The sequence below is a fragment of the Rhodobacter sp. P2_H5 genome, from assembly GCF_056403335.1.
Map to the genome: position 1 here is coordinate 1 of NZ_JBFUFS010000002.1, position 54,273 is coordinate 54,273.

A 54,273-nucleotide genomic window follows, 5' to 3' on the forward strand; every position below is an offset into this window, starting at 1 on the left:
TGTTCTTCGGCATCGACCATGCCCGCGAAGCCGTGGCGCGCTGGACCCACACTTACAACACCGAGCGGCCCCATTCTGCCCTCGGCTACCAGACCCCGGCGGCCTTTGCCGCCCAACTCGCCGCAATGGGCGATCAGCTTCGCGCATTTGAACCGCTGCGCAGATCGCCCATTGCTCCGTCGGCGCAATCGCGCCAAATTCAACCGCCGACTCTGGCCTCAGCTGGGTGAGCATTGGGGGTCACAGCATGACCCTAGAACCAGTCATTCGGGCTCGCGGCAGTAATTTGCCGTCTCAAAGCTTTTGCCACCGCAGAGGATGAGACTGTTGAAGTGGCGGTGAGTAAGCAAAGGAGAAGCCTATCAGTCATTCGGAGGGTCGTATGCTCAGGATCCCCTTGATAAAGCGTCTCTAAATCTTCCGTTCGTCCGGGGTCGTTTTTTGGCTTGCCGGCCAGACCGAGGCCAGCAATTGGTTTCTTAAGACCGCCAAAGGAGAATGACATTTTGGACTTTTCTACGCTCATCTTGCTTCTGGGTGCGGGCTTCGCCGCTGGAACAGTCAATGCCCTTGCCGGTGGCGGGACAATTTTTACGTTCTCGGCTCTGATCGCAGCCGGACTGCCTCCCATCACTGCAAACGCGACAAGCGCAATATCTGTATTGCCAGGGCAGATTGCATCGACCCTCGCATATCGGACGGAGCTGCGCGCAGTCGCGCGACGTCTGCTTCCCTTTATTATCGCGTCAGCCTTGGGCGGCACCGCCGGAGGAGTTTTGCTACTGGCGACCGATCCATCGGTGTTTCGAGCGTTGGTCCCATGGCTCATTTTCTTTGCGACTGTCCTTTTTGCCTTTTCACCCCAGATCGCAGGCGTCGGTGAAAAACTGGCTGCAAGACGAGCCGCAGGTAGTGGGCCCGGCCCAAGTGCTACAGCCCTGCAAGGGGCCGTGGCCATCTACGGCGGCTATTTTGGGGCGGGCATGGGAATCATGATGCTCGCCACCCTTTCGCTGACGGAGGGGCGCGACTTTCACCGGCTGAACGCGGCAAAAAATGTGCTGGCTTGCGTGATGCAAGGTCTCGCGGTGATCGTGTTTATAGTTTCTGGTGCAGTGGATTGGCCGTCAGTATTCGTTGTCGCTTGTGCGAGTATCGCAGGCGGATGGGCCAGCGTGCGGGTAGGAAAGCTCGTTCCGCAACAAGCTATCCGCTGGGGCGTGATAGTAACTGGTCTGGCATTGAGCGGCTGGTATGCATTGGGGTAGGGAAACTGACGTTCAGCGCCTGCGATGTATTTGTCAGTTTGCGTCTGGAGCCGCCTTCTGCAGTGCAGCGAAAAAAGGACTATTCGCTGCATGTAAACCGCAGCGCCGTTCCGAGGGCGTCTGCGAGCCTCGGCCCCGTTGGAGTTGCCGAGCTTGACACCGCACGCCATGGCGACCGCTAGCGCCTCCTTGGTACGGCGGTAGGTTGTCTCTCGCCCGGCCTGCGCAACGAGTGCCATAATGCCCAGGGTGAGGTCGTTGGCCTTCTGCATGTCGACGGCGAGGAAGTGGACGTCGCTGTCGCGCAGGGGCAGGAGGGAGGCGGCGTTGCGCGACAGGCGGCGGAGTTTGGCGTTGACGAGTGTGGCCCCGGTCAGCCGTGCCGACACGAGGTCTCTAAAGCGACTCTGCACCGTCAATAACCAGCGCGTGACCGGTCATGAAAGAAGAGCGATCAGAGGCAAGAAATACTATGCCGTCGGCGATTTCCTCTGCCGTGCCGAAGCGGCTCATCGGGATTGAGCCTGCGACATAGGTATCCAGCGCAGCGCGTCCACCCATCTGGATCTCGAAACCCGCGTTGAATGCAGTGTCGATGAATCCTGGGCAAAGCGCGTTGCAGCGGATGTTATAGCGGGCATAGTCAACGGCGATCTGTTTGGCCATCGCAATGACGGCATGTTTGGTGGTGGCGTAGGCAATCATCTCGCGGTCGTATTGTACCCCGGAATTGGACGCGGTGATGATGATCGACCCTTTGTCCCGACCTTTCATGACCGACATGGCGGCACGGGCGGCGACGAAATGCGCGCGAACGTTCACCCGCCACGATGCATCCATCTGGTCTGCCGTCACCTGGTCCAGTCGGCCCGGTATCTGAATGCCGGCATGGGAGTGCAGGATATCCAGCCGGCCATGACGTTCCGCGGCCTGCAGGATTGCGTCCGTCAAAGCCACGTCATCCGTCACGTCGAGGCCGGCAGCTTCCGCCTTTCCGCCTGCGGACATGATCTGGTCGGCGGTCTCCCGGGCCCGTGCGGGGTCCAGGTCGGTCACAATCAGGTTTGCTCCCTCTGCCGCCATGGCACATGCCCCGGCACGGCCTATGCCGGCGCCGGCGGCAGTCACGAAGGCGACGCGGTCTTGCAGGATCATGGCGCTTTTCATCACTTGGCCTGCCCGCGCCGCAGAATGAATTGCGCGGTGATCAGCAGGCAAAGCGACACGGCCAGAACCATCGAGCCGATCGCGTTGATCTCTGGCGTGACGCCACGGCGTATCGAGGAGAAGACATAGATCGGCAGGGTGGTCTTCGATCCGGCGACGAAGAAGGCGATGATGAAATCGTCGAAAGAGAAGGTGAAGGACAGCAGGAACCCGGCAAGGATGCCGGGGAAGATCTGCGGCAGGGTGACTTGCCGGAAGGTGCCGAACGGGGTGGCGCCAAGATCGGCAGAGGCCTCGATCAGCGAGCGGTCCATGCCAGCAACACGGGCGCGGACGATGATGATCACCAGCGCCATCGAGAAAAGCCCGTGTGCGGCGATCAGCGAGCCATAGCCCAGCGAGAATTGTGGCGCGGCGCTGGCGAGGGGCCAGATCGCAACGAGGATCGGGTTCAGCCAGTCGAACAGGGTCACCAGCGCGATCAGGGTGGCGATGCCGATGACGATGCCGGGGACCATGATGGCGACGTAGATCATCGCATCGAAGGCTGCGCGCAGCTTGCCCTTGACCGATTGCAGGGCCAGCGCGGCCATCGTGCCGAAGAGGGTGGCAAGCAGGGCCGAGGACAAAGCCACGGTCAGGCTGGTCTGAAACGCCTCGGTCACGAAGGTGTTGGACAGCGCCTTGCCATACCATTGCACGGAAAAGCCCTGAAGCTGGCTCGCGGCCTTGCCGGCGTTGAAAGAGAACAGGACGATGATGCCGATGGGCACGTACAGAAAGAGATACACGGCGAGGGCGTACAGGCGCATTTCTCTCTCACATCAAAGATATATCGTCGCGGCCACCGGCCCAGCGGCGTGTGAAGCGCATGTAGGCGGTCACGGTGACAAGCATGACGAAGACCAATGCCACCGCGACTGCGGAGCCGAAGGCCCAGTTGCGCGACTGCACGAAGAGGTCAACCAGCGCATTGCCGACGAAGAAAACCTTACCGCCCCCAAGCATGGCAGGGATCAGGAACTCGCCCATCAGCAGGATAAAGACCAGCATGCAGCCGGTCGCCACGCCTGGCATCGACAGCGGCAAGGTAACGGTCAGGAACGTGTTGACCGGCGGCGCGCCAAGGTCACTCGACGCCTCGAGCAGGCGTTTGTCCAACCGTTCCAGGCTGACATAGATCGGGAAGACCATCAGCGGCAGGTAGCCGTAGATGATGCCAATCAGTACAGCAAACGGCGTGTTGATCAGTTGAATATGGCCGAGGCCAAGGGCGGCAATCAGGGCCGGCAGGCCCCTGCCGCCAAGCAGGAAGATCCAAGCATAGCTGCGGATCAGGATCGAGGTCCAGAAAGGGACGATCACCAGGATCAGCAGCAGGGTGCGCCATTTCGCGCTGGCCCGGATCGCCAGGAAATAGGCAAGCGGATAGGCGATCAGAAGACAGGCGATGGTGCCGGCCGGGGCCAGCACCATCGTGTTCTTGAAGGCGGCCCAACGGGCGCCCAGGTTCAAGTAGTTGTCGAGGTTGAATGCGGTAGCGTAGCCTCCTGCCGGCCCCCGCGCTCCGAAGGAAAAGACGAAGACCACGATAAGGGGCAGCACCAGCATGGTGATGAACCATGCCGCCGCAGGCAACAGGAACAGAGCTGTCCGGTATCGTGGCTTCATCGTCTTACGCCGACTTGAAGCGCGCCATCAGCTCGGCGCGGTCCGGGTTGGTCAGGGTCTGCGCGGCGCCGAATTCGAGATTGTCGAGCAGGGCTTGCGGCGGGTAAAGGATCGGGTCCGCAAGGCGTTCCGGCGTCAGCATCGCATTGACGCGCTTGTCCGCGACGGGCTGGCCGTGGAACAGCGTTTCCTTCATGTTGATCTTTGGGTCGAGCAGATAGTTGATCAACGCATATCCCGCCTCGCGGTGCGGCGCGCCGACGGGAACGGCGTAGAAATCGCTCCAGATCTCGCCGCCCTCCTTGCCCAGAGAATAGACGATTTCCGGCATGTCGCGGTTGAGCTGCTTGCCGTCGCCGGTCCAGCACATGCAGAGCCAGGCATCGCCGTTGCGCATCGCGGGCTGGTAGTCCGAGGTGATGGCGAAGAGGTGCGGCTTGACCTCGATCAGCAGTTTCTCGGCGTCGGCCAGTTCCTTGGGGTCGATCGAGTTGAAGGAATAACCGAAATATTTCAGCGCGCTGCCGATCGTGGTCAGCTGGTAGTCATGCACCGTGGTCCGGCCCGAGAATTCGGCCTTGGTCATGTCCCAGAACTCTTTCCAGCTGCCGAGCGCCTTGCCGTTGTTGTTGGCGGTGTTGGTCGCCATCCCGGTGGTGCCCCAGTCTTTCGACACGGCATAGATCTTGCCGTCGACAGTGCCCGGACCGGCAAAACGCGGGTCGAACGAAGCCGGGTCATAGTTCGGGATCTTGGACATGTCCAAAGGCTCGATCAGGCCAAGCTGGACATAGGTGCTGATCGTGTAGTTGGTCGGCACGAAGACGTCCCAGCCGGTGCCGCCGGCCTGCAGCTTGGCCAGCATCTCCTCGTTCGATCCGAAGACGTTCAGGTCCACCGCAGCGCCGGTCGCAGCCTTGAAGCTGTCGAAATCCGCAGGGTCATGATAGTTCGGCCAGCTTGCCAGCACCACGCGGTCGCCGATGCCTTCGGCCATCGCAGGATGGCCCATGAGGCCCGGGATCACCGTGGCGGCCATGCCCAGCCCCGTCGCCCCCAGAAAGTGCCGCCGCGAGATCGAGCCGCGCTTCCAGCGCATCGCCTCGTTCATGAGCTTGTCATGAGATATGAAGTCATTCCCGTCAGTCATGTTCATTCTCCCAGTTGTTTTGTCGTTTCTGTTCAGTCTTTGCCGAGGATCAGCCCGACCCCGTCGCGCCACGTGGAATAGGCTGCCTGACCCGGCTCGAACGCGCCTTCCAGCGCTTCGGCCTGCCGTGGTACCAGAACGAGGAACTCGCCCAGATCGGCATTTCGGACGAGGTATTCGGTGTGTTCCCCAAGGAAGATGCGGGCGGCGATCGTAACGGGCAGGCTGATGCGGTCGGCCTGATCGCCTGACGCGCGTTGCAAGGTGATCTGTTCGGGACGCAGGCAAAGCGAAGCGGCCTTGCCCACATCCAGGGCCTGGGTCGAGGTGCCCGAAATCGTGTGACCGGCAACGGCCAGACGACAGGGTTCGCCCGCCACTGTGACGACGCCGTCGAAGAAGTTGGTTTTTCCCACGAAATCCGCGACATAGCGGGTCTTTGGCGCGTCATAAAGTTCGCGCGGAGTCCCCACTTGCACGATCCTGCCGCTTTGCATGACGCAGATGCGGTCCGACATCGACAGCGCCTCTTCCTGATCATGGGTCACCAGAACAAAGGTGATGCCAAGCTGGCGTTGCAGGGTCTGCAATTCGATCTGCATGTCGCGCCGCAGCTTCTTGTCAAGCGCCGCCATGGGCTCATCAAGAAGCAGGAGTTTTGGCTCGTTCACGATGGCCCGTGCCAGGGCCACCCGCTGTTGCTGGCCGCCCGACATCTCATAGGTCCGGCGTTTGCCGTAACCGGGCAGGCGCACTGTCTCCAAGGCCTTCTCGACCGCACGGTTGATGTCGGCTGGCGCAAGCCGCGGGCGCTGCTGACGCAGGCCATAGGCGATGTTGTCAAAGACGCTCAGATGCGGAAACAGCGCATAGTGCTGGAACACCATGTTCACCGGGCGGCGATACGGCGGCAGATCGTTCACCCGCTGGCCATCCAGCAGCACATCGCCCGAGGTCGGCACCTCGAACCCCGCCAGCATCCGCAGTGCCGTCGTCTTGCCGCAGCCAGAAGGCCCAAGAAAGGAAAGAAATTCGCCGCGACCGATGGACAAGGAGACGTCATCGGCAGCCACGATCTCACCGAAATGCTTGGACGCATTCCGCAACTCGGCAATCGGGTTATTCTTGTCGGGCATTCACCCATCCACGCCTATGCTTTGAATTGGGTTTGAGCGTAGAAAATCGCCCATTCATTGTATATACCACAAATGGCATAGTGTTGGTGTGCTACCGAGAAAATGAACAGAGCTGAACTCTTCACCGCCACAGGGCAACTGGTGGATGCAATCGGGGCAAAACGCTTTCCGATCGCGCTGGCCGAGCTTCTGCGGACGGCAGCGCCCTACAGCTATACCGTGATCTTCGGCTATCGCGGCGCGGCGCGGCCCCTGAGTCTTTTCGACGATTTCCCGACCAGCAGGCGGAAGATCTTCGTAACTGACTACCTGGAAGGGCCTTACCTTTTGGACCCCTTCTATCTGGCCGCCAGCCGCCCCGTGTCACCCGGCCTTTACCGGATGCGTGATCTGGCACCAGACCGCTTCTATCAGGGCGAATACTACCGCAGCTACTACGCCAAAACCGGGCTCGCCGAGGAGATCGCCTTCTTCATCGACATTGCGCCTTCGATCTGCATCACCTTATCGCTCATGCGAACGGAGAAGCTCTTTTCCGCACGGGATCTGCGCGCCTTGCAGGAACTGGAGCCGGTGGTCCGTGCTGCGGCGCGTCAGCACTGGGCGGGTTTGAGCGACCCGATGCAAATCGTGGAGCCGTCGGGCAAAGAGGCAAAGGTAGAGGAATCTTTCGCCAGCTTCGGAAAAGGCATCTTAACCCCGCGTGAGCGCGAGATTGTCGAGCATACGCTCAAGGGGCATTCCGCTGAGGCGATCGGGGAAATCCTGGGCATCACCTCTGGCACGGTACGGATCCACCGACGCAACGTTTATTCCAAGCTGCGGATTTCGTCGCAAGGGGAACTGTTCTCACGTTTCATCCAGACCCTGAGCGATGGCTGACAACGTGGCTTCCGGCTTCGCGCTCGGCCTCACAACGCACTATGGTACCTCGGCTTGGAGCCTGACCCAGGTTTCGCGCTTTTAAGGCGACATTTCCCCGTCCTGATGGGCGACGCGATGATGCCAGATGGCGCGTCAGCTGCGTGGGCAGAGGTGGCAGCGCGAGACATCCACTCGGACAGTAACGCTGCCGCTCATGCTGGGCAGAGATGGCGCCACGCGGCAAGAGGAGCGGCGCGGTTTGTCTTGAAATTTTGCCGTTCTTCTGGGTGGTGCTACGTGTTGAAGAGCTTGCGAACTCAGGCGTGGACGGCGACTGATCTTTGCAGCGTTCGCATCTGATTGAAGCGAAGCATCACCCGTTCGCGCCTTCGGAACGGTTGGTTCGAATTCTCCACCCTGTTCTTCAGCCCAGTCGGACCAACCGTCCAATTAGGTTCCTTACATTCAACACCTGCCACTGGCCTCCGCGCCGCGTCCTCATCCCACGCCGGTTCAGTTCCGCAGCCATCGCAAGCAGTGTGGTGTGTCCTTCGCCCCGGATAATAGCAAAAAAACCGCCACCAATCCTCCTGCAAACCGATCCGCATTAGCACTCACCGCCGTCGTGAGAGCCACTGCGCCCTTCCCAGCGCGTCGCAATGCCTCGGCCCCATTGGGGTTGCCGAGCTTGACACCGCGCGCCTTGGCTGGCGCCAGGGCCTCCTTGGTACGGCGGGAGGTTGCCTCTCGCTGGGCCTGAGCCACTTGGGCCATGATGCCCACAGTCCGGTCGTTGGCCTCCGGCATGTCGACTGCGAGGAAATGCACGCCGCTGTCGCGCAGGGTCAGAAGAAAGGCGGCATTGCGGGAAAGTCGGTCCAACTTGGCGATGACGAGCGTGGCGCCGGTCAGGCGGGCCAGCTGGATCGCCGCGACGAGTTGCGGTCGGTTGGGGTTCTAGCCGCTCTCGACTTCGGTGAAGCGGGCGAGGACTTCGGTACCCTTCGCGGTGGCGAAGCTGTCGATCGCCTGGCGTTGCGCTTCCAGACGGAGACCGCTGGCGCCCTGCCTTGCCGTGGAGACCCGCTCATAGGCGATGAACCTCGGCGCCATGACCTATCCCTGTGCGGAGTTGTCAGACGGCGGGGACCGCGTTGCTTGTGAAGCAACTACGTTCTTTGAGACATTTCCGTACTCCTGCTCCACCCGACAAATGCGGATTTGCCAATTCAAGTAGATATCCTTTCTGCCAAATTCCTTGACGGCCATATGGCGGGCATCCTTGCGCCAGGCCTCGATCGCCGCGGTCGTGCGCCAGTAACTTACGGAAATACCCAGGTTGTCATCACGGGCATGCTCTCTGCCAAGAAACCCTTCCTGCAGCCGTGCAAGCTCCAGCATTCGGTCGGTCATCGCCAGGTAACGCGCCCGCATATCGGCCGACATCGGTTTCAGAGTGCTGGTCGCAATCACCGCGTAGTAGCCCAGTGGGCCCGAGGTCTCGCTCATTCTGAAAGCCCCATAAGAATGTGAGGCCGTCCTTCGATCTGCCCCGTCGGATCGATCAAAAGAGACGGCGTTATCGCCATGGCAGTCACCGTGCCCCAAGGGCTCCTCCATGGCAGGACCTGATTGTCGGATTCCACCGGCATCATTCGCTGCGCCCGCTGAAGAATAGGGCTGCCAACCGCAAAAAGCTACTCAACATGGAGGGGAGATCAGGACGCGACGGGAAGTCGTGACGTCGTTGGACGGCGAGGACCCTATCTCGTGATCCAATTGCCAGCACCATTGCCCTGACATTCCCCGGTGTTAACAACTGCCTAACGTTCGTTGCGCAGTTGTGTACATCGAAGGTGGGGAGCAGTGTAGCCCAAGACGTTGAATTGAAATCCGGAATCCTGTGCTGGAATAGCGCTCACGTCGATGATGCGCTCGGCCTCCCCTTCCTCGCGGGCTCTGGGGCCGACGAACTGCGGCCGGATGACGATCCGCGTGACCGGCTCCGTGCTGACCTCCCAGGGCTTCGGCCGGTCGCTCATCTGGATGGCCAGGCGCGAGCGCGAGGCCGGGGTCAAGCGTTCGGTCGAAGTCCTTGTTGTTGTAGATGCGGTCCTCGACCTCTTGCCCATCGCGATCCAGCTGTCCCTGTTCAGGGCGATAGCCAGATATGTCGCGGTCGATGTGAACCTTGATGACCTTGTAGGGCGCCAGGATCCCATCCCGGCTGCCCTGCTTCAAGGAATAGGTGTAGACCGGCCGCCCGAACTAGGCGCTGTTCGAAGCATATTCGGTTTCCTTGGGCGTGGTGGTCAGGCCGATCTGCGTGGCCGACGAGAAATGGTCGAGGATTTCCCGCCAGGCCGCATCATCGGCGGCACTGCCGCGGTGGCATTCGTCAATGACGATCAAGTCGAAGAAGTCAGGGGAGAACGCGCGGAAGATCTTCTGGCTTTCGTCCGGGCCGGTGATCGCCTGGTAGAGGCCAAGATAGATTTCGTAGGATGGGTCGATCCGCCGTTTCTTGTCCAAGGCCAAAGTGAGATCGGTCTTGGTGCCATCCGCGCGTTCGATGGTCTTGGCCTGGGTCGACAGTTTATTGTCCTTCGCCTCAATCAGCGCCAGCGGAATGTTCGGCTTGACCGACAGGATGTAGTCGGCCCGCTTGCCCTTGCCCCGGCTGACCAGCTTGCCCCGCACAATGATGCGGCCCTTGGTGAAGCTGACCTCTTCCCGGATCTGGGTGATTTCGTCCCAACCTGCCTGGCGCAGGGCCGGAGTAATGAATTTCGTGCAAATGTCGCGCTCACTGAGAGCATGCTTTTCCATGAAGTGGCGTCCTGCTCGAGCGGTACGCCATCCTGAAAAATGCCAAAAAATCGTTTTTTGATAAGACTGTAGTCAGAATTGGGCAACTTCGGAAACCGACTTGGGGCTTGGCCAGCGTGTTGCCAGGAATGCGGATCGGAGCGCGTCTCAGATGGCAACAGTTCGACGCCGGTCGTCTCCGAAATGCGGGTGGATTCCACAAACCACCAAAATGACTTCAATACTTTTCCATTACAAAACAGACACTTAAAGCTAAACACAAAATCCGCGCAGTCGTCGGCTTTGGAGAATACCCGCCGAGAGAGAGCCATTTCAGGCGTCCCGCCCTAAGCGCAGTGTTTAGCTTTTCCCGTATAACCCCCGAATATAACGACAAAATTCGGCCAGTCATGCCAGCGGAGAGCGCTTTCTCAAGGGCAAGTGGCGGAGCCGAAGGGATTCGAACCCTCGAGACGGTTCCCCGTCTGCACCCTTAGCAGGGGTGTGCCTTCGACCACTCGGCCACAGCTCCGCCGATCGCTTTAAAGGGTGCGTCACCCGGGGGCAAGGGGAAAGGCCAAGGATTTGTGAGGCAGGATCATGCCGGCCCCTGTTTTTCGCCGGGGGGGATTCTGAGGGCGATGGAACCTGTTGGGGTTCTGTTCCAGGCAGGCCAGTTTCGGCATTGGACCGGGGGGGGGCAAGGCCTCAAGCGCCGTTTTGGCGAGGGTCGGGTCAGGGGCGTGTTTGCGGGGGCGTCTTGGCGTCGTGGGCGGGGTCGGCGCCGGGCACGGGGTCGTAGCCGTGGCCGCCCAGGGGGTGGCAGCGCCCGATCCGGCGCAGGGCAAGCCAGCCGCCCTTCAGGGCGCCGTGCCGCGCCAAGGCATCCAGGGCGTAGACCGAACAGGTCGGCTGATAGCGGCAGCCGTGCCCGACATAGGGGCTCAGCACCAGCCGGTAGGCGCGGACGGGGAGCGAGAGGAGATAGGCGCCGGGCGTCATGGGCGAAGGCTCACTTGCGGTCTTTGTGCACCAGTGAGATGGCCCCGCGCAGGTCGTCCTGCAAGAGGGCGTAGTCGCGGCTGACCGTCGCGTTCGGCTTGGCCACCAGGACGTAATCCCAGCCCGGACGGGCGAGGGGGGCCAGAATCTCGCGTGCCAGGGCGCGCATCCGGCGCTTGGCCCGGTTGCGGAAGACGGCGTTGCCGATCTTCTTGGAGGCGGTGAAGCCGACGCGGCAGGTGGTTGTGTCATCGCCACGCGGGCGTGCCTGCAGCAGAAAGCCGCCCGTCCCGGCCTTGCGGCCCTGGGCGGCGCGCAGGAAATCCGCGCGGTGTTGTAGGACCTGCAGGGCATATGACAAAACCGCCGCAGGCGGCTCGGTCTCGGGCAAAACATCCCGGATCTCCGAGGGCCTCGGCGGTGTCATTCGAGCCTCCATCAGCCAGCTCCCACAGGGGAGCCGGGCAGAAATCAGGCCGACAGCTTCTTGCGGCCACGGGCGCGGCGGGCATTCAGCACAAGACGGCCACCTTTGGTAGCCATCCGGGCGCGGAAGCCGTGGCGGCGGGCGCGAACCAGGTTCGACGGTTGGAACGTACGCTTCATCGCGATCTCCATCAGACTTCGCCCCAAACCCGTATGGATTCGGATGGCACTTCAACGTGAGGCCCGTCCTTTAAGGAGGGATTTGCCCTAAGTCAACGACAGCGGGCCGTTTAGGGGCAACATTTCTGACATCATCCGCTGTCAGGCTGCGCGGCGGAGGCTGACGTCACTTTTTTGCCGATCCAATGCCCTCAGAAGATCAAGCTCGCGTGAAGCTTCTAGCAATGGACCGGTGTTAACGCTCATGTAAGGCAGGCCCCAGGAATGACAATGACAATGATCCCGACCCCGAGCTTCGCGTCCTGTTGCATCAGGCGTGCGCCGATCATTTTGATCGCGGTGGCGGCTGTCGTGGCTTTGGTCTTCTTCCGCCACTGGTTGAGCTTTGACCGGCTGGAGCAGCACCGCCAGGAACTCATCGCGCTGCGCGATGCGCATTATGTCGCGACGAGTCTGGGGTTCATCGCGCTGTACACGCTGGTCGTGGTGATCTCGATTCCCGGGGCCTTGGTGCTGACGCTGGCGGGGGGCTTTCTGTTCGGCTTGTTTCCGGGGGTCTTCTACAACGTGATCTCGGCCACGATGGGCGCGCTGATCGTCTTCTCGGCAGCCAGGACCGGCTTTGGCCACGAGATTGCCGCCAAGATCGAGGCGCGCGGTGGCGGTATGGCCAAGCTGCATGCCGCGTTGAAAGAGCATCAGATCACCGTGCTTCTGACCATGCGCCTGATTCCGGTGATGCCGTTCTTCGTGGCCAATCTGGTGCCCGCGGTGGTGGGGGTGCGGTTCTGGACCTTTGCCATCACCACCTTCATCGGCGTGATCCCGGCGGATCTGGTCTATACCCAGCTGGGTGCCGGTCTCGGTGGCGTCTTTGAACGCGGCGAGCACCCGGATCTGCATATCCTTCTGACCCCACAATTCGCCTTGCCGCTGCTGGGGCTTGTCTTGCTCGCGGTGGCCCCCCTGTTGGTCAAGCTTTACTATCGGCGCAAAGGCTGAGGTTCGCCCGGCACCGGCATCTTGCGGTGCAGGCCTTGCAGGCCCATATCGGCTTGCAGGCGCGCAAAAACCGGGAAATATCGAGCAACCGGGCGCTAGATGGGGCGAAATCAGCCGGTGGCGCGCAGAAGCCTGTTTTTATCTGCGCCGCTTTGATAGCCCTAGGCCAGGTCGATAGCGCAAAGCGAAGGTCGGGCGCGCAAGCGGCCTGACCCAACTCAGGGGTTCGGATCGGGTGCGAGGCAGAGGCAATTTCCTCAATACGCTGTCAGGGCGTTTTCTGCTTTTGACAATCGCCTTTGTCATGCTGGCCGAAGTCATGATCTTTGTTCCTTCGGTGGCGCGCTTTCGGGCCGATTTCCTGCTGACTCGGCTGAAAGAGGCGCAGATCGCCTCGCTGGCGCAGCTGGCGGCGCCGGGCATGGTCTCGCCCGAGCTTGAGGCGGAACTGCTGAAGAATGCCGAGGTCTACAACGTCGTGCTGCGTCGTGATCAGGTCCGGCAGCTGGTCTTGTCCTCGACCATCCCCTCGCCCATCGCTGCGACCTATGATCTGCGCGAGGCAGGGCCGTGGGAGTTGATCCGCGATGCGACCCAGGCCCTGGTGGAGACCAAGGACGAGGTGATCCGCATCATCGGCTATCCGGTGCAGGATGGCGGGATCCTGATCGAGATCACCATGCAGTCGGGACCCTTGCGCACCGCGATGCTGGATTACGGCCTGCGCATCCTTGGCGTCTCGGCGCTGATTTCGGCGGTGACGGCGGTTTTGCTCTTCATGGCGGTGCGGCGGCTGATGGTGCTGCCGATCCGCCGTGTCGTGCGCCACATGCAGGCCTATGCCGAGGCGCCCGAGGATGCCCGCCGCGTCATCGAGCCCACGGCGGGCGTGGTGGAGCTGCGCGTGGCCGAGGAGGCGCTGCAAAGCATGCAGACCCAGCTGACCGGCGCCCTGCGCCAGAAGGAACGTCTGGCGCAGCTCGGCGGCGCCGTGGCCAAGATCGCGCATGACCTGCGCAACATCCTGACCACGTCGCAGTTGTTCGTCGACCGGATCGAAGGCAGCGCCGACCCCGCCGTGGCCCGCGCCGCGCCCAAGCTGGTGAATTCGATCAGCCGGGCGGTGAACCTCTGCGAATCGACCCTCGCTTTTGGCAAGGCCGAAGAGGCGCCGCCCCGCCTGACCCGATTCGCGCTGCGGCCCTGGATGGAGGATCTGGTCGACGGCGAGGGGCTGGGTCCGATCGGCACCGGCCCGGTCGCCTGTCTGATCGATGTGGCGCAGGGACTCGCGCTGCGCGCCGATGCCGAACAGCTGCACCGGGTCGTCTCCAACCTGGTGCGCAACGCCCGGCAGGCGATCGAGGCCACGGGTCAGGACGGCGTGATCGAGCTTGGCGGCGGCGAGACCGATACCGAATGGTGGATCAGGGTTGGCGATTCCGGCCCCGGCCTTCCGCCAAAGGCTCGCGAGCATCTGTTCGCGGCCTTCCAGGGCGGCGCGCGGGCGGGCGGCACCGGCCTTGGCCTCGCCATCGCGGCCGAACTGGTGCGCGGCCATGGCGGTCGTCTGGACCTTCTGCGCTCAGATGCGCAGGGCACCGAATTCATGATCCGGCTGCCAAAAGCGGTTGGTCCTGCAGATCAGAACGATTGATGCGCTTTCGCCCTTGCAATGCCCGGCAACTGCCGCTAAATCCCGCCGCACAGTGGACCCGTAGCTCAGCTGGATAGAGCATTAGACTACGAATCTAAGGGTCGGGCGTTCGAATCGCTCCGGGTCCACCAAAGAATTCAAGGGCTTGAGTGGAAACACTCAAGCCCTTTTGATTTGGCGCGGTCCCAAGGCGCAGCACTGGATGCCTGTCGCCTTGGCTAGTGTGGTTCAACAGAATTCACCGATTGCCGCCCCGAAGGGCCGCTCCCGGGCGGGCGGGGTCAAAAGACGTTAAACACGTAAAGCAGGATGATGACGACGATCGGAACCCCGAGCAGATAGGCGACAATGCCCTTCATGATGACCTCCTTCTTGATCTCTGGGACAACGCAGAAGGCCGGGATCGGTTCCGGCGCAGGCCGGACCCCGTCAGGAGGAGGGAGGATCGGGCGGGGTAACCTCTGCCGCCAATCCGGCGACCGCTTCCGTCACGGCTGCGGCGATGGCGGGATGCGCCAGGCTGTGGCCTGCGGCCTCGACCAGGGTCAGCCGCGCTTCGGGCCAATGTGCCAGAAGTTTGTGGGCGGTGGCGGGCGGGCACAGCAGGTCATAGCGGGCCTGCACGATGCGGCCGGGAATCCCTTTCAGCCGCCCGGCCTCTCGCAGCAGCTGATCCGGTGCCAGAAAGCAGTCCTGGCTGAAGTAATGCGCTTCCATGAAGGGCGTGGCGGGCAGTGCGGCGCCATCGGCGGCGTTTTCGGCGGGGGGCACCAGTTCGGACAGGGTCCTTTCGATCTGGTGGAACAGCCGGGCCGCCGGCGCATGGATGGCGGGATCGGGGTCAAGGATCTGCGCCCAGAGCGTGGCCAGCAACCCGTCGCGGCCCAGCTGATGGGCGAGTGCAGCGTGAAGCCGGGGGTGGAAGGTGGCAAGACCTGTGCCGAAGGCCCAGTCCAGCTCGGCCATAGTGCCAAGGAAGGTCGCGCGCAGGACAAGTCCCAGGACCGGAGCGGGATGGGCCTGCGCATAGGCCAGCGCCAGCGTCGCGCCCCACGACCCGCCGACCACAAGCCAGCGTGCGATGCCGAAATGCGCGCGGATGCGTTCCAGATCGGCGATCAGATGCGCGGTCGTGTTCACCTCGCGCGACCGGGCGGGCAGGCTGCGTCCGGCGCCGCGCTGGTCGACGAAGATCACCCAATGCCGCGCCGGATCGAACAGCGCCCGCTGGCTTGGGTTGCAGCCCGAGCCCGGCCCGCCATGCAGGAACAGCACCGGCACCCCGGCCGGGTTGCCATAGGCCTCCACCCACAGGGCGTGGCCGTCGCCGACGCTCAGGTGAAAGCCGCGGCTCACTCGGCCTCCAGCGCCCCGCCCGAGAAGTTGCGATAGAGGAAGCGGTTGCGATCCTCGCCGGCCTCGGTCTCGGCGATCTGGAAAATGGCGGCGTGCATCGGCGATTTGGCGCAGGCCGGGTCGGTGTTGCCGGCATGGCCGGTCAGCGCATGGGCCTGGCAGCGGCAGCCGCCGAAATCGACCTCCTTGAACTCGCAGCTTTGGCAGGGTTCGGGCATCCAGCCGGTGCCGCGATAGGTGTTGAAAGCCTCGGAATGGGCCCAGATCCAGCGGATCGACTTGTTCGACCGGACCGAGTCGAAGGTCATGCCGGTGATGGTTTCGGCGGCGTGGCAGGGCAGCACCTTGCCGGAGGGCGAGATGTTGAAGAACTGCCGCCCCCAGCCGCCCATGCACTGCTTCGGGCGCTGCGCGTAATAGTCGGGGATCACATAGTCGATTTCCATCACCCCGCGCAGGGTCTCGCGGGCTTCCTCGACCAGCGCGGTGCAGGTGTCCATCTGAGCGCGGGTCGGCATCAGGGCATGGCGGTTCTTCAGGGCCCAGCCGTAGTATTGCACATTGGCGACCTCCAGCCTTGCGGCATCCAGTTCCACCGCCATCTCGATGATCTGCGGCAGCTGGTGCAGGTTCTGGCGGTGCATCACGGCGTTCACCGTCAGGGGCATCTCCATCTCGCGCACCCAGCGGGCGACCTCCAGCTTGCGGGCATGGCCGTTGCGGTAGCCGCCGACCCGGTCGGCAAGCTCCGCCTCGGCGCCCTGAAAGCTGATCTGCACATGGGCCAGCCCGGCCTCGGCCAGTTCCGCCACCTTCTCGCGTTTCAGCATCACGGCCGAGGTGATCAGGTTGGTGTAAAGCCCGGCATCGCTGGCCCTTCGCACCAGTTGCACCAGATCCTTGCGCGCCGCAGGTTCGCCGCCCGAGAAGTGGATCTGCAGGACGCCGATTTCGGCCAGCTCGTCGATGACGGCGAACCATTCCGCCGTCGAAAGCTCGTTCGAAGCGAGGTCGAGCTCCAGCGGGTTCGAACAATAGGGGCATTGCAGCGGGCAGCGGTGGGTCACTTCGGCCAGCACGGCCAAGGGTATGCCATAGGTCGCGGCGGGGCTTTGGCCCGGCCCGGACACCAGTTGAAAGCCTGCTTCGGCCGGTGGTTGGGCGTCAGTCACGGCGGACCTCCTGGACGGTGACGATGAAGGCCTTCTCGGCCAGGCCCTGCAGCAGCCGGATGCAATCGGCGAGGATCAGATCGACCGGCGCAAGATAGGTCTGCGCCAATTCTTCGGCGATCACCTGCACGGAACGTGCGCCGTCGACCAGATGCAGGACCGCCACCGCCGTCTCGTCCGGGACCAGCACCCGTTCCGGGCCAAGGATGACCCAAAGGTCACGGGTGGCGTCGTGGCGGAACTTCACATGCCGGGGCAGTTTCGGCACCGAGGCGGCAGAGATCGGCGGGCGGGTGACGGGTTCACGCATCGGGGCGGAAGGCGCCGGGCGGCACATGGCCGTTGACATAGGCATGGTGCAGCGCATCGAGCTGCACCCACAGGCAATTGGTCTTGAAGGTCAGCGCATCGCAGACCAGCTGCCGCGCCTCGGGCGTGCGGGCATGGGTCAGCACATAATCCAGCGCAAATTTGGCGTCGCGCGGTGCCTGGGTCAGGCGGCGCTGGAAATAGGCCATGATGTCGGGGCGGATGAAATCATAGTGCTGCAACATCCCGCTGATGCGTTCCTCGTGCAGGTTGGGCGCGAACAATTCGGTCAGCGAGGAGGCGATCGCCTCGAGCGGCGACTTGTCCCGCACGAAATGCACATAGGCATCCACGGCAAAGCGGGTGGCTGGCAGGATGCCCGCGGTCGATTCGACCAAGGCGCGGTCCAGCCCCAGCCCGTCGGTCAGTTTCAGCCAACGTTCGATGCCGCCCTCCGCGCCGACATCGCCGTCGTGATCCTCCAGCCTGTGCCGCCATTCCTGCCGCACCGCCCGGTCGGTGAAGCGCGAGATCACCACCGCATCCTTCAAGGGGATCGAGGCCTGGTAATAGTAGCGGTTCAGCGCCCAGGCCTGCACCTGGCCCTTGGACAATTGCCCGCCGTGCAGCATCCGGTGAAACGGGTGCAGCGAATGGTAGCGCGTCGCGCCGATGTGGCGCAGCTGGCGCTCCAGCGCCTCGGGACTGGTCAGCTCTTCGCGGGTTTCGGTCATGCGGAAAACTCCCTGCCTGCTTCGGGGATGATCCAGCCCGCGGCCTCGACCTGCTGGCGTTCGGCGGACTGCGCCAGCAGCACCGGGTTGGAATTGTTGATATGGACAAAGACCTTCTGGCGGATGCCGAGATCGGCCAGAAGCGCCACGGCGCCATCCGCGCCCGACATCGACAGATGCCCCATCCGCTGGCCGGTCTTCTGGCCAAGCCCTGCCAGGATCATCTCGTCATCCCGCCAGAGTGTCCCGTCAAAGAACACAAGGTCCGCATCCCGCAAACGGTCGCGCAGGGCCGGGGTGACGGCGGCACAGGCGGTGATCACATGCAAGGCACGGCCCCCGGCGCGCAGCGTCAGGCCCAGCGTGTCGCCGTCGTCCGGCAGATCCGCGCCCTCGCGGTGCCAGGCGACCTTGCCGGGCACGGTGAAAGCCTCGACCTCCAGGCCGGAAGGGGTGCCATCCGGCAAGGCGGGCTCGAAGGGCAACCCGGGGGTGATAGGCAGGCGCGGGACGAGCGCGGGGTTCAGCACGTTGAAAATCGGGTTGGCTTGCAGCACGTCCAAGACCCGCTGATGCGCGTGGATGGCAAAGGCCGCCCCCTCTCGCAGCGACAAAAGCCCCGCCACGGCGTCCACCTCGGCATTGGTCAGGATCACGCCGGCGATCGGGCTGTGCCGCAGGTGCTGCGGATCGGGCCACAGCGCGGGCGTCGCGAGGATCTGCTGGCGCAGATCGGGCGAGGCGTTGATCAGGAACCAGTGCCGCCCGTCGGCCGAAACGGCCAGCGAGACCTGGCCCGCGCTCTGCCCCGGCGCCATGCGGGCCGCATGGCAGCCAGGGCAGTTGCAGTTCCATTGCGGCACACCGCCGCCTGCCGCGCATCCCAGAACTATGACGCGCAATGTCATTCGCCCCGATCCCGCCGGCAGGTCACCGCTCAGCCCTGCTGCGCGCGGGCGTACATGTTGATTTCCATGCCGCAGGGCACTTCAGTGATCGTCGGAGTTTTCCAAGCCATCGGTTCTTCCCTCTCGTTTTGCCCGGCAGATTGTCGGCATCGGGCATGACCATTGCGGGAGCCATCCCCGCCCTTGAAGGCTAGTCGCGGCGGATTCGCATAACAATTGGGCATCGCGAAAACCAATACCTTTGGACAATGCCCGCGCCATCCCCGGGGTCCGCCGCGCCCCGGCTTCAGGCCTTTGCCGCCAGCATCCCCGCGCCCTTTTCGGAGATATAGCCGAAGAGATTGCCTGCGATCAGCGAGACAAGCGTGACGCCCGCCGCCTTGACGACCGCGCCGGCATCGCCAAGCGCCACCCCGGTCAGCAGGCAGAAGGCCGCGGTCGAGGCATAGCCGTAAACGCCGGCCGGAATCGTCGAAAGCGCCGGCACATGCGCGCCCAGCACCAGCACGACGACCGAGACGCCGACGATGATCGAGGTCACGATCACGCTGCCCCCGACCGCCGCCACGACCATCAGCGCCAGGGCAGCCACGACGACGCCCCAGGCGGTGGTGATCGTGGATTTGGCCAGGCCCGCCTCCTTGCCGCCGGCCGAATAGAAACTGCCCCAGCCGATGAACAGGGCCCAGACCTGCAGGCCCAGCGGGGTGCCGAGGCAGAGCCAGGTGGCGACGGCGGCCAGAACGCCGATGACCACGGCCAATGCGGTGATGATATTCATACTTCCCTCCCTTTGAGATGCGCCAGGGCAAGGGGTTGCGTTTTGGGAACAGGGTAACTCCCCGTTTCCAGACGCATATTCTTCCCATTCCCCGCTATTCGCCGCAGGATGCGGCGCCGGGCAGACTGTCATGAAAGGCATGTCCCCAAAATAGGACATAGGTGGGGGTCAGGAGGCGCTGGTGCCCCGGCGCCAGCGGGCGGCGTGCCGCTCCCACGGCTGGATCAGGCCGAAGTCGATGGCCAGCATGACGGCCACGAAACTCAGCGCATAGGCCAGGACATGGCCGATGTCGAACAGCTGGAAATAAAGGTGAATCTGAAAGCCGATCCCGTTGGAGCGACCCAGAAACTCGACCACCAGCACGATCTTCCAGATCACCGCCAGCCCGTTGCGGGCGCAGGCGGCAAACCAGGGCGCAAGCTGCGGGGCCACGATGTGGCGCAGCCGGGCCCAGCGGCCCATGCGGAAGACCCGGGCCATCTCGTCGATCGCGGGGTCGAGCGCGCGGACGCCCTCGCGCAGGGTCACGATCACCATGGGCGTCTTGTTCAGGGCGACGGCGGTCACCGCCGCGGCTTCGGTCAGGCCGATCCAGAGGTAGCAGAGCACGATCACCACCAGGGCCGGCAGGTTCAACAGGACCACGACCCAAGGCTCTGCCACCGCATTCAGCCGGGGCGAGCGACCGAGCAAAAGGCCAAGCGCGCTGCCGATCCCCATCGCCACGACAAAGCCCGCCACCACCCGGCCCAGCGTGGCCGACAGATGGAGCCAGAGCCGCCCCGAGACCGCCTCGTCCCAAAGGATCAAGGCCACGGCCTGCGGGGTGGGCAGGGTGGCCGGGTCGTCGCGCAGTGCGGCCAGAACAACCCAGGCGCCAAGCAGGGCCAGGAACGAGGCCGCGTAGATCAACGGGTTGCCCCGGGCGCCAACCCGGGTTCCGTCCTGTGCTGCGTGTTGCGCGTCGGCCATCTGTCTCTCCGCTTGCGGCAAGCCTAGCCTATCCGGCCGCGCCCTGTTCTGCGACCTTGGTCGAATGTCGCGCGGGTGACCTCGCGCCTAAAGTTGGCCCATGCGGGCGCTTCTTTTTATCCTCATTCTGGTCTTGTTGCAGGCGGGTGGGGCCGCGGCGAAGCTGTCGCGCGACGCGATCGCCAAGCTGGTGATGCCGCCCTTTTCGCTGGGCGAGGCGGTCAATGACCACGGCGTCTGGCAATTGCTGAACTCGGGCGATGCCATGGCCGGCTATGTGTTCGAGACCGAACCCCTGGCGCCTTTTCCCGGCTTTTCCGGCGCGCCGATCAACATGCTGGTCAAGCTCGACCTTGAGGGGCGCTTTATTGACGTGCAGCTGATCTCGCAGAACGAGCCGATCTTTGTCTCCGGCCTGGGCGAGGCGCCGCTGCGCAAGTTTCTGGAGCAATACCGCGGCCATTCGATCCTGGCGCCCCTGGTCGTGGGCAATCCTTACGGCACGGTCGGGCCGGGCACCGATCTGGTCTATCTCGACGGGGTGACCAAGGCCACGGCCAGCGTGCATATCGCGCACGAATCGATTCTCGCCGCGGCTTTGGCCGTCGCGCGGGAAAAGATGTCGGGCGTGGCGGCCCATCCGCCCGCCTATCCCAACCCCAGCCATGTCGAGCCGCTGACCTGGGCCGATCTGGTGGCGCAGGGCCTCGTCGCGCATCTGCGCGTCAGCAACCGCGAGCTGGACGCCGCCTTCAAGGGCACGCTCTGGGCCGATGACGATGCGCTGGCCAAGGCCGAGCCGGACAGCGCCTATATCGACGCCTGGGTCATCGACATCGGCCCGCCCGCCGTGGCGCAGGCGGTGCTGGATGCGGGCGGGTTGGCCGAGCTGCAGCGCTTTCAGGTCGTCTCGGGCAGCGATGAGCCGGTTCTGGTGATCGACACCGGGCGCCATGGTCTGGTGTCGGAGGATTTCGTTCGCAACACCGCGCCAGACCTGCTTTCCGCCACCCAGGGCGGGCTGCCGATGGCGCTGCGCGACGCCGATCTGGATTTCGGGACCCAGCCGCAGGTGCCCAAGGGCAAGGCGATGATCCTGCGCATCGACCGCCGGCTGGGCTTTGATCCGACGCAGGACTGGACCCTGACGCTGCAGGCGCTGCGCAGCCACGGCATGTTCCGCCCCGAGTTCGGCAGCGCGCGGTTCGCCCTGACCAGCCATTCCGACGAACGTTTCTTCCTGCGCCCTGGCACCGTGGTCGCCTTGCCCGCCTGGCGCGAGGCGATCCTGAATCGGTGGAGCGACCTTGTCGCGCTGTCGGTGTTTCTGGCCGGATTGCTCGCGGTTCTGGCGCTGCGGACCAACCGGCTGGCCGCTTTGGCGGCCTTCACCCCGATCCGTTTGGGGGTACTGGCCTTAGTGCTGGGCTTTGTCGGCTGGTGGGGGCAGGGGCAGCTGTCGGTCGTCACCGTCCTCGGAATGATCCGCACCGCGATGTCGGGCGGCAGTTTTGCCTATCTGCTGTATGACCCTTTCTCCCTGCTGATCTGGGGGGTGACGATCCTTGGTTTCGTGCTTTGGGGCCGCGGTCTGTTCTGCGGCTGGCTGTGCCCCTTCGGCGCCTTGCAGGAGTTCGCCCACTACCTGGGCCTGCTGTTGCGCCTGCCGCAGATCGAGCCCTCGGCCCTGTGGGACGCGCGGCTGAAGGCGGTGAAATATGTGCTGCTGGCGGGGATGGTGGTGACGGTGGTGGTGGACCCCGCCAAGACCGACACCGTGGCCGAGATCGAACCGTTCAAGACCGCCATCACCGTGTTCTTCCTGCGCAGCTGGCCCTTTGCCGCCTATGCGCTGGCCTGGGTCGTGCTGGGTCTGTTCACCTTCAAGGGCTTTTGCCGCTATGTCTGCCCGCTGGGTGCCGTCATGGCGATTGGCGGGTTTCTGCGCGGGCGCGACTGGATCGCGCGGCGCCCCGAATGCGGTAGCCCCTGCCAGCTGTGCAAGGTGCGCTGCAAATACGGGGCGATCAAGGCGAGTGGCGGGATCGTCTATTCGGAGTGTTTCCAATGCCTTGACTGTGTGACCATCCATGACGACCCGAAAACCTGCGTGCCGCTGGTTCTTGCCGCGCGCGGCCGCAAGCTGGAGGTGACGCGATGAAACGCCGGCGGTTCCTGCAAATTCTGGCGGCGGCGGTGCCTGCCTGTGCCGCCGGACCGGCCCACGCCGCGCGCTGGCAGGGCGTGGCACTTGGGGCGGATTGCGCCGTGGAACTGGAGGGGCCGGGGGCCGAGGCGGCCTTGGCCGCTCTGCCGGGGCGGTTGCGCGACATCGAAGGTCTGTTCAGCCTTTACGACCCGGTCTCCGACCTCGCCCGGCTGAATACAGCAGGTCGGCTCGTGGCGCCAAGGCCCGAGATGCGGGCGATCCTGGCCCTCTGCGATGATCTGCACCGCGCCACGGCGGGGCGGTTCGACCCCAGTGTCCAGCCGCTCTGGCGCGCTTTGGCCGAGGGGGGCGATACAGGGGCGGCCCGCGCGGCGATCGGCTGGCACCGGATCGTGCTGGAGGGCGACATCCGGCTGGCGGCGGGGCAGGCGCTGACGCTGAACGGCATTGCCCAAGGCTTTGCGGCCGATCTGGTGCGGGATGAACTGGCGCGGGCCGGCTTCACCCATGCGCTGGTCAATCTGGGCGAGTTCGCCAGCCTGGGCGGGCCTTGGCAGATCGGGGTGGCCGATCCGGCGCTGGGCCTCGTCACGACCCGCAGCCTGACCGGCACCGCCATCGCCACCTCCAGCCCGGCCGCCACGCTGGTGGGCGGGCAAAGCCATATCCTCGACCCGTTCGGCGGCCTGCCGCAGTGGGCGACGGTCAGCGTCGAGGCCGACAGCGCGGCGCTTGCCGATGGCCTGTCAACCGCCCTCTGCCTTGCGGACCTCAAGGCGGCGCAAGCGATCCGCAAGACCTTCCCCGGGGTCCGCGGCATCACGCTCGTCGCGGAAGATGGCGATCTGACGACGCTTTGACGCCGGGGCAGGGGGCCCCCTTCACCGGGTGGGGGGTGTGAAGCTCAGCCCGTAGTCCTTGAAGATCTGGGCGATGCGCCCATCGGCCAGCCCGGCAGAGATGGCGTCGTCCAGCGCATAGCCAAGATCGCTGTGGCTGATATGGACGGCCATCCCCAGGGTCCAGCGCCCGGTGGCGAAACCTGGCAGGGGCGGTTCGTGCATCGCGCCGGCGGGCGTCAGGCCATATTCGACCTGACCCCGCGGGCCCATCACACCCTTGACCTCGCCCGCCGCCATCCCCGCCATGGCGGCGGCGGTGCTGGGATAGCGGTGGATGTTCGCCACCGCCTCGGCGCCCAGCAGGGTGGACAGGTAGAAATCGGAGATCGAGTCGTTCTCGACCCCGACCGTGTCATAGCGGAAATAGGCCGGAACCGGCGCCTTTTCGGGGTATTCGGCCTTGGTGTAGCCGACGACGATCTTTTCGTCGAAATAGAGCCCGGTGAAGACAACCTGATCCAGCCGGCAGGCAAAGTCCGAGTTGTAGGGCACATGCAGCATCACATCCGAGACGCGGCCATTCACGGCAGCGCCCTTCCAGACATAGTTCTGCAAATCCGCGTTCAGGTCATCCCCGGCCAGCACGAAGCGAAAGCGCGGCTCGACCCCCAGGGCCTTGGCGATCAGGCGGCCGACCTCCACATCGGTGCCGCGCGGTTGTCCCTTGTCGCTCCAGGAATAGGGGGCGAAGTCGTCGTAGACTGCGAACTCGATATAGCCGCTGGCGATGATCTCGTCGAAATCACGGCCAACGTCCTGCGCCGGGGTGTTCTGCGGCTTGGGCTCCTGCACCACGCCCTCGCAGCGCGCCTGCCCCAACCCGGGCGCCACGGCGAGGCCGGCGCCCAGGATCAACCCTGCGAGAAGGCTGCGGCGCCGCATCTATTTGGCGATCGACAGGCCGGTGACCAGCGTTTCGCCGGCGGCCTTGTAGCTTTCGGGCGTGCCATCCATCAGATTGGCCGCCCGGAAGGCGATGCTGTCGGCGATGGGCGCCCCTGACCCGGTCTTGATCTTCGACGCGATGTCGCTCAGCTCCGCCTTGATCGCGGCATTGTCCACATTGGTGCCGGCCTCCAGGATATCCTTGATCTCGGTAAGCCGCGCGGTGAAGGGGTCGATCTCGCCCTCGCCGGGGCGGGTTTCGATATAGGTCCGGATCGCCCAGGCCGCCTTCTGGTTCAGCACATTCTCCCAGGCGGGCATCTTGGTGACGCCATCCTGCGAATAGCCGTGGCGGAAGCGTTCGACAAACCAGCTGTCGCCATCCTCATCCGCCGAAAGGAAGCGCAGATCGGGGGCCGCGCCGCCGGAAATCGCCTGCAGGCCGTGGCAGCGGGCGCAATTCTCGTTGAACCCCGAAGAGCCGATCTCGACCGCCTTGGCCCAGACCTCGGGGCTTGCACTGCGGTAGGGATTCACCGTCAGCCATTCCTCCCCCACGTCGGGGAGGGCGTCGGTATTGACCGGTTGTGGCGCCACGTTGCCATGCGCATTGGCAAAGGTGGTGATGGCCAGGAAGCCAAGGGCGGCAAAGGCCGCGCGGGACAGGGTGATCGACATGGTTCCTCCCAGAAAGTCGTGCTGTGCCCTGCATAGCGGCAGCGCCGGGTGACCGATATTCGACCTTTGGACAGGTCGGCAGGAAAGCGCGACCAAGGTCGTATTCCGCCCGCCCCCCGCCGCGTGTTTAGCTGGCCTTTCAGGGAGGAATGTCATGGGCCGGTTCGGTTTGGCCATCTGCTTCTGGGGCATGGCCCAGGCAGCATGGGCCGATGTCACCCTGCAGGTGACCTATCTGCGTCAGATCGTGGACCATCCCCCGGTGCTGTCCAACCTCGACCCGATCCCGGATGACCTTGGTCTTGCCGGCGCGCGTCTGGCCTTGGCCGACAACCAGACGACGGGGCAGTTCCTGGGCCAGACCTACAGGATGGATGTCGTCGATGTCCCGGTGGGCGGGGATTTTCCGGCCGCGGCGCAAAAGGCGCTGCAGGCCTCGCCCCTGCTGCTGCTGGATGCGCCTGCGGCCGAGGTGCTGCGCGCGGCCGACCTGCCGGAGGCGCGCCAGGCGCTGATCCTCGACGTTGCCACCAGCGAGGACAGCCTGCGCGGCGCCGACTGCCGCGCCAATGTGCTGCACACCCTGCCGTCGCGCGACATGCTGGCCGATGGGCTGATGCAATATCTGGTGACCAAACGCTGGAGCAGGCTTGCCCTGATCACGGGCCCGAGGCCGGAAGATCAGGCCTGGGCCGGAGATTTGAAACAGGCGCTGGCGAAGTTCGGCCTGACATTGGTCGGCGAAAAGCCCTGGGTCATCGACACCGACCTGCGCGGCTCGGCCGGGGCCGAGATGTCGCGCTTCACGCAGGATCTTCCCGACCATGACCTCCTGCTGGTCGCCGACGAGACCGACGATTTCGCCCGTTACGTCACCGGAAACACGTGGTTGCCGCGCCCGGTGGCCGGGTCCGAGGGGATCGTGCCCTCGGGGTGGTCGCCGGCGCAGGAGCAATGGGGCGCGGCCCAGTTGCAAAGCCGCTTTCGCAGGCTGGCAGACCGCCCGATGGCGCCGCGCGATTTCGCCGCCTGGGCCGCGATGCGCACCCTGGCCGAGGCGATGACCCGCACCGGCAAGACCGATGCCGCCACACTGCGCCACTATATCCTGTCGCCGGAATTCGGGCTGGACGGGTTCAAGGGCCGCCCGCTCAGCTACCGCGCCTGGAACGGCCAGCTGCGCCAGCCCGTCGCCATCGCCACCCCGCGCGCCCTGATCGACATGGCGCCTTTCGACGGATTTCTGCACCCGGTCAATGAGCTCGACACGCTGGGCCAGGACCAACCCGAAACGACATGCCACGCTTTCGAGGGGCCATGATGAACCGATTGAGCCTGCTTCTTCTTGCAGCCTTGCTGCCGCTTCCGGCCCTGTCGGGCGAAATGTGGGTCAGCAATGAAAAGGATGACACGGTCAGCGTGATCGACACCGCCACGATGGAGGTGGTCCAGACCTACGAGACCGGCGAACGCCCGCGCGGCCTGACCTTCTCGGCCGACTACAAACATGTCTATATCTGTGCATCCGACAGCAACACGGTGCAGGTGATGGATGCGGCGACCGGGGCCATCCTTTACGATCTGCCCTCGGGCGAGGACCCCGAGCAATTCGCCCTGTCGCCTGACGGCACCCGCATCTTCATCGCCAACGAGAACGACGCGATCACCTCGGTCGTCGATCCGCAAAGCCGCAAGGTCCTTGCCCAGATTGCGGTCGGCACCGAGCCGGAGGGCGAGGCGGTATCCCCCGATGGCAAGGTGGCCGTCACCACCTCCGAGACGACGAGCATGGTGCACTGGATCGACACGCAGACCTATGCCCTCTTCGCCAATACCCTGGTGGACAGCCGCCCGCGTTACGCAAGGTTCAGCCCGGACGGCGCGGCGCTCTGGGTCAGCAGCGAAATCGGCGGCACCGTGACTGTCTTCGATGCCAGGACCCAGACCGAAAAGGCCAAGATCCGCTTTGCCATCCCCGGCGTGAACGATGACCTGCTGCAACCGGTCGGCATTGCGCTGACCCCGGATGGCAAGACCGCCTTCGTGGCGCTTGGCCCGGCCAACCATGTGGCCGTGATCGACACTGCGAGTTTTCAGGTGACCGGCTACATCCTGACCGGGCGCCGGGTCTGGCAACTGGCCTTCACGCCGGATTTCGCCCAGCTTTACACCACCAACGGGGTGTCCGGCGACGTCACCGTGATTGACGTGGCCAGCCGGGAAGCGGTCAAGTCCATCAAGGTCGGCCGTTATCCATGGGGGGTTGCGGCGCGGCCATGACAATGTCCCCCACGGCGCAAATCCTCGACCGGGCGGCGCCCCCCGCCCCAGCAGAAGGCGGCCTTCGCGTCCGCGATCTCAGCTACGACTGGGGCAAGAAACGCGCCCTGAACAAGGTCAGCCTTAGCCTCGAGCGGGGCGAGTTCTGCGCGCTTCTGGGGCCCAACGGCGCGGGGAAATCCACGCTCTTCGGCCTGCTGACCCGGCTTTTCACCGCGCGCGAAGGGGAGATCACGATTGCCGGCCACGACCTCAACCGCGCGCCGCGTCAGGCGCTGGCCCGGATCGGCGTGGTCTTCCAAAGCTCCACCCTCGACCTTGATCTGACGGTGCGGCGGAACCTGCTGTACTTTGCGGCGCTGCACGGCATCGCCGGGCCCGAGGCGGAACGGCGGGCCATGGCGGCGCTTGACCGGCTCGGCATGGCCGAACGCGCGCAGGAGAAGGCGCGCGATCTGAACGGCGGGCATCGCCGCCGGATGGAGATTGCCCGCGCCCTGATCCATCGCCCGGCGGTTCTGTTGCTGGACGAGCCCACCGTGGGCCTTGACGCCGCAACCCGGCGCGACATCACCAGCCATGTGCACAACCTGGCCCGGGACGAGGGGTTGACCGTGCTCTGGGCCACCCACCTGACCGACGAGGTGGCGCTGACCGACCGCCTCGTCATCTTGCACAAGGGCCAGGTCATCGCCGATGGCCACGCCGCAGACATTGCGGGCGGGCGGCCCCTGACCGATGTGTTTCTCGCCATGACCGGGGGGGCGGAATGACCGCCGCCCTGATCGCTCTGCGCGCCATCCTGCACCGCGAGGCCCTGCGCTTCATCGGCCAGCGCGGCCGCTTCATCGCCGCCCTCGTCCGGCCGCTGATCTGGCTTCTGGTCTTTGCGGCAGGCTTTCGCGCCGCGCTGGGGCTGGCGATCATCCCGCCCTACCGGACCTATATCACCTATGAGGTCTACATCGTGCCCGGCCTCTGCGCGATGATCCTGCTGTTCAACGGCATGCAAAGCTCGCTCAGCCTGGTTTATGACCGCGAGATGGGGTCGATGCGGCTCTTGCTGACCTCGCCCCTGCCGCGCTGGTGGCTGCTTTGCGCCAAGCTGATCGCGGGCACCATGATGTCGGTCCTGCAGGTCGCGGCCTTTCTGGGCATCGCGGCGGCCTTCGGCATCGTCATGCCGCTCTGGGGCTACGTCGCGGTCCTTCCGGCGGTCTTTGTCAGTGGGTTGATGCTGGGGGCGCTCGGGCTGGCGCTGTCCTCCTTCATCCGCCAATTGGAGAACTTTGCCGGCGTGATGAACTTCGTGATCTTCCCGATGTTCTTCCTGTCCTCGGCGCTTTACCCCTTGTGGAAGATGGCCGAGGCTTCGATCTTCCTGCGCGATCTTTGCGCGATCAATCCCTTCACCCAGGCGGTCGAACTGATCCGCTTTGCGCTTTACCTGCAATTCAACGCCCAGGCGCTGGGGTGGACGCTGCTGGCCCTGCTGGTCTTCGGCGCGCTGGCTCTGTGGGGCTATGACCCGGCGCGCGGCACGGTGCGCAACCGGGCCTGAGCCTCTACGACCTTGGCATCATGGCCGGAGGGGCGTGGACTTGCTATGCTGCCGGAAAAGAGGAGACCCAGATGCGTCCTGTCGCTTTCGCCCTCGCCACCGCCCTGCTTGGTTTTCCGGCCCATGCCGAAGATGCGCCCGATGGTGCGGGGGTGCTCAACCCCGAAGAGATGACGCTGGGCCGCGTGCTGGACAATGTGGCCCATGGCCAGACCGACCTCGCCACCTGTGCTGCGGGCTATTACATCACCAAATCCGGTCGCCACAAACTGGCGCGCGAGGTGTTCGAGGCCTGTGCGGATGCGGGCTATACCGGCGCCATGACCTGGATGAGCCAGCTCGACGACAACGGCCTCGGCAGTGCGGAAAACCCGGACCGCGCGGCGGACTGGGACCGCAGGGCGGCAGAAGCTGGCGATCCGGTCGGGCGTTTCAACCTCGGCCTTGATCTGCTGCGCGGGCGCGGCGTGGTGCGCGACGATGCGGCAGGGCGTGCCCTGATCGACGCGGCCGCAGCGCAGGGCCTGCCCGTCGCGCGGCGTCTGCAGACCGCCGGCTACAACCTTGATGAGGTGACGCCGGATGCCGACAACTGGAAATACGCCCCGGCGTTCTGACGCTCCTCGACGATCGTGGCGGGGGAACCGCCGAGGCGGATGATCCGGCTGCACAGGCGGTTGGCCTCGGCCTCGGCATGGGTGACCAGAAGCATCGCCAGCGGACGCGAGGCGCGCAGGCGGGCGAAGGCGGCCATCATCTCCTCGGCCAAGGCGGGGTCGAGCGAGACAAAGGGTTCATCCATCAGCAAAAGCGCCGGCCGGGCGGCGAAGGCGCGCGCCAGGGAAAGGCGGCGCTGTTGGCCGAGCGACAACTGCCCCGGAAAACGTGCCGAAAGGCCGCCGAGCCCGACCTCGTCCAGCAGCGCCTCGGCCTCGTCGGGGGATATTCCGGTGGTCAGACACAGGTTCGCGCGGGCGCTGCGCCAGGGCAGCAAGGTCGGCTCCTGAAACACCATGGCAAGTCGGCCCGCCACCTCGATCCGGCCGCGTGCGGGCTCCAGCCCGGCGATCAGGCGCAAGATCGTGGTCTTGCCGATGCCGGAGGGCCCGACGAGGGCCAGCGACTCGGTGGCGCCGATCGAAAAGGCGATCGGGCCGAGGATGGCCTGACCGTCGCGAGCATGGCCGGCGAGATCAAGCCGCAAGGCGAGGCCCGCCGCGTCTGGCTGCGGCCGTGGCGCCTGTCCTGTCATCGCCCTGATCCCCGGCCTGTCATGGCGTCAGTCTGCCGGGGGCAAGAACACGCCCGCAGGCAGGCTGGTCACATCCCCCATCAAGTCGCTGCCGCCGAGTTTGACCATCAGGTCCAGCATCCGCGCCGCAGCAGCTTCATCAACCGGAGTGTTGGCGGGAATGCCGGCGCGGAAGCCGGCTTTCAGCGCCTGAAACTCGGCGTCGTCCTTGGCATGCATCTGCGGGCGCAGCGCGTCCCAGGCGGCATCGTCGCTGGCCAAGAGATCCTTGGCCGCGCGTGAGGCCCTTTGCAGCCCGGCCACCAGTTCTGGGTGTTCCTTCAGCATCTGCCCTTTCACCACATAGCCCAAAAGCGGGGTGTCCGGGTTCAGTCCCAACGCCGCCGAGCCTTTCGCCACGGTGATCAGGGGCCGCATCCCGGCCACCTCCATCTTGGCCACGAAGTTCCAGAAGTTGATCGCCCCGCTCAACTCCCCCTTCAGCGCCGCCTCCTGAATCAGAGGCGGTGCGCCAAAAACCTGCTCGGTCGTGGCGGCAAGGTCGATGCCGTATTCCTGTTGCGCATAGGCCCGCAGGATCAGCCAGCTTTTGTCGGTCGGCCCGCCGGCAATGCCGATCTTGCCGCCCTTCAGGTCCGCCAGTGTCTGCGCCGGGCTGTCCTTCGGCACCAGCAGCGCGCCAACCGCCTTGGAGTAGGGGATGAATACATAGTCCAGACCCGCCGCCCTCTGCCGGGCCACCCAGAGCCAGTCAGACACGACGACATCCGCCGCCCCGCCTTGAAAGGCGATCAGCCCGGCGGGCGTGCCTGCGATATCCTGCACCTCCAGCTTGAAGCCATTGGCGGTGTCAAAGCCCCGCGCGGTGATGGTGCTGACTTCCCAATTCACCGTGCCCGAGACCTGGACCGCCGCACGCAGCACCGGCAGATCGGCCTGCGCAGCCAGAACCGACAGCGCCCAAAGCGCCACCGCGCCGAGAGACCTCACCAGAACCATGACCGCCTCCCCCCGCTTTTCCGGCAACTATAGCAGGCGCAATTGCCCGCGGAATACGACCAAAGCACGAGGGCGCGCCGGGCAAAGATTGACCTGCATCAAACTTGGCCCCGGACCCGAAGCCTATCATCGCCGCAGTTCAAAAAGAGGAGGCGGAAATGACACGGTCCATCATGGCGCTGCTGCTTGCAGCCGGCTCGGCAATGCCCCTGGCGGCGCAGGCCGATGCGACCTTTGACAAGATCAAGGTCGAAGCGGGGCAGCAGCTGTTCGAATCGACCTGCCGGCGGTGCCACTCGGCCGGGGCCGAGGTGAAGACCTACGGGCCACCTCTGGAAAACATCATCGGGCGGCGGGCGGGCAGCGTTGCAGGATATGACTATTCCCCGGCGCTGAAAGGCTCGGGCATCGTCTGGACCGACGCGGCCCTGCGTGCCTGGATGGAGGACAACACCGGCTTCATGCCGGGCACCAAGATGCGCCATGTCGGCATCGACGACCGCACCGTGCAGGATTTCATCCTGGCCTATCTGCACTCGGTTTCGCCCGACGCGCCCAAGCAGTGACGGGCGGCGTCCGGGGTCGCAGGCGCCCCGGACGCGCCACCTACGACCAATGTGCAATTTCGCGTGACAGGAATGCGGAGGACTATTGGCCCGCCGGGTTGAACCAAAGCCATTGATTCCGGGGTCTGAGGCAAGCGGCTAAAGGAATGTCTGAGGGAGGACACCGAATGAACAAATTCGTCATCGCCGTGACGCTCGCGCTGTGCGCGGCTGGCGTTGCGCGCGCGCAAGTCACCGAACAGGATCTTCTGGACGATCAGAAGACGACCGGTTCGGTGCTGACCAATGGCATGGGGCGCGATCTGCAACGCTACAGCCCGCTCGACATGGTCAACAAGGAGAACGTCAAGGGGCTGGTCCCGGTCTGGGCCTACAGCCTCGGCGGCGAAAAACAGCGTGGCCAGGAAAGCCAGCCGCTGGTCTATGACGGCGTGATGTATGTGACCGGCTCCTATTCGCGCCTGTTTGCGATCGACGTGAAGACGGGGCAGGAGATCTGGCAATATGACGCCCGCCTGCCCGAAGGCATCCTGCCCTGCTGCGACGTGGTCAACCGGGGCGCGGCCATCTTCGGCGACAAGATCTACTTCGGCACGCTGGACGCCCGCATCGTCGCGCTGAACCTGAAGACCGGCGCCGTGGTCTGGACCAAGAAGATCGCCGATTACAAGGAGGGCTATTCCTACACCGCGGCCCCGCTGATCGTGAAAGGCATGGTCATCACCGGCAATTCGGGCGGTGAATTCGGCATCATCGGCGAAGTGCAGGCACGTGACGCCGAGACCGGAGACCTGATCTGGTCGCGCCCGACGATCGAAGGCAACGTGGGCACGCTGAACGGCAAACCCTCGACCATGACCGGCACGCTCAACGCCACCTGGCCGGGCGACATGTACAAGACCGGCGGCGGCGCCACCTGGCTTGGCGGCTCTTACGATGCCTCCACCGACACGCTGATCTTTGGCGCGGGCAACCCCTCGCCCTGGAACAGCTGGCTGCGCAACGCCGGTGCCCCGACCGAGGGCAACAAGGGCGACAACCTTTATGCCGCGACCCGGCTTGGCCTTGACCCGGCCACCGGCGAGATCAAGTGGCACTACCAGACCACCCCGCGCGAAGGCTGGGACTATGACGGCGTGAACGAGGTCGTCGGCTTCGACGACAAGGACGGCAAGGGCTACTACGGCACCGCCGACCGCAACGGCTTCTTCTATGTCCTGAACCGCGACGGCACCTTCAAGACCGCGCATCCCTTTGTCAGCCAGATCACCTGGGCCAAGGGCATCGGCGAGGATGGCCGCCCGATCTATGACGAGGCCAACCGTCCCGGCGACCCGAGCAAGGCGGTCAACGGCGACAAGGGCCAGCAGATCTTTGCCGTGCCCTCGTTCCTCGGCGGCAAGAACTGGATGCCGATGGCCTACAGCCAGAAGACCGGGCTGTTCTATGTGCCCTCGAACGAATGGGGCATGGATATCTGGAACGAGCCGATCACCTACAAGAAGGGCGCGGCCTATCTCGGCGCCGGCTTCACCATCAAGCCGTTGTACGAGGATCACATCGGCAGCCTGAAGGCGATGGACCCGCTGACCGGCGAAGTGAAGTGGGAGTTCAAGAACAACGCCCCGCTCTGGGGTGGCGTGATCACCACGGCGGGCGGCCTTGTCTTCACCGGCACGCCGGAAGGCTTCCTCGTGGCGCTGGATGACACCACGGGCGAGGTCCTGTGGAAGTTCCAGACCGGTTCCGGCGTGGTCGGTCAGCCGATCACCTGGGACATGGACGGCGAGCAATATGTCTCGGTCATCTCGGGCTGGGGCGGTGCGGTTCCGCTGTGGGGCGGCGAGGTGGCCAAGAAGGTCAGCTTCCTCAACCAGGGTGGCATGGTCTGGACGTTCAAGCTGCCGAAGACCTGATGTCGCCTGCCGCCCGGCCTGGCCGGGTCGCCGTGACCCTTGCGCGCGCCCCGACAGGGGCGCGCGCGCCTGTCCCGGGGTCGGCTTGGCGGTGCCCTTCGCGGCATAGGACTTATGGGCTAGATACGGCCCGCCCGGACTTTGCTATCCTGACGAGGTAATTTCCTGCGGAGTGGATGATGAACGCCGTGAAGCTCCATTTCTCGCCCAAGCAGATGTCGGCGGCCCTGATCGTGGACGATCACCCGCTTTTCTGTGACGCGCTCTTGATGACGCTGCAGACCTTCGTCGGCATCAGCCGGATCAAGACGGCCGGGCGTCTGGAACAGGCGCTGGACATCCTTCAGGCGGGGGAGCGCCCCGATGTTATCGTCCTCGACCTGAACCTCCCGGATGTGAACGGCATGGACGGGCTGGTCCGGCTGCGGCAGGCGGCGCGGGGCATTCCGGTCATCGTGGTGTCCTCGATGGCCGATGCCCGTGTGGTCAGCGCCGCGATCCGGGCCGGGGCGTCGGGCTTTGTGCCCAAGCACAGCCAGCGCGAGGTTTTCCGCGAGGCGTTCGACGCCGTGGCCCGTGGCGAGCGCTATCTGCCCGAGGGCTATATCATCTCCGACCCCGAAGGCTCGCCCGGCAGCCATCAGGAGGATGCGATTTCCCGGCTCAGGCTTCTGACCAAGCAGCAGGCCAAGATCCTGCAGCTGATCTGCGAGGGCAAGATGAACAAGCAGATCGCCTTTGACCTGTCGATCGCCGAAACCACGGTCAAGGCGCATATCACGGCCATCATGCGCAAACTGAATGTTTACAGCCGGACCCAGGCCGTGCTGCTGGCACGCGACGTCGATTTCTCTAGCCTCTTGCCAGAGGCTTGACGGCGAGCATACCCTGACCATGATCGGGGAGGATCGCATGGCAATTGGGAGCAACGCTTTCGTGCAGGCCGCACGGAAGAGCGCAGGTTTGCGGACGGCCAATGTCCTGATCGGTGAGCCCGGGGCTCTGCAAAAGCTTGCGGCGAAACTGGGTGATGCGCCGATGGCTTTGGTCATGCTGTTCACCTCGCCCTTTCCGGAAGTCGCCGACCTGCCGGCCCGCGCCGCCGAGGTTTTCGGCAGCACCCCGGTCGTCGGTTGCACCACTGCCGGCGAGATTTCGCAGAACGGCTACACCGAGGGCGAGATCATCGCCATTGGCCTTCCGGCCGAACATTTCGCGGTCGAACAGATTCTGGTGCCGGACCTTCACGATTTGCAGAAGAACGAACTGGTCGGCACCGTCATCCGCAGCCGTCTGAAACTGACTCATCTGCGCCCGGATTGGACCGGCGATTTTGCCTTTCTGATGGTGGACGGCCTGTCGATCCGCGAGGACGAACTGGCCTCGGTGCTGGCCTCGGGTCTGGGGGCGGTGCCGATGTTCGGCGGCTCGGCTGGCGACGGCACCAACTTTCAGGAAACCTTTGTCTTCTACGGCGGGCGCGCGCTGTCCAATGCGGCGGTCCTGACCATCGTGCGCAGCAGCTGCCCGGTGCGGGTGTTCAGCCTGGATCACCTGGTCCCGACCGACCAGCGCATGGTGGTGACCGAAGCCGACCCCGCCCGGCGCATCGTGCGGCAGATCAACGCCGAACCCGCGGCGCAGGAATATGCCCGCATCCTGGGCAAGGACCCCGACCAGTTGACCGCCTTCACCTTCGCTGCCCATCCGGTTGTCGTGCGGATCGGCGGGCGCCACCATGTCCGCGCGATCCAGCGCATGGCGCCGAATGGCGACCTCATCTTCTTTTCCGCCATTGATGCCGGGCTTGTGCTGACCCTGGCCGAACCGCAGGACATGGTCAGCCATCTCGACCGGGAGCTGTCGAAGTTCTCCGCCGATGGCGCGCCCGATTCCATTCTGTCCTGCGACTGCATCCTTCGCCGCATCGAGGCGCAGGAAAAGCAGACCATCGGCCAGATCTCGGACCTTTTGAAGAAGCACAAGGTCATCGGCTTTTCGACCTATGGCGAACAGATCGGCGCCATGCATGTCAATCAGACCATCACCGGCGTGGCCATCTACCCGCCGCGGCGGACCGCGTCATGATCCACTCGCTTCTGAACCCCGCCGATCCGGTCGAGCGTCAACGCCAGAAGCTGCTGCAGATCGTCGAAGCGCTGATGAGCCGGGTCGAGCAGGACACCGATGACGGCGGCGCGGCCTATGGCCAGTTCGAACGCGCGGCCTTGCTGGAGGATCAGGTCAGGCAGCGCACCGCCGAGCTTGAACATGCGCTGGACCTTCTCAACACCTCGAACCGCCTGCTCGCCGAAGCGACCTACGAAGCCGAATCCGCCCAGAAGAACCTGGCCAACGCAATCGAGACCGTTCAGGAAGGCTTTGCCCTGTTCGACGTGCATGAAACCCTGGTCATGTGCAACTCGCGCTTTGGCATGCTGCAAAGCGACATCCACGCCGCCTTGAAGCCGGGGTTGAGTTTTACCGACTATGTGGACCTCGTCAGCCGCTCGCGCCATCTGGCCTTGGCCCCCGGCGATACGCCCGCCAATTGGGCCAAGCAGCGGATGCGCCGCCATGCGGACCGCTCGGTCATCTTCAACGTCCAGCTCAGCGAGGACCGCTGGGTCCAGGTCTCTGAACATCGCACGCGCGATGGCGGCACGGTGGTTCTGCAGACCGATGTCACCGACATCATCCGTCTGGAACGGCAGGAGCGCGGCAGGCTTCTGGACGATCAGGCGCGGATCGTGCGGGCAACGCTGGACCACATCAGCCAGGGCGTCTGCATCTTTGATGCATCGGGGCGGTTGGTCGGCTGGAACAGCCGGCTTGGCGAGTTGCTGGCCATCTCGATCAACCGCCTGCGCGTCGGCTTCTCGCTTGACGCGATGCTCGGCAATTCGCGCGATCTGTTCAGCCTGAACAGCAGCATCGGCATTGCTGACCTGTCGGAATGGATGAACCAGAGCACCGCGCGCCAACCCCTATCGTTTGAGGTCGGGCGGGCCGATGGCCAGGTTCTGGCGGTGTTTGCCCAGGAAATGCCGGACCGTGGCGTGGTGATGAGCTTTTCGGACATCACCGCCGAACGCGCCGCGGTGCGCGCCATCTCGGAGGCCAAGGAAACCTTGGAACAAAGGGTCAAGGACCGCACCCTTGAACTGGCCGAGGCGCTGGACCGGGCCGAGCGCGCCAATGCCACCCGGGCGCGCTTTGTCGCGGCGGCGAGCCATGATCTGTTGCAGCCGCTGTCCGCCGCCAAGCTTTTCATGGCCTCGATCTCCGACGAACTTCTGGCGGACCGGGCAAGGGGGACGCTGGAAAAGGCGCAGAACGCGCTGGCCAGCGTCGAGAGCATTCTGGATGCCTTGCTGGATATCTCGAAACTCGAATCCGGCAAGGCTGCGGTGGATGTTGTTTCGGTCAGTCTTGGCAAGATCCTCGCTCAACTGCGCGACGAATTTGCGCCCCTCGCGGCGCGCAAGGGGATCAGGCTCGATATCGTCGCAAGCTCGGCCTTCGTGGAAAGCGACACCACCTATCTGCGGCGCATCCTGCAGAACCTGATCGGGAATTCGATCCGCTACACCGATCATGGCCGCGTTCTGGTGGGCGCCCGGCGGCTGCCCTATGGCGTCAGGGTCGAGGTGCTGGACACCGGCCCCGGCATTCCCGCCGCCGAACGCAAGAACATCTTCCGCGAATTCCACCGCGTTGGGGCCAAGGCCTCGACATCGGAGGGGATGGGCCTTGGTCTGGCCATCGTGGAGCGAGCTTGCCTCTTGCTCGGCCATCCGCTGCACCTGATCTCGGAGGTTGGTCGCGGCACCTGTTTTTCGGTGAGCCTGCCCTTTGCCAAGGATGCCCAGCCCCCCGTCCCGGCGGGGGTCGCGCCCGGCTTGCAGGAGGGCGCGGAGCCCGGTGAACGCATCGTCTGCCTGGTGGAAAACGATGCCGACCTGCGCCTTGCGCTTTGCCTTCTGCTGGAAAAGTGGCGCTACAACGTGATTGACGTCCAGACCGCGGAAGAGGCGCTGACCCTGCTGGACGAAATCGGCATCGTTCCGGACAAGTTTCTGATCGACTATCAGCTCGGCGACGGCATGGATGGGATCGGTCTGATCAACGCCCTGCGGGCCAAGCATGGCGCGGTCGAGGCGCTGATCATCACCGCCAACCGCAGTGCGACGACGCGCCAGAAATGCGCGGATGCCGGGGTGAAGATCGTGCAAAAGCCGATCGAGGCCGCAGAACTCGCCGCTTTCCTGTCCGAGTGAGCGGTCTTGCCGGGTCGCCTTCGCAGGGCCGGCCTGGGCGCGTTTTCGCAATCCGCGCAATATATGTATGCCTATGGATAACTTTCGGAAAGATTATTTCAACTTTAGGTGCAACATCAGGTGCTCCCCTGGCGTAATCAACTATGAAGTGTCCTTCGGCACCCGCGATGTCGAAGCATTTCATGGACCTGAACCTGTTCAAGGATATCGGAGCAATCATGGAACGCACCGTAAGTGGTTTCGCCAAGTTTGGCCGGACGCTCTGCCCGGAACTGTTGTCCGCCTGCCTCAAGCGCTTTTTGACCGGAACGTCGGGGGCCGTTTCCGTCGAATTCGTCCTGATCCTGCCGGCGCTGATCTCTCTCTTCATCCTGTTTGCCAGCGGCAGCATCCTACTCGTCACCTCCAGCCAGGTGCAGCAGGTTTCGTTTGAACTGACCCGCGGCAGCTTGCGCTACTACGAGCCGGGGATGCCGGCAGCGACCCTTTGTTCGGCGCTGGAAACCGAACTGGCCCCGTCGGTGATCAAGACCGGCGATTTCCTGTCGGCTTCGCGCTTCACCCACATCAAATGCGACCTCGACACGGCGGATGCCCTGACGGTGACCGTCACCTATGACATGGCGAACCATCCGATCATGGCGCTGGCCAACCTCATCGGCATCGACATCTCGGAAATGAACCGCAGCTCCAAAATGTGGTTGTGATCATGCAACGCGCTTCCAGACCGGGTCGCTTTTGCCAGAACGAGCATGGCGCCATCGCTGTGCTGTTCATGATCCTGTTTCCCTTGCTGCTGTTTGCGGCGGGAATAGCGATCGACGTGGCGAGCCTCGAATCCGAGAAGCGCTATGTCCAGGCGCAAGCCGACCTCGCGGCCCTGACCGCCATCCGCCACTTCGACACCGCCGATGGCATGCGGGCCGAGGCGCGCCGGACGATCGGGGCCAACACCACCTATCCCACGCTGCCGACGGCGGATTCGCAGATCCAGATCGGCGTGGCGAGCCGTGCCAGTTTCGTGGCCGCGTCCGACCAACGGACGATCGCGGCGAACAATGCCGTCAAGGTGACCATCCGGGCCCGGGCAGTCATGTATATCCTGCCGCTGTTTGTGGGCGATGATGCGCGTTACATCGTGCGCTCCGCCGTGGCCTCCCAACAGCCGCGCGTCAGTTTCGCGCTGTCGAATTGCCTGTTGAGCCTCAACCTTCTGCGACCGATCCTGCAGCCGCTGATCGGCGCTCAGGTGGATGTGCTCTGCAGCGGGCGCGGGATAGATGCGCGTCTGTCGGGCCAGTCCTTCCTGCAAAGCCTGCAGGCCGATGCCAGCCTGCTGACGCCCAGCGGATCTGACCTGACCTATGGCGATATCCTGAACGCCAATCTGCCGGTGTCCGCCGTGCTGGGTGCGGCGCTGGGCGTCCCGGTGGGCGGCGGAGGCCAGACCGTCCGTCTGGGCGATGTGATCTATCTTGCGCCGGATCTGCGCAATGTCCGGGTCGGGCAGCCCTTGCCGCCCATGGCGATCAATGCCGCGGACATCGCCTTTGCCACGGCAGAGCTTCTGGGCAAACGGGTGGCGAGCGTGCAGGCGGGGCTGACCTTGCCTTCGGTCGGCACCCTTCAGGCCAAGGTCATGATCGGCGATCCCAGGCAGATCGTGCTGGGCGCCATTCCCGGCGATCCGGCGGCGGTGGCGCGCACCAGCCAGATCCGGGTCGAGCTGCCCGCGGTCAAGATCCTGAACCTGTTCAACCTGACGATGGCGCTGGATGTGGCCAATGCCTCCGCCGCGCTGACCGGCGAGGGGGCCACCTGCTCGCAGGATGCGAGGACCGTTGTCGCCGTGTTTGACCCGGTGAAGGCCAGCCTTCTGGACCTGGATCTGCGGATTGACGTTCTGGGCCTGCCGCTCAACCTGTCGGGCCTTGGCCAGGTGACGGATGCGGTGGTCACACGGGTCAGCCAGCGCGCGAGCTTCACCCGCGATGATGCGACCTATCACCCGGTACGGACCTTCGGCCCGACGCTGGCGGTTGATGTGGATGCCCTGGCCAATACGATCGAGGCCAAGGTGGCCGCGATGCTCACGACGGCCAGCGCGGCCATCGGCGGTCAGACGGGCGGGGCTGGCAGCTGCACGAACCCGCTGGGCTGCCTTGTCAACGCGACCCTGGCGACGACGAACGCCTTGCTCAACAGCATCATCGGCCAGCTGAACAGCGCCGCGGTCAATGTGGCGCATGCGACCGGGGCCGAGGGTTTGCTGACTCAGGGCATCATCAAGGATCTGCTTGGCCTTTCGGTGGCGCAGGCCAAGCTGGAACTGTTGAACGCCGGATGCGTCGGGGCGTCACGATTGATCGAATAGGGGGGGAGGTGGCGATGACGGTTCAAGTCCAAAGGCGCCCCCCACATCGCAGGGCCAAGGGGCGCCAGACCGGTCAGCCGGATGTCAGGAGGGCTGCGGCATCAGGACAGCTGGTAGCCCGCGTCGCCGGTCTCACCCGCTCCGCTCAGGATCTGGAACACGGCCGCAATGGTGCCCACGACCCCTACCAGCGTCGCAACCAGCGCCACGATCAGCGCGGGCAGCATAACGCCCAGATCCGTCATCATCGCATAGGCCAGCAGCCCGACCAGCGGGAGGTGCAGCCCGACAAAAACCGCTGTCGCCGCCTTGATTTTCTGCGGGCCTATCCTTTGAAACATTTCCACTTTCTTCTCCCTCCCAAATTGGATTTGCCGTATGGTGTGAATATCTTGATTGGCGGATATGGCGAAATTATGGAAAATCCAGTCGTCAGATTTGATCAAGACAATGGGCGCAACGCTGTCGATGACCTGATGATGGGCGTCAAACAAGGCTCTCGCGCTGCGTTCAAAGCCCTGTTTGATGCGACCTCCTCCAAGGTTTATGGAATCTTGATGCGCATTCTGCGCAACGCAAGCGATGCGGATGAAGTCCACCAGGAGGTGTATTTGCGTCTGTGGACCAAGTCGTTCCTCTATGACCCCGCGCGCGCACATGCCGAGTGCTGGATCGCCCATATGGCACGCCATGCCGCCATCGACCGGCTGCGTGCGCTCGGCCGGCGGCCAGGGGGGGAAGAATATGTCGACACCGTGCAAAGTGACGATCCAGGGCCGGAACAGGTGGCCATCGACCAAAGCGATTTCCGGCTTTTGATCGCTTGTCTGGCCCGTCTGGACCCCAGCCATCAAAGCTGCGTGCGCTTGGCCTATCTGGACGGTGCAAGCTACGAAGAGCTTGCCGCGCAGTTCAAAGTTCCAATGAATACAATGAAAAGCTGGCTCCGGCGTTCGCTGCGGCGCCTGCGGATCTGTCTGGAAACGGGAGGGCGGTCCGATGACACCGCCTGAGGTCACCCCGGACGTCCAGATGGCCTCCTATGTGATGGGCCTGTTGAGCGAACCCGAGAACACGGCCATCGAGCGCAAGCTGCGGGAGGATGGCCCGCTGCGGGATGAGTACTTTTTCTGGCTCAACCACTTCGAGGCGCTCAACGCCGCCTATCAGCCGCAACCCGCGCCGGTGCCCTATGCCAAGGTCGCGCAAAGGTTGTTTGGCGTTCCGCAAAGGGCCAAGATGCCGCTCTGGTTGAAATTGTCACTTGGCCTTGGCTTTTGTCTTGTCCTGGCGGCAAAGATCGAGATTATCGTGATGATTGCGAAATATTTGTCATCCCTGTCCTGGTGATTTGCATAATTGCGCGGTTCTGAATTGTTTTGCGCGCTTGCTGGCGGAAAGCCGGGCTGTGCGGACCCCATCCTGAGCTAAGGCAAAGCCGCCACGCTCCAGCCAGGGGGGCGGGCAGGGCAGCGCCACCGACTCGAGCGTTCACCTCCCCAAAGTGCACTGCACAATACAGTATAACTTGGCGCTCGGTCTTGATCCACTTTTCGGGCCATGGGCCCATGAATCGGGTGCGAAAGCTCACATTTTGGGCAAAACTTGCCACGTTTTCGATAATTTCCTGGTCAAACCGACAAAATGCGCGCCCGCCGTGGAATGCCCTTGACGGGCCTTCAAGGGGCGCCATACGACTGCACACCACAGTGCAGTGCAAATGATTTGCCTGCGTGACGACAATCTGCGCCGGGCCGGGATTTTCCGGGACCGGCCCGCAAAGCAAAAGGATTTCGCGGATGGATGGGAATGATCCTGCCGAAGATTTCATTTCGATCGAAAGCGCGGGCAAAGTCTTTGCGACCCGATCGGGCGAGCAGATCACGGCGTTGAGCAGCGTCAATCTGACCATCGCCAAGGGCTCTTTCGTCACGCTCGTCGGGCCCAGCGGTTGCGGCAAAAGCACCCTCTTGCGTCTGATCGGCGGGCTTCTGGCACGCAGCAGCGGCAGTGTCCGGATCGGCGGCAAGGAGATCACGCGCCCGACCTCCGGCGTGGGGGTGGTGTTTCAGGCGCCGATCCTGCTGCCGTGGCGCAGCGTGCTGCAGAACGTGATGATCGCGGCGGATCTGGGCCGGGTTCCGCAAGACGAGGCCGCCCGCAACGCTCGGCACTATCTGGAACTGGTCGGGCTCGCCGGGTTCGAGAACAAATATCCCCGCGAATTGTCGGGCGGCATGCAGCAGCGCGTCGGTATTGCCCGTGCCCTGGTCCATGACCCGGATGTTCTGTTGATGGACGAACCCTTTGCCGCACTTGACGCGATGACGCGCGACCACCTTCAGGTCGAGTTGCAATCCATCTGGGCCGAAAGCGGCAAGACGATCATCTTTGTCACCCACTCGATCCATGAGGCGGTCTTTCTCGCCGACCGGGTGGTGGTGCTGGCGGCGCGGCCCGGGCGGGTGGTCGATGACATCGCGGTCGACATGCCGCGGCCGCGCCGGCTGGAGATGATCAATTCCGAACAGTTCGGCGTCTATTCGCAATCCGTGCGGCGCCATTTCGAAGCCGAGACCGAGGTGGCCGCATGACCCTGCAACTGGCTACGCCCCTGGCAAAGGCCCGGAAAGGCTTCGCGCCGCCCTTCGACCGCATCACCCTTTTGTCCCTGATCATCCTGATCGCCGTCCTGGCCTTCTGGGAGTTTCTTCTCGTGCCGCTCTCGGGCATCAGCCCGGCGCTCTTGCCCAAGCCGAGCGAGATTGCGGTGGCGCTTTATGTCGGTCTGACGCAGGGCTATCTCTTCGCGGACACGCTCATCACCCTGCGCGAGATTGTCCTTGGCTATATCGTAGGGGCGCTGGTGGGCTTCGTTCTGGCGGTGCCCGTCGCCGAATGGCGCGTGGCCGAGCGGATCATGTCGCCCTATATCGTTGCGGCGCAGGCCATTCCCAAGGTGGCGATCGCACCCCTGTTCGTGGTGTGGTTCGGCTTTGGCATGACCTCCAAAGTCCTGATCGTGGCGCTGATCACCTTCTTTCCGGTCTTCGTCAACGCGGTGGCGGGTCTGCGCGCGACCCCGGCGGAACAGGTGGAAATGCTCAGCGTCTACAACGCCTCGCGCTATGAGAGGTTTCGCTTTCTGAAGCTTGCCAATGCCGCGCCCTATGTCTTTGCCGGGCTGAACGTCGGCGTCACCCTCAGCGTGATCGGCGCCATCGTGGCCGAGTTTGTCGGCGCGCAGGAAGGCATCGGGGCCGCCATCATGCGGGCCGGCTTCGCGCTGGACACCGCAGGCGTCTTTGCCGCCATCTCGGTCCTGACCCTCATCGCCGCCCTGTCCAGCGCCGCCGTCCAGATGTTGGGCCGCAGGCTTGTGTTCTGGATGGACGACAGCCGCCGCTGACCCTTTCCGCCACATCCCCATCCCCCCTCAGGAGACCCCATGTCAAATCTGAAGAAACTGGCCGCCGCGCTTGTGGTGGCCGCAGCCCAGGTCTGCGCCACGACCGCGCAAAGCGAAGCGTTGCAGAAGGTGCGCATCATCAACGGCAACCCGCTGATGATCTCTGCCGTGTTCGAGCTTTATGTCCCGCTGGCCATGGGCTGGTGGAAGGACATGGGCCTTGAGCCGGAGGTTGTCTTCTCGCAAGGCACCAGCGCTGCGGTGCAGAGTATCATCGGCGGCAGCGGCGACATCGGGATGGGCAACACGACGCCCTGGCTGTCCGCCGACATCAAGGGGCTGGAGGCGTTCCGCATGGTGGCCTCGATGCGCAACACCTCGTGGCGAATCCTGACGATGAGCAAGAGCGGCATCACCAAGCCCGAGGATCTGGCCGGCAAGACCATCGGCATCGGCGTGGCTGGCACCGGGGGGCTGATGTATCTCAACTCGATGCTGAGCAAGGCCGGCATCGACCCGCAAGGCGGCGTGAAGCAAGCCGTCATCGGCGTCGGCGCCCAATCGTTTGAGGCTTTGAAAAGCGGCATGGTCGATGCCAGCCTGACCTTCATGTCCGAGATTGCCACCTTCAAATCCATGGGCAACGACGCCAGCTACTTCTATGACGACGCCTGGCTCGATTTCCCGGACTACGGCGTCTTCGTGACCGACCGGATCAGCAAATCCGACCCGGTTCTCGTCGAGAAGATCGCCAAGGGCATCGCGATGGCGCAGGTCTTCGCCGAGGCCAACCCGGACTGCGTCGCGCGGATTTTCCAGACAAACTACGGTCAGGGCAGCAAGCTGACCGATGCCCAGGCTCTGGAGATTGCGACCTCAAACGTGGCGGATGCCAAGATCCCGTTCGAGCGGGCGGGGGGCAAGTACCATGCGGCTGTCTCGGCCGATGGGATGGACAAGCTGCAGAACGTCCTCAAGGACAACGGGCTTTTGCAGACCACGGTCGACGTGGCCACCCTCTTGCCCGAAGACCCGACGTTCTTCGCGCGCATCAACGATTTCGACCATGCGGCCGTGATCGCGCAGGCCAAGGCCTGCAAAGGGTATTGAGGCCTTTAGCCTCCCGCTGCACCGGCCTGCGGGCCGGCGCTTTCCCCTCATCCTGAAGAGACGAAGATGATTGAAATCGACCACATCTGTCTTGGCACGCAGAACGTTTACGGCGGGGCGCATCGCCTGCACACGGAAACCGGGCTGGGCCATTACGAGGGCGGCTGGTTCCCGAAACTGGGGTTGGCCAACCGGATTTTTCCAACCGGCGGTGATACATATATCGAGGTGGAAAGCTGCATCGACCTTTTCGCCTATGAAAAGGGCGTTGAAATCTCGCGTTATTTTCACGATCAATGCGTGAATGGCGATGTTTTCATCGGCTGGTGCGCCCGCGTCGACACAAGGGCAGAGCTTGAGGCGCTGGCCAAGCGGCTGGGCAGCGACATTGTCGAAAACGGGCTGCGCCAGCGCCCCGACGGCGCCACCGGCATTGCCGCCCGCACGCCGGAAACCCTGGGCTGCTGGAAGGCGGGGATTCCGAACTTCTTCCTCGTCCCCGACCGCAGCAAGCATCCCTCCAACCAGCCCGCCCAATTCGCCCGGAAGCGTCCGACCGCAGCGCCCTGGCTTGAGGTTGGCGGGACCGAGGAGGAGATGAGCGACTATCTTGGCATCAGGGCCTCTGCCATCGGGCTGCGTTTCAACGGCAAGGCGCACGGGCTTTACGCCATGGGGGTGATGACTGATCAGGGCGAGGTGATCATCCGGCGCTATCCGGTGACCGGCACCACGGGGCCGCGCGGTCTCCTCTCTGCCGCCGCGTGAGGCGGGTTCGCGCCCCGGGGCGGAGGCAGCACCTCCCTTTGGCCTGGGGCGGCCTTGCGGTCCAAGAATCCCTTTTTTCTTTCCACGCCCCGATGGTATCAACGGGCGGGCGCCTTCACTCGGCAGTGCAGGCCGCAAGATGTTTCACGATCACCTGGGGAAAAGCCTTGAAAGACGACGCACCGCTGCCCGCCACGTCAAGCCGTCAGGCCATCATGGATGCAACGGTGGCCTATCTTCTGAAGAAGCCCTTTGAAAAGGTCAGCATGGCGGAGATTGCCGAGGCGGCGGGCGTGTCGCGCCGGACCATCTTCAATCAATTCGACACGAAGCTTGCCCTCTTCGAAGAGGCGTTGAAGCAGGTCTGGACCCGCATTCCCATGGCGGCCATCACCCAGGCCGAAACCGCGCTGGATGACCCGCGCGCCACCTTGCGCGCGGTCGGTCAGGCGATCATCGCCTTTTGGGGCCATCCCGATGCGATCGACATCGCCCGCATGGTGATCCGCGAGGGCGCGCAATATCCCGCGCTGACCACCCATTACATCGAATTGGGCAAGCGCCCGGTAACGGCGGCGCTGATCGCCTATCTGGAACGCGCCAACCGCGAGGGCCTGATGCCGATCACCAACCCCGGGCTCGCCGCCAAGCAGTTCATCGGCATGATCAATGAACCCTTGGTGTTTCTGGGCATCCTCGGCGTCAAGGAGGATCACAGCCCCGAATATGCCGCCTATGTGGTGGAAGAGGCGGTGACCTGCTTCTTCCTGCGCTATCCCCTGACCCCGAAGTAACCGGATTTCCGGCGCCCCGCGCTGCAACCTGGCGCGCGCCCGAGGCTTACAGCGCCGCACCCACAGGAAGGGGAGAAGCTGGATCGACCAGCCCCGCCGTCTTCAGATCGCTCCACAACGCGGCGGGAATCGTCCAGCGCATGTAGCGGATATTCTCCTCCATCTCCGGCACCGACCGCGCCCCCGGGATGACGCTGGCCACCACCGGATGGCCAAGCGGGAACTGCAGCGCCGCCGCCGCCAGCGGCACGCCATGGCTGTCGCAGATCGCCTTGATCTGCCCGACCCGCTGCAGCACGGCAGGCGGCGCCGGACGGGTGTTGAAGGTGGCGCCCGCCACCGGGCCGGTCGCCAGAATGCCGGAGTTGTAGGGGCCGCCAATGATGATCCGGGTGCCGCGCCGGGCGCATTCCGGCAAGAGGGTCGCCAGCGGCTCCTGCTCCAGCAGGGTATAGCGGCCCGCCAACAGGAAATAGTCGAACTGGCCGGCCACGACGAAATCCGACAGCATCTGCCATTGGTTGATGCCGACGCCCACCGCCTTGATCACGCCCTGCGCGCGCAGATCGTCCAGCGCAGGATAGGCCCCCTCCATCGCCTCCCTGAAGCGGCTGCGGGCATAGGGGTCCTCGCCGGGCGCGAAATGCAGCGCCTCGTCGGGGTCGTGGATGGCGACCATGTCGACATGATCGGTCCCGAGCCGCTTCAGCGTCCCTTCCAGCGAGCGCAGCACGGCATCGCGGGAATAGTCGAATTCTGCCCGGAAAGGCGGGGCCTGATCCCAGAGGCCGGGGGTGAAATCTTCCTTCGGGATCGGCACCAGATCATAGCCGATCTTGGAGGAGATCACGATCTCGTCCCGGGGCAGGGTGGCAATCGCCTCGCCCAGCCGGCTTTCGGCCAGACCAAAGCCATAGACCGGTGCCGTGTCAAAATAACGGATGCCGTTGGCAAAGGCGGCCTGCACGGTGTCATGCGCGACCTGCGGGTCGGTTGCCCGGTACATGTTGCCAAGCCCGGTGCCGCCAAGCCCCATCGTCGTCACGCGCAGGCCGTCTGCGGTGATGGCCCGTGTCTTCATGCCCGGCGCCCCTGTCTGATCCTGCATCCCTGACCCTCCTCGGTCATCGTCTCCGAAACGTATTGACAGTCCTGTTGTCGTACAACAAGGTAACCACACGAAGCTAGGCGCAAGCCGGGTTCGCGTCAAGTCCGGGGTGGTCGAGCGGGTTTTCCCGTCCGCCGCACGGGCCTGCGGACCGGCCGCGCAAGGCAAACCTGCATCTGCTACCGCCGGGAGGGTCGAACACCATGCAGACTGAAATCAGGCACGCGAGCCACCCCGAGGCGGTGCGCACTTTCGACACCGAGGCGCTGCGGCGCCACTTTCTGGTTGAAACCATCTTTGCGGCGGGCGAGATCCGGCTGACCTACTCGCACTATGACCGGATGGCGATTGGCGGTGCCATGCCGCTGGACGTGCCCTTGACGCTGGAGGCGCCCAAGGCGGTCGGGCAGGACACTTTCCTTGCCGCGCGCGAGATTGGCATCCTGAACGTATCCGAAGGGGCGGGGCGGGTGGTCGTGGACGGCACGCCCCACGAGCTGCAGAAATACGACTGTCTCTATGTCGGCAAGGGAGCCATCGACCTGCGCTTTGAAAGCGCCGATGCGACCCGTCCTGCCAAGTTCTATCTGGTCTCCACCCCCGCCCATGCCAGCCATCCGACGGTGCTCTTGTCGCGCGACAAGGCGCGGACCTTCACCAATGGCGCAGCGGAGACCTCGAACGCGCGGTCGATCTTTCAATACATCCACCCCGAGGTCTGCGCCTCCTGCCAACTGACCCTCGGCATGACGATGCTGGACCCGGGCAGCACCTGGAACACGATGCCGAGCCATACCCATGACCGGCGGATGGAATCCTACTTCTACTTTGATCTGGATGAGGATCAGCGGATCTTCCACCTGATGGGCGAGCCGCAGCAGACCCGGCATCTGGTCGTGGCCGGCGAGCAGGCGGTAATCTCGCCGCCGTGGTCGATCCATTCGGGCGTCGGGACCAAGAATTACAGCTTCATCTGGGCGATGGCGGGGGACAACAAGGTTTTCACCGACATGGACCATTTCCCGATTTCGGCGATGAGGTAGGCCATGACCCATCCATTCGATCTGTCCGGGCGTGTCGCCGTGGTGACCGGCGCCAACACCGGGATCGGTCAGGGCATCGCCGTGGCGCTGGCCTCTGCCGGGGCTGCGGTCGTCGGCGTGGGGCGGTCCGCGATGGACGAAACCGCCGACCTGTTGGCCGGGGCAGGCGGGCGTTTTCATGCCCTGCGTGCCGATCTTGGCACGAACCAGCCGCTGCAGGGCATCGTGGCCGAGGCCATTCAGACCTTTGGCGGGCTGGATATTCTGGTCAACAACGCGGGCATCGTGCGGCGCGGCGATGCGGTGGACTTCCGCGAGGAGGATTGGGATGAAGTCATCGACACCAACCTGAAATCCACCTTCTTCCTCGCGCAGGCGGCGGGGCGGCACATGATCGCGCAGGGTCGGGGGAAGATCATCAACATCGCCTCGATGCTGTCGTTTCAGGGCGGCATCCGGGTGCCGTCCTACACCGCCTCGAAAAGCGGGGTGGCGGGGATCACCCGGCTGCTGGCCTGCGAATGGGCGGCCAAGGGCGTCAATGTGAATGCGATCGCCCCCGGCTACTTTGCCACCAACAACACGGCGGCCCTGCGCGACGACCCCGAGCGCAGCACCAGCATCCTGGCGCGGATCCCTGCCGGCCGCTGGGGTGCGCCCGCTGATATCGGCGGGGCTGCGGTGTTTCTGGCCTCCTCCGCATCGGATTACGTCCATGGCACGATCCTCGCGGTCGATGGCGGCTGGCTGGCACGGTGACCCTTGCGGTCATCGTCTGCGAGGGAGGCGCCGCAAAAACACCGATTTCCGCGCGGGGCGGCTTTGGTCTGCGCAAGGGGGAGGCCGGCAGATTTCGCCCTATTTTCACTGGGTATTTGCAAGGCCATTGTCGGATGCAAAGAGTTTGAGTATGGTTATCGAGTTGAAGGGTTGTCGTACAAATAAGCCATCGGAATCACTTCAAGACCCAGGTGCCGGGAAAAAGGTGGCACCGGGTGCGTCACTCAACGGGAGGAAGAAAATGAACGACAAGACACTTTTGCGCATCGGCGGCATGAACCGTCGATCGTTCCTGGCCACGGTCACCGCCGGGGCCACGGTCGCCGCCTTGCCGCGCGCGGTTTTCGCGGCGGACAAACCGACGCTGGTGACCTCGATCCGCTCGCTGTCGAACCCCTATCACGCGGTCTGGAAGGCCGGGGCAGAGGCCTTTGCTTCGGCCATCGGGCTGGACCATGTCACGCTGGTCTCGGAGGGCAACAGCGAGAAGGGCATCGCCGACATCAAGGCGATGCTGGCCAAGACCGGCGGCAACATGGTGCTGAACTCGGACCCGAACGACACGCCCGACGCCCGCCCCATCGTCGAGGCCTGCGCCAAGGCCGGCGCCTATGTCGTGACCCAGTGGAACAAGCCGGCGGACCTGCATCCGGTGGACTTCAACCCGAACTACGTCTGCCACATCGAATTTGACGGCATTTCCAGCGGCCAGCAGATCGCGGAGATCCTGTTCAAGACCATTGGCGGATCGGGCGCCATCATCGCGCTGGGCGGCCAGATCTCCAACACCGCCGCGATCGAGCGCAAGAAGGGGCTGGAGGCCGCCCTGGCCGCCAATCCGAACATCGAACTGCTGGACTTCCAGGTTGCCAACTGGAAATCCTCCGAGGCGTTCGATCTGACCGGCAACCTGCTCACCAAGTTCGGCGACAAGGTGAAGGGCATCTGGGCCGCCAATGACGACATGGGCACCGGAGCACTTGAGGCTTTGCGCGGCGAAAACCTCGCCGGCACTGTGCCGGTCGTGGGGGTGGATGGCATCAAGGCCGCCGTCGATGCGGTCCGCAAGGGCGAGTTCGCCTGCACCGTCACCTCGGACCCGTTCTGGCAGGGCGGCATGGGGCTTTCGATCGGCCTGAACGCGCTTCTGAAGAAGTTCGACCCCGCCAAGGAGGCGCCGGAACACCGGGAGTTCTATGGCAAGGCCGTGCTGATCGCGAAAGACAACGTCGAGGACTATTACAAGACCAACATCGACGCGCAGCCCAAACTGGATTGGAATGACCTTTGGGGCCGGGTGACCGGGCCGATCCGGACCTGATCCCAAGTGAAACCCCGCGCGACGAAAGTGGCGCGGGCGTCCCGCGACGGCCTGCGCATGCCGGCCGTCGCGTATGCTGTTGCAGGGCCCTTGAGGGGGCCATTGCGCCGACCCTTGCAGATCTGGAATGGGGAATAGCTTGTTGACCGCAGAACCTGATACCATCAAATCAGCCTCAAAGGCCCGGAAAATGCCGACTTTCGCCAGCTGGCTGTCAAGTGCCCCCCTCGCGCGGCGGCTTCGGTCGCAGGCGCCGCTTGTCGTGCTGATCGTGCTCTGCCTTCTGATCACGCTGGCCAATTCCAGCTTCATCGAGCCGCGCAATCTGGTCCGCGTCCTGAACTCCTCCGCCGTGCCTTTGACGCTGGCGATGGGGCTGACCTTCATCATCCTCTTGGGCAGCATCGACCTGTCGGTCGAAGGTGCGCTGTCGGTCTCGGCCATGGTGGTGGTTCTCCTGGCCAGCAACGATGCCAACGGCAACGATTACGGCTGGTTCGCCGCCCTTGCGGCGGTTGTGGCCGGAACCGTGATGGGATTGGCCAATGGGCTGATCCAGACCACGCTGCGCATCCCGTCCTTCATGGCGACCTTGGGCATCTGGTTCATTGGCCTGGGGATTTCGGTCTATATGCTGGGCGGCTCGGCAGTCCGGCTGATGGACCCGGGCCTGCGGAGCCTGGCGCTGGCCCGCTTCCTTGGCCTGCCGCTGGCGGTCTGGGTGGCGCTGGGCGCGCTGATCCTGGCCTATACCGTGCAATATCACACCCGCTTTGGCCGCCATGTCATGGCGATCGGCGGGGCGGAGGATCTGGCCGAACTGTCGGGCGTCAACACCAGACGGGTGCGGGTGCTGGCCTTCGGTCTGGCCGGGTTCTTCTTTGCCGTGGCGGGTGTCCTGTCGGCGGCGCAGCTCGGCCGGTCGGATGCCGTCATCGCCGATGGCCGCCTGTTTGCCGCGGTAACCGCCGTCGTGGTAGGCGGCACCGCGCTGACCGGGGGCGAGGGTGGGGTACTTAACACCCTGATCGGCGTGCTGATCGTCACCGTCCTGTCGAACGGGATGATCCTGCTCGGCGTCTCGCCCTATATCCAGCAGACGGTGCAGGGCCTGATGATCATCGCCGCCGTCGCCCTTTCGCTCGACCGCATCCGCCTCAAGATCGTGAAGTGACCGCCATGCTCGCAGCACATTCCATCAGCAAGTCCTTCTCCGGCGTGCCCGCCCTGAAAGGCGTCTCGCTGGAGATCCGCCCGAACGAGGTCGTGGGCCTGATCGGCGAGAACGGCGCCGGGAAGTCGACCCTGATGCGCATCCTGGCCGGCACGCACCAGCCCGATGGCGGCACCCTGACGCTCGACGGTCAGCCGCTGCGGATGCGCAGCGCGCGCGACGGGGCGGCGCATGGCATCGGCATGGTGTTTCAGGAGCAATCCCTGCTGCTGAACATGTCGGTGGCCGAGAACATCTACCTCGGGCAAGAAGGCCAGTTCGTCCGCTTTGGCCTGATGGACTGGCGCGCCTTGCGGGCCGCCGCGCGGCGCCAGCTGGAAAAGATCGGCGTCGATATTGATGTGACGGCGCGCACCTCGGAACTGACCTTTGCCGCCCGCCAGATGGTGGAACTGGCCAAGGCCTTGACGCTGGAGGAGACGGTGGCCCGTTCGATCGTGATCCTGCTGGACGAGCCGACCTCGGTTCTGAGTGCGTCTGACATTGACGTGCTGTTCAACCGGGTCCGCTCGCTGAAATCGCGGGCCAGCTTTGTCTTCGTCTCGCACCGTCTGGACGAGGTGCTGCGCATTTCTGACCGGGTTTACACGATGAAGGATGGCGAGGTGGTGGCCGAACATCGCGCCGCCGATGTCACCGGGCCGGAATTGCACGAGATCATGGTCGGGCGCGGATTGCAGACCGCCTATTACAAGGAAGACCGTCAGGTCGCGCCGCAGGACGAGATTGTCGTGGATGCGGCGGGTCTGGGCGTGGAAGGGGCTTTCAGCGATGTTGACCTGCAGATCCGCGCGGGCGAGATCCTCGGGATCGCTGGCGTCGTGGGCTCTGGCCGCGAGGAGGTGACCCGCGCCTTGGGCGGCTTTCTTCCCCATTCGGCAGGTGAACTCCGGATCAAGGGCGAGGCGGTGCATTTCCGCTCGCCCGAACAGGCGGTGCGCAAAAGCATCGGTTATGTCCCACGGGAACGCCGGGTCGAGGGGCTGGTCATGTTCCTGTCGATTGCCGAGAATATCTCGCTCGCCGATCTTTCCGCGGTGATGACCAATGGCGCCATCAGCTACCGGCGCGAAAGGCAGCTGGCGCGCGACTGGATCACCAGGCTGCGGATCAAGGCGCCGGGGCCGGACATCGCCTGCCGCAAGCTTTCGGGCGGGAACCAGCAGAAAGTGGTGCTGGCGCGCTGGATGACGGCGGGGTCGCGGATCCTGATCCTTGACCACCCGACGCGCGGTCTGGATGTCGGTGCCAAGGAGGAGGTCTACGAGCTGGTCCGCGACCTCTCGGCCCAGGGTATCGCCATCCTGCTGATCTCGGACACGCTGGAAGAGACGATCGGGCTGTCGCATCGGGTCATCGTGATGCGCGACGGTGCGGTCACGGCGCGGTTCGATGCGGCGCGCGGCAACAAGCCTGACCAGATTGATCTGGTCAGGGCGATGGTATGAGGGGGCTGTGATGCAGGGCAACATGACGATGAAATCGCTGATTGCGACGGGATGGGTGCAGGGATCGGTGCCACTTCTGCTGCTGATCCTGCTGGTGCTGATCGTGAGCGTCGCCGCCCCGGGGTTTCTGACCGCCGAGACGCTGCTTCTGCTTTTGTCCAACACGGCGGTGCTGTTCATCCTGGCGGCGGGGGTGACCTTTGCCATCCTGATCGGCGGGATAGATCTGTCGATCCAGGCGGTGGCCTCGCTGGCCAGCGTGATCCTCGCGCAGCTGCTGCCGAGCCTCGGGTTGGTGGCCTTCCCTTTGGCTATCCTGAGCGGTCTGTTTTTCGGCCTGTTGTCGGGCTATGTCCATGTGCGGCTGAAGGTGCCGTCCTTCGTGGCGACGCTGGCCACAGGCGGCGTCGTGGCCGGGATCGCCCTTTGGGCGGCGGATGGCAGGGCCATCACGATCGAGGAGGGCGGGCGGGCCAATACCGCCTGGGTCAACGGCACGGTGGGCGGGGTGCCCACGGTAATCCTGATCGCCGCCGCGGTGGGGATCCTGGCCTTTGTCGTGCTGCGCTACACGAGGTTCGGGCGCTATTGCCTTGCGGTCGGTGCGGGCGAGCCTGCGGCGATGGCGGCGGGGATCAATGTCGACCGCACCAAGATTGTGGCTTTTGCCATCTCGGGCACTCTGGCGGCCTTGGCGGGTGTGGTGCTGGCGGCCAGGCTGTCCAGCGGGTCGCCCAACCTCGCTAACCAGCTGTTGCTGCCGGCGATTGCGGCGGTGATCGTGGGCGGCACGGCGATCACCGGCGGGTTGGGCGGGGTGGTGCGCACC

The 54,273-nt window shown here is 64.3% G+C and carries 55 protein-coding genes, 2 tRNA genes and 5 pseudogenes (1 of these 62 only partly in view); 33 read left to right on the top strand and 29 right to left on the bottom strand.

The genetic code is table 11. The features are described 5' to 3' along the window. Both AC1DVR_RS02135 and AC1DVR_RS02140 read left to right on the top strand, forming a co-directional pair. Window positions 1-119, top strand: a pseudogene (locus tag AC1DVR_RS02135) (integrase core domain-containing protein); the annotation flags it as partial. Between the two features lie 387 nt (window positions 120-506). Beyond that, the gene (locus AC1DVR_RS02140; protein ID WP_477998878.1) at window positions 507-1,268 is read left to right on the top strand and encodes a sulfite exporter TauE/SafE family protein; all 762 of its coding nucleotides are present in this window, start codon (window positions 507-509) and stop codon (window positions 1,266-1,268) included. Between the two features lie 167 nt (window positions 1,269-1,435). Here the strand turns inward: AC1DVR_RS02140 and AC1DVR_RS02145 are convergent. From AC1DVR_RS02145 to AC1DVR_RS02170, 6 genes and pseudogenes are all read right to left on the bottom strand, one after another. After that, window positions 1,436-1,681, bottom strand: a pseudogene (locus AC1DVR_RS02145) (recombinase family protein); the annotation flags it as partial. Continuing rightward, window positions 1,665-2,423: an SDR family NAD(P)-dependent oxidoreductase gene (locus AC1DVR_RS02150; protein WP_477998879.1), complete on the bottom strand. Its 759-nt coding sequence runs from the start codon at window positions 2,421-2,423 to the stop codon at window positions 1,665-1,667. The gene AC1DVR_RS02150 and the pseudogene AC1DVR_RS02145, both read right to left, overlap by 17 nt. 11 nt (window positions 2,424-2,434) lie before the next feature. Then, complete coding sequence (locus AC1DVR_RS02155) at window positions 2,435-3,247, bottom strand: ABC transporter permease (RefSeq protein WP_477998880.1); 813 nt, start codon at window positions 3,245-3,247, stop codon at window positions 2,435-2,437. Between the two features lie 7 nt (window positions 3,248-3,254). Then, window positions 3,255-4,106: an ABC transporter permease gene (locus AC1DVR_RS02160; protein ID WP_477998881.1), complete on the bottom strand. Its 852-nt coding sequence runs from the start codon at window positions 4,104-4,106 to the stop codon at window positions 3,255-3,257. 4 nt (window positions 4,107-4,110) lie between these two features. After that, window positions 4,111-5,256 (bottom strand): ABC transporter substrate-binding protein, encoded by a 1,146-nt coding sequence (locus tag AC1DVR_RS02165; RefSeq protein WP_477998882.1) that lies wholly within the window; start codon window positions 5,254-5,256, stop codon window positions 4,111-4,113. A gap of 32 nt (window positions 5,257-5,288) precedes the next feature. Further along, a complete protein-coding gene (locus tag AC1DVR_RS02170; RefSeq protein WP_477998883.1) occupies window positions 5,289-6,392 on the bottom strand; it encodes an ABC transporter ATP-binding protein in 1,104 nt (367 codons plus the stop codon). 102 nt (window positions 6,393-6,494) lie between these two features. Here AC1DVR_RS02170 and AC1DVR_RS02175 point away from each other — a divergent pair, with 102 nt between their 5' ends. Further along, on the top strand, window positions 6,495-7,274 hold the full coding sequence (locus AC1DVR_RS02175) for a response regulator transcription factor (RefSeq protein WP_477998884.1): 780 nt from the start codon (window positions 6,495-6,497) through the stop codon (window positions 7,272-7,274). Between the two features lie 194 nt (window positions 7,275-7,468). On the opposite strand, the pseudogene AC1DVR_RS02180 reads toward AC1DVR_RS02175, so the two are convergent. The 9 genes and pseudogenes from AC1DVR_RS02180 to rpmH form a co-directional block, all read right to left on the bottom strand. Continuing rightward, a pseudogene (locus AC1DVR_RS02180) lies at window positions 7,469-7,684 on the bottom strand (IS6 family transposase); the annotation flags it as partial. Window positions 7,685-7,769: 85 nt separating this feature from the next. Further along, window positions 7,770-8,369: pseudogene (locus tag AC1DVR_RS02185) on the bottom strand (recombinase family protein). Window positions 8,370-8,372: 3 nt separating this feature from the next. Further along, window positions 8,373-8,765, bottom strand: a complete 393-nt coding sequence (locus tag AC1DVR_RS02190; RefSeq protein WP_477998885.1) for an antibiotic biosynthesis monooxygenase family protein — start codon at window positions 8,763-8,765, stop codon at window positions 8,373-8,375. Window positions 8,766-9,079: 314 nt separating this feature from the next. Beyond that, entirely contained in the window at window positions 9,080-9,334 is a 255-nt protein-coding gene (locus AC1DVR_RS02195) for a hypothetical protein (RefSeq protein ID WP_477999294.1), read from the bottom strand. Then, window positions 9,333-10,085: pseudogene (locus AC1DVR_RS02200) on the bottom strand (DEAD/DEAH box helicase family protein); the annotation flags it as partial. The gene AC1DVR_RS02195 and the pseudogene AC1DVR_RS02200, both read right to left, overlap by 2 nt. A 421-nt stretch (window positions 10,086-10,506) precedes the next feature. Next, window positions 10,507-10,596 (bottom strand) — tRNA-Ser (locus AC1DVR_RS02205). A gap of 203 nt (window positions 10,597-10,799) precedes the next feature. Continuing rightward, window positions 10,800-11,066 (bottom strand): membrane protein insertion efficiency factor YidD, encoded by a 267-nt coding sequence (gene yidD / locus AC1DVR_RS02210; RefSeq protein ID WP_477998886.1) that lies wholly within the window; start codon window positions 11,064-11,066, stop codon window positions 10,800-10,802. 10 nt (window positions 11,067-11,076) lie between these two features. Further along, complete coding sequence (gene rnpA, locus AC1DVR_RS02215) at window positions 11,077-11,493, bottom strand: ribonuclease P protein component (protein ID WP_477998887.1); 417 nt, start codon at window positions 11,491-11,493, stop codon at window positions 11,077-11,079. Window positions 11,494-11,537: 44 nt separating this feature from the next. After that, on the bottom strand, window positions 11,538-11,672 hold the full coding sequence (rpmH, locus tag AC1DVR_RS02220) for a 50S ribosomal protein L34 (RefSeq protein ID WP_168776515.1): 135 nt from the start codon (window positions 11,670-11,672) through the stop codon (window positions 11,538-11,540). A gap of 270 nt (window positions 11,673-11,942) precedes the next feature. On the opposite strand from rpmH, the gene AC1DVR_RS02225 reads away from it, so the two are divergent. The 3 genes from AC1DVR_RS02225 (at window position 11,943) to AC1DVR_RS02235 (ending at window position 14,462) form a co-directional block, all read left to right on the top strand. Further along, the gene (locus AC1DVR_RS02225; protein WP_477998888.1) at window positions 11,943-12,674 is read left to right on the top strand and encodes a TVP38/TMEM64 family protein; all 732 of its coding nucleotides are present in this window, start codon (window positions 11,943-11,945) and stop codon (window positions 12,672-12,674) included. Window positions 12,675-12,978: 304 nt separating this feature from the next. Further along, a complete protein-coding gene (locus AC1DVR_RS02230; protein WP_477999284.1) occupies window positions 12,979-14,331 on the top strand; it encodes a sensor histidine kinase in 1,353 nt (450 codons plus the stop codon). Window positions 14,332-14,385: 54 nt separating this feature from the next. Then, window positions 14,386-14,462: transfer RNA gene (locus tag AC1DVR_RS02235), tRNA-Arg, on the top strand. Between the two features lie 298 nt (window positions 14,463-14,760). Here the strand turns inward: AC1DVR_RS02235 and AC1DVR_RS02240 are convergent. The 8 genes from AC1DVR_RS02240 to AC1DVR_RS02275 all read right to left on the bottom strand — a co-directional run bounded on the left by AC1DVR_RS02240 (window position 14,761) and on the right by AC1DVR_RS02275 (window position 20,566). Beyond that, the gene (locus tag AC1DVR_RS02240; RefSeq protein WP_477998889.1) at window positions 14,761-15,687 is read right to left on the bottom strand and encodes an alpha/beta fold hydrolase; all 927 of its coding nucleotides are present in this window, start codon (window positions 15,685-15,687) and stop codon (window positions 14,761-14,763) included. Then, on the bottom strand, window positions 15,684-16,820 hold the full coding sequence (pqqE, locus tag AC1DVR_RS02245; protein ID WP_477999285.1) for a pyrroloquinoline quinone biosynthesis protein PqqE: 1,137 nt from the start codon (window positions 16,818-16,820) through the stop codon (window positions 15,684-15,686). Before pqqE ends, AC1DVR_RS02240 begins: the two co-directional genes overlap by 4 nt. 31 nt (window positions 16,821-16,851) lie before the next feature. Beyond that, window positions 16,852-17,169 (bottom strand): pyrroloquinoline quinone biosynthesis peptide chaperone PqqD, encoded by a 318-nt coding sequence (pqqD, locus tag AC1DVR_RS02250; protein WP_477998890.1) that lies wholly within the window; start codon window positions 17,167-17,169, stop codon window positions 16,852-16,854. Further along, window positions 17,162-17,902, bottom strand: a complete 741-nt coding sequence (gene pqqC / locus AC1DVR_RS02255) for a pyrroloquinoline-quinone synthase PqqC (protein WP_477998891.1) — start codon at window positions 17,900-17,902, stop codon at window positions 17,162-17,164. The genes pqqD and pqqC overlap by 8 nt, the downstream gene beginning before the upstream one ends. Next, window positions 17,899-18,810 (bottom strand): pyrroloquinoline quinone biosynthesis protein PqqB, encoded by a 912-nt coding sequence (pqqB, locus tag AC1DVR_RS02260; protein WP_477998892.1) that lies wholly within the window; start codon window positions 18,808-18,810, stop codon window positions 17,899-17,901. The genes pqqC and pqqB overlap by 4 nt, the downstream gene beginning before the upstream one ends. 29 nt (window positions 18,811-18,839) lie before the next feature. Then, a complete protein-coding gene (pqqA, locus tag AC1DVR_RS02265; protein ID WP_477998893.1) occupies window positions 18,840-19,034 on the bottom strand; it encodes a pyrroloquinoline quinone precursor peptide PqqA in 195 nt (64 codons plus the stop codon). A 62-nt stretch (window positions 19,035-19,096) separates the two neighbouring features. Beyond that, the gene (locus tag AC1DVR_RS02270) at window positions 19,097-19,591 is read right to left on the bottom strand and encodes a DUF1097 domain-containing protein (RefSeq protein WP_477998894.1); all 495 of its coding nucleotides are present in this window, start codon (window positions 19,589-19,591) and stop codon (window positions 19,097-19,099) included. Between the two features lie 168 nt (window positions 19,592-19,759). Continuing rightward, a complete protein-coding gene (locus tag AC1DVR_RS02275) occupies window positions 19,760-20,566 on the bottom strand; it encodes an ABC transporter permease (RefSeq protein ID WP_477998895.1) in 807 nt (268 codons plus the stop codon). Between the two features lie 100 nt (window positions 20,567-20,666). On the opposite strand from AC1DVR_RS02275, the gene AC1DVR_RS02280 reads away from it, so the two are divergent. Together AC1DVR_RS02280 and AC1DVR_RS02285 are read left to right on the top strand one after the other, a co-directional pair. Next, window positions 20,667-22,727, top strand: coding sequence for a 4Fe-4S binding protein (locus tag AC1DVR_RS02280; RefSeq protein WP_477998896.1), 2,061 nt, complete (start codon window positions 20,667-20,669; stop codon window positions 22,725-22,727). Beyond that, window positions 22,724-23,596 (top strand): FAD:protein FMN transferase, encoded by an 873-nt coding sequence (locus AC1DVR_RS02285; protein WP_477998897.1) that lies wholly within the window; start codon window positions 22,724-22,726, stop codon window positions 23,594-23,596. The genes AC1DVR_RS02280 and AC1DVR_RS02285 overlap by 4 nt, the downstream gene beginning before the upstream one ends. A gap of 21 nt (window positions 23,597-23,617) precedes the next feature. Here the strand turns inward: AC1DVR_RS02285 and AC1DVR_RS02290 are convergent, their stop codons facing one another. Together AC1DVR_RS02290 and pedF are read right to left on the bottom strand one after the other, a co-directional pair. Continuing rightward, window positions 23,618-24,520 carry a substrate-binding periplasmic protein gene (locus AC1DVR_RS02290; protein ID WP_477998898.1) on the bottom strand — a complete coding sequence of 301 codons (903 nt, stop codon included), beginning with the start codon at window positions 24,518-24,520 and terminating at the stop codon, window positions 23,618-23,620. After that, complete coding sequence (gene pedF, locus AC1DVR_RS02295; RefSeq protein WP_477998899.1) at window positions 24,521-25,201, bottom strand: cytochrome c-550 PedF; 681 nt, start codon at window positions 25,199-25,201, stop codon at window positions 24,521-24,523. Window positions 25,202-25,355: 154 nt separating this feature from the next. On the opposite strand from pedF, the gene AC1DVR_RS02300 reads away from it, so the two are divergent. The 5 genes from AC1DVR_RS02300 to AC1DVR_RS02320 all read left to right on the top strand — a co-directional run bounded on the left by AC1DVR_RS02300 (window position 25,356) and on the right by AC1DVR_RS02320 (window position 29,659). Beyond that, window positions 25,356-26,522 (top strand): ABC transporter substrate-binding protein, encoded by a 1,167-nt coding sequence (locus AC1DVR_RS02300; protein WP_477998900.1) that lies wholly within the window; start codon window positions 25,356-25,358, stop codon window positions 26,520-26,522. After that, window positions 26,522-27,481 (top strand): PQQ-dependent catabolism-associated beta-propeller protein, encoded by a 960-nt coding sequence (locus AC1DVR_RS02305; protein WP_477998901.1) that lies wholly within the window; start codon window positions 26,522-26,524, stop codon window positions 27,479-27,481. The genes AC1DVR_RS02300 and AC1DVR_RS02305 overlap by 1 nt, the downstream gene beginning before the upstream one ends. A gap of 2 nt (window positions 27,482-27,483) precedes the next feature. Then, on the top strand, window positions 27,484-28,254 hold the full coding sequence (locus AC1DVR_RS02310; protein ID WP_477999286.1) for an ABC transporter ATP-binding protein: 771 nt from the start codon (window positions 27,484-27,486) through the stop codon (window positions 28,252-28,254). Next, window positions 28,251-29,042, top strand: a complete 792-nt coding sequence (locus AC1DVR_RS02315; protein ID WP_477998902.1) for an ABC transporter permease — start codon at window positions 28,251-28,253, stop codon at window positions 29,040-29,042. The genes AC1DVR_RS02310 and AC1DVR_RS02315 overlap by 4 nt, the downstream gene beginning before the upstream one ends. A 71-nt stretch (window positions 29,043-29,113) precedes the next feature. Next, window positions 29,114-29,659 (top strand): tetratricopeptide repeat protein, encoded by a 546-nt coding sequence (locus AC1DVR_RS02320; RefSeq protein WP_477998903.1) that lies wholly within the window; start codon window positions 29,114-29,116, stop codon window positions 29,657-29,659. On the opposite strand, the gene AC1DVR_RS02325 is transcribed toward AC1DVR_RS02320, so the two are convergent. Both AC1DVR_RS02325 and AC1DVR_RS02330 read right to left on the bottom strand, forming a co-directional pair. After that, window positions 29,599-30,294 (bottom strand): ABC transporter ATP-binding protein, encoded by a 696-nt coding sequence (locus tag AC1DVR_RS02325; RefSeq protein ID WP_477998904.1) that lies wholly within the window; start codon window positions 30,292-30,294, stop codon window positions 29,599-29,601. The genes AC1DVR_RS02320 and AC1DVR_RS02325 overlap by 61 nt on opposite strands. A 27-nt stretch (window positions 30,295-30,321) precedes the next feature. Continuing rightward, entirely contained in the window at window positions 30,322-31,293 is a 972-nt protein-coding gene (locus AC1DVR_RS02330; protein WP_477998905.1) for an ABC transporter substrate-binding protein, read from the bottom strand. Between the two features lie 158 nt (window positions 31,294-31,451). Between AC1DVR_RS02330 and AC1DVR_RS02335 the strand changes: the two genes are divergently transcribed. The 7 genes from AC1DVR_RS02335 (at window position 31,452) to AC1DVR_RS02365 (ending at window position 40,429) form a co-directional block, all read left to right on the top strand. Further along, on the top strand, window positions 31,452-31,859 hold the full coding sequence (locus tag AC1DVR_RS02335; protein ID WP_477998906.1) for a c-type cytochrome: 408 nt from the start codon (window positions 31,452-31,454) through the stop codon (window positions 31,857-31,859). Window positions 31,860-32,026: 167 nt separating this feature from the next. After that, window positions 32,027-33,775: a PQQ-dependent methanol/ethanol family dehydrogenase gene (locus tag AC1DVR_RS02340; protein ID WP_477998907.1), complete on the top strand. Its 1,749-nt coding sequence runs from the start codon at window positions 32,027-32,029 to the stop codon at window positions 33,773-33,775. Between the two features lie 179 nt (window positions 33,776-33,954). Continuing rightward, window positions 33,955-34,650 (top strand): response regulator transcription factor, encoded by a 696-nt coding sequence (locus tag AC1DVR_RS02345; protein ID WP_477998908.1) that lies wholly within the window; start codon window positions 33,955-33,957, stop codon window positions 34,648-34,650. Window positions 34,651-34,687: 37 nt separating this feature from the next. Next, the gene (locus tag AC1DVR_RS02350; protein ID WP_477998909.1) at window positions 34,688-35,863 is read left to right on the top strand and encodes an FIST N-terminal domain-containing protein; all 1,176 of its coding nucleotides are present in this window, start codon (window positions 34,688-34,690) and stop codon (window positions 35,861-35,863) included. Further along, complete coding sequence (locus AC1DVR_RS02355) at window positions 35,860-38,055, top strand: hybrid sensor histidine kinase/response regulator (protein ID WP_477998910.1); 2,196 nt, start codon at window positions 35,860-35,862, stop codon at window positions 38,053-38,055. Before AC1DVR_RS02350 ends, AC1DVR_RS02355 begins: the two co-directional genes overlap by 4 nt. Before the next feature lie 218 nt (window positions 38,056-38,273). After that, complete coding sequence (locus AC1DVR_RS02360; RefSeq protein WP_477998911.1) at window positions 38,274-38,762, top strand: TadE/TadG family type IV pilus assembly protein; 489 nt, start codon at window positions 38,274-38,276, stop codon at window positions 38,760-38,762. A gap of 2 nt (window positions 38,763-38,764) precedes the next feature. Next, window positions 38,765-40,429, top strand: coding sequence for a pilus assembly protein TadG-related protein (locus AC1DVR_RS02365; protein WP_477998912.1), 1,665 nt, complete (start codon window positions 38,765-38,767; stop codon window positions 40,427-40,429). Window positions 40,430-40,530: 101 nt separating this feature from the next. On the opposite strand, the gene AC1DVR_RS02370 is transcribed toward AC1DVR_RS02365, so the two are convergent. Then, window positions 40,531-40,770 (bottom strand): hypothetical protein, encoded by a 240-nt coding sequence (locus tag AC1DVR_RS02370; RefSeq protein ID WP_477998913.1) that lies wholly within the window; start codon window positions 40,768-40,770, stop codon window positions 40,531-40,533. On the opposite strand from AC1DVR_RS02370, the gene AC1DVR_RS02375 reads away from it, so the two are divergent. From AC1DVR_RS02375 to AC1DVR_RS02405, 7 genes are all read left to right on the top strand, one after another. Continuing rightward, the gene (locus AC1DVR_RS02375; RefSeq protein WP_477998914.1) at window positions 40,762-41,442 is read left to right on the top strand and encodes a sigma-70 family RNA polymerase sigma factor; all 681 of its coding nucleotides are present in this window, start codon (window positions 40,762-40,764) and stop codon (window positions 41,440-41,442) included. The two genes, AC1DVR_RS02370 and AC1DVR_RS02375, sit on opposite strands and share 9 nt — an antisense overlap. Beyond that, on the top strand, window positions 41,429-41,779 hold the full coding sequence (locus AC1DVR_RS02380) for a hypothetical protein (RefSeq protein ID WP_477998915.1): 351 nt from the start codon (window positions 41,429-41,431) through the stop codon (window positions 41,777-41,779). The genes AC1DVR_RS02375 and AC1DVR_RS02380 overlap by 14 nt, the downstream gene beginning before the upstream one ends. A gap of 449 nt (window positions 41,780-42,228) precedes the next feature. Continuing rightward, a complete protein-coding gene (locus AC1DVR_RS02385; RefSeq protein WP_477998916.1) occupies window positions 42,229-43,023 on the top strand; it encodes an ABC transporter ATP-binding protein in 795 nt (264 codons plus the stop codon). After that, a complete protein-coding gene (locus tag AC1DVR_RS02390) occupies window positions 43,020-43,838 on the top strand; it encodes an ABC transporter permease (protein WP_477998917.1) in 819 nt (272 codons plus the stop codon). Before AC1DVR_RS02385 ends, AC1DVR_RS02390 begins: the two co-directional genes overlap by 4 nt. Window positions 43,839-43,877: 39 nt before the next feature. Then, the gene (locus AC1DVR_RS02395; protein WP_477998918.1) at window positions 43,878-44,948 is read left to right on the top strand and encodes an ABC transporter substrate-binding protein; all 1,071 of its coding nucleotides are present in this window, start codon (window positions 43,878-43,880) and stop codon (window positions 44,946-44,948) included. Between the two features lie 66 nt (window positions 44,949-45,014). Then, window positions 45,015-45,716: a VOC family protein gene (locus AC1DVR_RS02400; RefSeq protein ID WP_477998919.1), complete on the top strand. Its 702-nt coding sequence runs from the start codon at window positions 45,015-45,017 to the stop codon at window positions 45,714-45,716. Window positions 45,717-45,883: 167 nt separating this feature from the next. Continuing rightward, entirely contained in the window at window positions 45,884-46,510 is a 627-nt protein-coding gene (locus tag AC1DVR_RS02405; RefSeq protein ID WP_477998920.1) for a TetR/AcrR family transcriptional regulator, read from the top strand. Between the two features lie 46 nt (window positions 46,511-46,556). Here the strand turns inward: AC1DVR_RS02405 and AC1DVR_RS02410 are convergent, their stop codons facing one another. Then, window positions 46,557-47,618, bottom strand: coding sequence for an aldo/keto reductase (locus AC1DVR_RS02410; RefSeq protein WP_477998921.1), 1,062 nt, complete (start codon window positions 47,616-47,618; stop codon window positions 46,557-46,559). Window positions 47,619-47,821: 203 nt separating this feature from the next. On the opposite strand from AC1DVR_RS02410, the gene kduI reads away from it, so the two are divergent. From kduI to AC1DVR_RS02440, 6 genes are all read left to right on the top strand, one after another. After that, window positions 47,822-48,661, top strand: coding sequence for a 5-dehydro-4-deoxy-D-glucuronate isomerase (kduI, locus tag AC1DVR_RS02415; protein WP_477998922.1), 840 nt, complete (start codon window positions 47,822-47,824; stop codon window positions 48,659-48,661). Between the two features lie 3 nt (window positions 48,662-48,664). Then, window positions 48,665-49,420 (top strand): 2-dehydro-3-deoxy-D-gluconate 5-dehydrogenase KduD, encoded by a 756-nt coding sequence (kduD, locus tag AC1DVR_RS02420; RefSeq protein ID WP_477998923.1) that lies wholly within the window; start codon window positions 48,665-48,667, stop codon window positions 49,418-49,420. Window positions 49,421-49,682: 262 nt separating this feature from the next. Beyond that, complete coding sequence (locus AC1DVR_RS02425) at window positions 49,683-50,762, top strand: sugar ABC transporter substrate-binding protein (protein WP_477998924.1); 1,080 nt, start codon at window positions 49,683-49,685, stop codon at window positions 50,760-50,762. 190 nt (window positions 50,763-50,952) lie between these two features. Beyond that, a complete protein-coding gene (locus AC1DVR_RS02430; RefSeq protein WP_477998925.1) occupies window positions 50,953-51,936 on the top strand; it encodes an ABC transporter permease in 984 nt (327 codons plus the stop codon). 5 nt (window positions 51,937-51,941) lie between these two features. Beyond that, window positions 51,942-53,444: a sugar ABC transporter ATP-binding protein gene (locus tag AC1DVR_RS02435; RefSeq protein ID WP_477999287.1), complete on the top strand. Its 1,503-nt coding sequence runs from the start codon at window positions 51,942-51,944 to the stop codon at window positions 53,442-53,444. Window positions 53,445-53,454: 10 nt separating this feature from the next. Continuing rightward, window positions 53,455-54,273, top strand: partial view of an ABC transporter permease gene (locus AC1DVR_RS02440; protein ID WP_477998926.1) — the 5' portion only. It continues 150 nt past the right edge of the window; only the first 819 of its 969 coding nucleotides appear in the window; it begins with the start codon at window positions 53,455-53,457; the stop codon falls past the right edge of the window.

Excerpts from the sequence above, each read along its gene's own strand:
- AC1DVR_RS02360 (WP_477998911.1), top strand. The coding sequence starts at position 38,274 with ATGGAACGCACCGTAAGTGGTTTCGCCAAGTTTGGCCGGACGCTCTGC.
- AC1DVR_RS02320 (WP_477998903.1), top strand. The coding sequence starts at position 29,114 with ATGCGTCCTGTCGCTTTCGCCCTCGCCACCGCCCTGCTTGGTTTTCCG.
- AC1DVR_RS02150 (WP_477998879.1), bottom strand. The coding sequence starts at position 2,423 with ATGATCCTGCAAGACCGCGTCGCCTTCGTGACTGCCGCCGGCGCCGGC.
- AC1DVR_RS02155 (WP_477998880.1), bottom strand. The coding sequence starts at position 3,247 with ATGCGCCTGTACGCCCTCGCCGTGTATCTCTTTCTGTACGTGCCCATC.
- AC1DVR_RS02290 (WP_477998898.1), bottom strand. The coding sequence starts at position 24,520 with ATGCGGCGCCGCAGCCTTCTCGCAGGGTTGATCCTGGGCGCCGGCCTC.
- AC1DVR_RS02170 (WP_477998883.1), bottom strand. The coding sequence starts at position 6,392 with ATGCCCGACAAGAATAACCCGATTGCCGAGTTGCGGAATGCGTCCAAG.
- kduD (WP_477998923.1), top strand. The coding sequence starts at position 48,665 with ATGACCCATCCATTCGATCTGTCCGGGCGTGTCGCCGTGGTGACCGGC.
- pqqA (WP_477998893.1), bottom strand. The coding sequence starts at position 19,034 with ATGCCCAATTGTTATGCGAATCCGCCGCGACTAGCCTTCAAGGGCGGG.
- AC1DVR_RS02330 (WP_477998905.1), bottom strand. The coding sequence starts at position 31,293 with ATGGTTCTGGTGAGGTCTCTCGGCGCGGTGGCGCTTTGGGCGCTGTCG.
- AC1DVR_RS02315 (WP_477998902.1), top strand. The coding sequence starts at position 28,251 with ATGACCGCCGCCCTGATCGCTCTGCGCGCCATCCTGCACCGCGAGGCC.
- pedF (WP_477998899.1), bottom strand. The coding sequence starts at position 25,201 with ATGTCGATCACCCTGTCCCGCGCGGCCTTTGCCGCCCTTGGCTTCCTG.
- kduI (WP_477998922.1), top strand. The coding sequence starts at position 47,822 with ATGCAGACTGAAATCAGGCACGCGAGCCACCCCGAGGCGGTGCGCACT.
- AC1DVR_RS02275 (WP_477998895.1), bottom strand. The coding sequence starts at position 20,566 with ATGGCCGACGCGCAACACGCAGCACAGGACGGAACCCGGGTTGGCGCC.
- AC1DVR_RS02285 (WP_477998897.1), top strand. The coding sequence starts at position 22,724 with ATGAAACGCCGGCGGTTCCTGCAAATTCTGGCGGCGGCGGTGCCTGCC.
- AC1DVR_RS02365 (WP_477998912.1), top strand. The coding sequence starts at position 38,765 with ATGCAACGCGCTTCCAGACCGGGTCGCTTTTGCCAGAACGAGCATGGC.
- AC1DVR_RS02390 (WP_477998917.1), top strand. The coding sequence starts at position 43,020 with ATGACCCTGCAACTGGCTACGCCCCTGGCAAAGGCCCGGAAAGGCTTC.
- AC1DVR_RS02345 (WP_477998908.1), top strand. The coding sequence starts at position 33,955 with ATGAACGCCGTGAAGCTCCATTTCTCGCCCAAGCAGATGTCGGCGGCC.
- yidD (WP_477998886.1), bottom strand. The coding sequence starts at position 11,066 with ATGACGCCCGGCGCCTATCTCCTCTCGCTCCCCGTCCGCGCCTACCGG.
- AC1DVR_RS02270 (WP_477998894.1), bottom strand. The coding sequence starts at position 19,591 with ATGAATATCATCACCGCATTGGCCGTGGTCATCGGCGTTCTGGCCGCC.
- AC1DVR_RS02395 (WP_477998918.1), top strand. The coding sequence starts at position 43,878 with ATGTCAAATCTGAAGAAACTGGCCGCCGCGCTTGTGGTGGCCGCAGCC.
- AC1DVR_RS02160 (WP_477998881.1), bottom strand. The coding sequence starts at position 4,106 with ATGAAGCCACGATACCGGACAGCTCTGTTCCTGTTGCCTGCGGCGGCA.
- AC1DVR_RS02335 (WP_477998906.1), top strand. The coding sequence starts at position 31,452 with ATGACACGGTCCATCATGGCGCTGCTGCTTGCAGCCGGCTCGGCAATG.
- AC1DVR_RS02230 (WP_477999284.1), top strand. The coding sequence starts at position 12,979 with ATGCTGGCCGAAGTCATGATCTTTGTTCCTTCGGTGGCGCGCTTTCGG.
- pqqC (WP_477998891.1), bottom strand. The coding sequence starts at position 17,902 with ATGACCGAAACCCGCGAAGAGCTGACCAGTCCCGAGGCGCTGGAGCGC.
- AC1DVR_RS02340 (WP_477998907.1), top strand. The coding sequence starts at position 32,027 with ATGAACAAATTCGTCATCGCCGTGACGCTCGCGCTGTGCGCGGCTGGC.
- AC1DVR_RS02430 (WP_477998925.1), top strand. The coding sequence starts at position 50,953 with ATGCCGACTTTCGCCAGCTGGCTGTCAAGTGCCCCCCTCGCGCGGCGG.
- AC1DVR_RS02190 (WP_477998885.1), bottom strand. The coding sequence starts at position 8,765 with ATGAGCGAGACCTCGGGCCCACTGGGCTACTACGCGGTGATTGCGACC.
- AC1DVR_RS02300 (WP_477998900.1), top strand. The coding sequence starts at position 25,356 with ATGGGCCGGTTCGGTTTGGCCATCTGCTTCTGGGGCATGGCCCAGGCA.
- AC1DVR_RS02225 (WP_477998888.1), top strand. The coding sequence starts at position 11,943 with ATGACAATGATCCCGACCCCGAGCTTCGCGTCCTGTTGCATCAGGCGT.
- AC1DVR_RS02370 (WP_477998913.1), bottom strand. The coding sequence starts at position 40,770 with ATGTTTCAAAGGATAGGCCCGCAGAAAATCAAGGCGGCGACAGCGGTT.
- AC1DVR_RS02385 (WP_477998916.1), top strand. The coding sequence starts at position 42,229 with ATGGATGGGAATGATCCTGCCGAAGATTTCATTTCGATCGAAAGCGCG.
- AC1DVR_RS02350 (WP_477998909.1), top strand. The coding sequence starts at position 34,688 with ATGGCAATTGGGAGCAACGCTTTCGTGCAGGCCGCACGGAAGAGCGCA.
- AC1DVR_RS02175 (WP_477998884.1), top strand. The coding sequence starts at position 6,495 with ATGAACAGAGCTGAACTCTTCACCGCCACAGGGCAACTGGTGGATGCA.
- AC1DVR_RS02435 (WP_477999287.1), top strand. The coding sequence starts at position 51,942 with ATGCTCGCAGCACATTCCATCAGCAAGTCCTTCTCCGGCGTGCCCGCC.
- rpmH (WP_168776515.1), bottom strand. The coding sequence starts at position 11,672 with ATGAAGCGTACGTTCCAACCGTCGAACCTGGTTCGCGCCCGCCGCCAC.
- AC1DVR_RS02165 (WP_477998882.1), bottom strand. The coding sequence starts at position 5,256 with ATGACTGACGGGAATGACTTCATATCTCATGACAAGCTCATGAACGAG.
- AC1DVR_RS02400 (WP_477998919.1), top strand. The coding sequence starts at position 45,015 with ATGATTGAAATCGACCACATCTGTCTTGGCACGCAGAACGTTTACGGC.
- AC1DVR_RS02380 (WP_477998915.1), top strand. The coding sequence starts at position 41,429 with ATGACACCGCCTGAGGTCACCCCGGACGTCCAGATGGCCTCCTATGTG.
- AC1DVR_RS02410 (WP_477998921.1), bottom strand. The coding sequence starts at position 47,618 with ATGCAGGATCAGACAGGGGCGCCGGGCATGAAGACACGGGCCATCACC.
- AC1DVR_RS02305 (WP_477998901.1), top strand. The coding sequence starts at position 26,522 with ATGAACCGATTGAGCCTGCTTCTTCTTGCAGCCTTGCTGCCGCTTCCG.
- pqqD (WP_477998890.1), bottom strand. The coding sequence starts at position 17,169 with ATGCGTGAACCCGTCACCCGCCCGCCGATCTCTGCCGCCTCGGTGCCG.
- pqqB (WP_477998892.1), bottom strand. The coding sequence starts at position 18,810 with ATGACATTGCGCGTCATAGTTCTGGGATGCGCGGCAGGCGGCGGTGTG.
- rnpA (WP_477998887.1), bottom strand. The coding sequence starts at position 11,493 with ATGACACCGCCGAGGCCCTCGGAGATCCGGGATGTTTTGCCCGAGACC.
- AC1DVR_RS02280 (WP_477998896.1), top strand. The coding sequence starts at position 20,667 with ATGCGGGCGCTTCTTTTTATCCTCATTCTGGTCTTGTTGCAGGCGGGT.
- AC1DVR_RS02425 (WP_477998924.1), top strand. The coding sequence starts at position 49,683 with ATGAACGACAAGACACTTTTGCGCATCGGCGGCATGAACCGTCGATCG.
- AC1DVR_RS02355 (WP_477998910.1), top strand. The coding sequence starts at position 35,860 with ATGATCCACTCGCTTCTGAACCCCGCCGATCCGGTCGAGCGTCAACGC.
- AC1DVR_RS02310 (WP_477999286.1), top strand. The coding sequence starts at position 27,484 with ATGTCCCCCACGGCGCAAATCCTCGACCGGGCGGCGCCCCCCGCCCCA.
- AC1DVR_RS02325 (WP_477998904.1), bottom strand. The coding sequence starts at position 30,294 with ATGACAGGACAGGCGCCACGGCCGCAGCCAGACGCGGCGGGCCTCGCC.